Below are 47,520 nucleotides of genomic sequence, written 5' to 3'. Positions count from 1 at the left end.
AAATACATAAATATAGTTACACGGAGAAAATCAATTAGGATTGCTCTAGGTCTAGAAAATCATTTAGGATTGCTATATAAGTTCGGATATTGCCCACCGCTGTATTGTTTGTAAAGAATGGAATTATTAGGGATTTAAAACTTGTTTTTGTAATAATGGTTGAGTTTTTAGCTATTTGGTTTCTGCCAGCAGACTGTGATGCAAAATCATTAACTGCGACTTGCTAAGGGCTTCTAGCGCGTAGGTACAACCTTGCAAATCGCTAAACTCAAATTCAACAAATTCTGCATCATATTCATCAATTACTGTTCCCACTTGACCCCGATATAAGCCCTGTCCTGGTAAATCTTCTAGTAATGCAACGACATCAAGCAGTTTGATGGTGAAGTTCATTTTTAGATACCTCTTTCACGGAATATAGCTTTTCTAAAAAAGGTAAGGAGTTGAAATTTGAGATTTTAGATTTTACATTGAGGGATTGGTGAATTGAGGGGTTTAACTGGTTCCCAGGCTCCAGCTAAAGGAACCTATATCCAGAGGCTCTGCCTCGCTTCGGAAATTGGAGGCAGAGCCTGCAGATCTGCGTTACTAGGCTCTGCCTAGTAACGAGTAAAGCCTAGTGACGAGTCAACGAGTAAAACAGGTTCGCAGTCAGGAATTCAGTCCTTTTTGTTTTATCCTCGCGTTTGACTTTGCTGAATTTCTGCTAACAGCATCTCTTGAGTTTTCGCAGGTTCTTTGCAAGTCAAACACTCGCAAACTAACCCGATCGCACCTTCAGGCAAATCCACCTCAATCTGACAAACAGCAGTCGGATAATACTGCGAAATTAACCCAGGAATCAGGTCGGGCGAAGTGCGAATCAGGGTAGAATGCTGATACCAGTCGATCGCCGAAAGCAGACTCGGACAAGCTTGGGGAGCATCTCGGACAATACTGCTAAAAGCTTGCAAAGCTTGTTCGGCGCGATCGAGATATTCTAAATTCTGGCCCAGCAAGGCCAAGCGAACCAAAGAGGCGATCGCAATTCCATTCGCCGCCGGAGTTGCATTGTCTATATAACTGCGTTCCCGCACCAACAAATCTCCGCTCACATCCTTAGCAGCATTGTAATACCCTCCCAATTCCACGCTCCACAAAAACTCATCAAACTCTTCTTGCACCTGCACAGCTTTCTCCAACCAAAACTGAGAATTAGGCAATGGCTGTGCTGCTTCCCCATTGCCTAAATTCAAACTCGCTTGATGCAAATCCAACAAAGCTTTCACAAACAAAGCATAATCTTCCGACTGTGCAGCCACCGCCGATTGTCCGTCATAATTCAGCCGCTGAAACCGCCCATTTTGCCACTGATTGTCTAAAATAAAATTAGCAGCATTCACCGCCAATTCCAGATAGTCCAAATTGCCAAAAACAGCCGCCGCCCGCGCCAAACCCGAAATCATTAAACTATTCCAAGCAGCAATCATTTTCGTGTCAGTAACTGCCGGAATTCTACCAGGCCAACTGTCGTTTTTAGCTTCTTGATTGTTGCGGGCTGGGGGAAAGGTTTTCACAGTATCGGGATTGCCGCCGTAGCGAACAGCAAAAAGTTTAGCTAAAGCTGTTTCTACCGTGGCGCTGAGTTTTCCGGGCTGGTAGCGCTGCAATACATTTTTGCCTTCAAAATTGCCGCCACGAGTCACAGTAAACTGTTCTTGAATTTCTGCCAATTCCTCAGCAGTTAATAGTTGTTCCAGTTCGTCGTAACTCCAAACATAAAACGCTCCTTCCTCCGGTTCAACTTCCTCTGAAGTGTTAAAACTGTCAGCATCCTGTGCAGCATAAAAATAGCCTGTTGGCGCAATCATTTCTCGCTTCAACCATTCTACTGTCCGCGCGATCGCAGTTTCAAAAGCCGGTTCTTGTATTCCCGCGCTCCACAAATTCGCCAAATATTCAACAATTTGACCGTTGTCGTAGAGCATTTTTTCAAAGTGTGGCACAGTCCAAGTCGCATCAACGGTGTAGCGGTGAAATCCGCCTCCTACGTGGTCGTAAATGCCGCCCAATGCTAAGTCTAATCCGCGCTGAGTGCAGACTTGTTTGCTGTCGTATTTTGATTCAAAATTAAATCGCGTTCCCCGCAGTGCTAGCTCAGCATAAGGTATCATCGGAAAGCTGGGGCCGGGGTTGCTGCCGGCAATAATTCCGGTGGTAGTTTCTAAGCCTTTTTGAAAAATTTCGCGATTTAATTCGGTGGTTACCCCTGACAGCGCTGCCGACTGTTGGAGGTTGCCTAAAATCTCTGCTTTGAAGGCTTCTACTTTGCCTTTTTCTGTGTCGTAAAAGCGGCGAATTGCTTGCAAAACTTCTAAAAATCCCGGTCGTCCGTAGCGCGGTTCTACGGGGAAATAAGTGCCTCCGTAGAAGGGAATTCGCTCGTCGGGAGTGAGAAAAACGTTGAGCGGCCAACCACCTTGACCGGTCATCATTTGCAATGTTTGCATATATATGCTGTCGATGTCCGGGCGTTCTTCGCGATCGACTTTGATCGGTATAAACTGCGAATTCATGTATTGGGCGATCGCGCGATCGGAAAATGCTTCTCCTTCCATCACCGTACACCAGTGGCAGCTAGAGTAGCCAATTGACAGGAAAATCGGTTTATTTTCGCTCCGGGCCGCTTCCAAAGCTTCGTCGCACCAAGGCCACCAGTCAATCGGATTTTCGGCGTGTTTCCGCAGGTAAAGGCTTTGGGATTGGGCAAGACGGTTGACCATAATCAAATATACTTTAACTCGTACTGAGTAAGCTTGTCAGTTATTTAGCAGTTTAGCGCGATCGGTTTGAATTGAGTTGTTGCTGATAATTATGTTTTAATATTATTGCTGATTATCTCGCTCTAACATGAGTTTATCATCTCGCAGAACCTTCAATCAACAGCTAGGACAATTTTTGCTGAGTGCTGCTGTTCCTCCTGCTGTTCTCAAACTGTACCAAACTGCATCCTCGGAACAAGCTTTATTAGAAACTAATATTAACAATGCTCTGGCAAAAGCAGACCCAGAAATAGAATTATTAGTCCCGACATTTTTAGGTAACGACAAGCGCCGTTTCTACGGCAGAGGTGTTCCGAAAAACTTGAAATTAATCGATAAATTTCAGCTAGGAAGCGGACGGACTTTTCTGGGAAGGCGATCGCAAATTTGGAGCGGCGCGGGTTGGACTGGACAGCCAACAATTACCAGAGACCGGGGGAAAACTTATTTAATTATAGGTTCTTTTGACCACAATTTGCGAAAAATAGATATTGCTACCAATAAAGAAGTGTGGCGCTATAAGTTTGATGATATAATCAAAGGTTCATCAACAATTTATATCGATGAAAAAGCCAGCGCTGAAAACAGAATTGTGATTTTGCAAGGCAGCCGCAGCGGCGGTGGTGGCAAAAGTGTGGTGCCGAGTTTTAGGGCAATATCTTTTAGAACTGGCAAGGAAATTTGGAAGCTGGACATCAGGAAAACGCCCAGCTACAGCCAAGATAACGATAGCAGTGCTTTGGACATCGGCGGTGGCGTGTTGTTCAATGCGGGCGAAAATGCGATCGGCTATTTTCTCGATAGTTCCACAAGCAATGCCAAGCTAAAACAAGGAATTAAACAGCCAAAGATCTTGTCAGAAGTACAACTTTATGCAGCAGCAGATATCGGCAAGCACGGCGGCAACTTGGTAGCGGAGTCATCGCCATCAAGGCTCAAAGATCGAATATTTATAGCTGCAGGTTCCGGTCACATTTACGGTATTAGCATTGCCAGTAAAAAGATAGTCTGGGATTTTTATACAGGTTCAGATTTGGATGGAAGTGCTGTAATTTCTAAATCCGGTAAACTATTTTGTGCGATTGAAAAACAATACATTCAGGGCAAAGGCGGAGTCCTGAAACTGAATCCGAACAAGGAACCGAATGCCAGTGTCGAATGGTTTTTGCCTACTGGAAACCGCCGACTTTCTAGTTGGGAAGGTGGGATAATTGGTTCGGTGGCGTTGAACGACGAGTACAATCCTGGGGGGTTTCCAGCGCTGTTTGCCACAAATGCGATAGACGGCAATTTGTACATCGGTTCCCAAGATATGATTACAGGTAAAAAAATTGCTGTACCTTGGCGAAATCAGTCTTATGATACTCCGATAATAGTCTTTAAACAAGAGATTGGCTCTTCAATCTCAACTCCGATTTTTACAGATGGCAATAAACTAATTAGTGCTGGATACAACGGTGTTTATTTGTTTGAATTGAAGTGGGAACGAGCGAAGTCTGGAGATAAAAATGCTTTGAAAAATGCTAAAGGCGAGTTTTACCGTTTGAAAGTAAAAGAATCGGGGAGATTTAAACCTGGTTTATCCTTTGAGGCCACGCCTGTTGTTTGGGACGGACTTGTCAGGATTTGCGCGAGAGACGGGTGGATGTATACTTTAGGTTAGTCAATAGTTATTGGTTGTTGGTTATTGGTTATTGGTTGTTAGTTGTTAGTTATTAGTTGTTAGTTGTTAGTTGTTAGTGGTGGGTTATTTACTAATTAGCACTTCCCAATTAGCAATACTTTTCGGTTCAATTCGTCAACTCACAACTCGCCCCCGCATTTTCCGGGTGTTGAAATCCGCCATCTCTTCCTACCTGCGGTTTGACTGCGGTTATATGTATGATAGAAATAATGCCGGATATTATAGGAAACTCGCTATGGCAACTAATGAAACTCAAATAAGCCAAGTTTACGGTTCAGAGGATGCTCAAGGTATTCTGCAAATTGCGATCGCCCGCCGACAAGACGAAGGAGAATTATCTAGAGTGCAGTTGTTCGAGATAGCAGCAGAATTGGGCATCTCCGAACAGGATATTGTGGTGGCGGAACAGCAATGGTTAGCAACTAGAGGAGAAGTTCAAGAAAAACTGGTTTTTAACACTTACCGTCGTCGCAAATTGCGTAAAAATGTGACAAAATACGGCATTATCAATAGTTTTCTAGTTTTGTTTAATCTAGCAGGCTCCCACGAGCTTTCTTGGTCGCTTTTCATTTTACTAACCTGGGGCTTAGGATTGTCGCTGAATGCTTGGAATGTTTATCAAACTGAAGGGGAAGATTACGAACAAGCGTTTCAGCGGTGGCGTTTGAAGAAACAAGTCGGAGAGTCTATTGGTAGTGCAACGAATAAGTTTATGAAGTGGTTACAGTCGTGATTTGCTATGGTAAAAAATGCGATCGCCCTTTTTTACTTCACACTGGTGAAGTAATTCGGATTTTAACTCGTTACTGGAAAGAGTAATTGTTAAGGTTTTTTCTTGAACCTATCCCCAAGTGCGATCGCCCTTTATTGAGTTACATAATGAAGGACACTGCAATGACGTGTCCCTAAAAATATCTATCTTTTAGTCCCTCCCGTCAGTCGATCGCATTCTCTCCTCGCCAAAAACCTAACTTTCCGGCTGCGAATCTCCCGAAGCTGCATCTTCAACCACAGGATTAATTAAGGTCGATCGCCAACCTTGCCGAACTTCCGATCTCAAATACTTATTCTGCACAACCTGCCACTTTTGCCAAGCTTCGTAGCGCTTTTGGGTCAATAAACCAGCCAGTTGCGGCAACTCTTTTTGCAAATCGCGATCGACAAAATCTGTCAGAAACTCACCTAAAACTTCACAATCTTGAATATCGCCCAAACATTCCTGAACAGCTTTCAAATCATCCACATAAGCTTCATAAGTCTCGCCGTAAAAATTATCAAATAGATTCATCAAATAGCGAACCCGCTTGGCTTGCTTCCGCAAATCGTGCAGAATATTTCCCTCCGCTGTTAACTTCTCTTCCACAGCCGACTCATTCAAACCATCACAAACTTTAACTTGGCCATCCTCATATTTTGTGCCCAGCAGCCAAGCCGGATGCAGAAAAAATTCGCTGACTTGAGGTAAGAGTAAATCTGGCAAAACCTCAGCAATTGGCAAATGTTCGATCGCCCGAAACTGCGGTTTTTCCAACCAATTTTCGATCGACTTTTTCAGCGACTGGTAATTTTTTTGTTCCAAAACAGCCCTCACCTTTTTCAAAGCCCGGCGCCGCTGTTTTAGCAAACTCGACAAAGCCTCATCTAAAACTTCCTGTTCTTCAGTCGGCAAATTCGGGTAATAGCGTTTTTGGAGACTTTCGAGCATCACATCCAAATCCCTGAGCGTTCCCAGAATCCGCCCCACTTTACCAATTTTGCGTTCTGAAGCTTCTTTTGGCCAATCCAAAACCGGAGCAAAACCCGTTACAGCCGATCGCAAACGTCTCAATCCCACGCGCATTTGATGAAGTTCTTCTGCATCTTTGTCTTTGATAACTTCAGCCTCGTGCGCTATTGTTTTACGAAAATATTTCTCGATCGCACCAGAGGCTGCGTCTCCGAGAGTTTTAACTTTTGCTGATGTTTTTACGTTCATGATATATGTAGAGTCCACTTTCGCGATCGACTTTATTTGTGATTTCAATGCTTAGCTAATAAGGCATTATATCCTAGCACCGAATTTTTATTTATACGCCAGCAATAATAATTCTTAATGTAAGGTACTTGATAATTTATACAAAATCTAAAATCTTCCATCTAACATCTAAAATCTTCAATCTAAAATCGAATTTCCCTCCCTCGCGCTTGGGCAAATAAAAATCCGATTTGTGGCGCGCTTTCCCAAACAGGTTAAGATTGCTGCAAACCGATATTTATTCGCAAAAGAGAGAGAGAGGGTGCGATCGGGAGGACAAGTTTTAAATTAAATCAAGTCCAGCTTGTCCGATTTCAAAGAGGCAGTTTAGCCTTTCCAGTCTTTTTCAGATTGTTCGAGCACGTAGGTAGCGACATCCTCGATTTGTTCGGGCTTCAAGCGACCGGCAAAAGCAGGCATAGCATTTTTGCCCTTAGTTACCTGAGTGGTGATAGCTTCGATGGAATTCATGCCGTACTTCTCAAGAGCATCCTTTTTCAAGGTTTTCATTGCCATAACCACGTTGCCGCCACCGATGTGACAAGCAGAACAGTTGGCGCTAAAGAGTTTAGCTCCGTTAGCAGCATCGCCGGCCAAAGCAGGGCTGCCGAAGCCGACGGTAAAAATTGCGATCGCTAACAGGGCGATCGATAAGAGTCTTTTCAACACAGTTCTCCTCTAATGGACACCTTTGAAGGTGATTCTTTAGTTATTTTACCTGTTTATTCAGGCACAAACACGCAGTCGCGATCGGGATTTTTCTAGTAATTTACACTTTTTGACAAAAAGCCGTTCAACTCTCCAGATTATCCACGCCCCAGCCCGGAGCCTTCTGAGCAGCCCGGAGCACAAAAGCAGCCAAATTTTCAATCTCATCCTGCTGCATCCAGCTTTCCGGCACTTGGCGGCACCAAAAAGTTTCCTCACTACCGTCATAAGTCATGGGTTCTCTCAGATACGCCACCAAGCTATTGATGCTGGTGCGCGGAGGCGTTGCCCCCTCCAGAGCAGTCAAAGACAAAGATACAGTCGGATCCGGCAAAGTTGTTCCCCCAACATGACAGTTGAGGCAGCTTTGCTCAAACAACCGCTTACCGGAGGACAAATCCTCAGCCGAAAATAACCGAGTGTTTCCCTGTGCGTCCAATTCCAATGCCACAGGTTCGGTGACTTTCAAATAACGAGTCACGTAAGCATCAGAAGCAGCCAAGGCTGGTTGAGGTGCCAGCAGCAACAGCGGCAAAATAATTAAAATTCCCAACAAAAAGCAGACAAAAACACCAGGACGCTGCATGACGCACTACAACCTTTTGCGATATCAATGAGTAACAATTGACAACTCTGGGCCCTAGAAGGGCAGAGATTCTTGTATCATTCAGTCCACTTAATAAGTACAGCTTCCTGTACTTACCGCAAGATGGTTCTGTCCTCAAGCTTTCGACTCATTGCAGAGTCTTGTTCCCGTGTGCCCCACGGTACAATTCAAAACCCAAAATACTGGTTTCTCTGGTACTTGTTGCTCGAAGTTTTTACCCGCGCCAGCTTTTCTGCGCGATCGCCCATAACTTCAGTTTTCAAGGTGCGTTGCCTTCAGGCGACTGGGTTTTTAATGTGGTTGAATACCCTAGCCACATTACAATATTATCACGACCAAGAATAAAAAGCCGTCCTATAAGGACGGGGCTTTAGACCCAATTTTTTGGTAAATTTTAGATTTCGGATTTTAGAGCGAAAAACGACCGGCCAGCAATGCTTGCCAAATCCCAGCCCTGTCCCAATCCAAAATCCAAAATCTAAAATTTAACATCAATTAACGAGCGCCTTTACCGCCAGCCCACTGCTCGCCAATTATTTTGGGCTGCAACAGAATGTGACCGGCAATCGCGTACAAATCCTCTTCTGAGAGATTTCTCATCTCTGCAAAAATATCCGCACTCTTCATGCTCGGATGCAGCTCGGAAATCTCCTCAAAGCCGTCATAAGTGGTGGGATTTTTCATAAAGTCCACCAGCGACTCAATATTGTTGCGGGGTGGGTTGGCCAAAGCCAGAGTTTTGGGACTCAAATTGACGTTCTGGTCAGTTTTTGTCATTCCCCCAGCGTGACATTGAGCGCAGGCTGAGTTAAACAAGCGTTTGCCTTGCTGAACTTGTTTGAGGTTCAGCACCACCGGAGCGCCCTTGTCATTTAAAGTCACAGTGCGAAGTTCCGGACTCAGTTCGATAGCCATCGCGCTGCTGACAAATAACTGAAATGTCAAGAATACAGCGGTCAGAGCAATGAAATATCTTTTAAGCATGGTTCTCCTTAAAAAAATCCGACAAATTATTGAACGCTAAAAGAGCGTAGGCGGCAAACAGATTGATCTTGAAAATTCCTTCCTGCTGCGACAATTGGCAAAAATTTGTGCAGCCGTACCCCAACGTCGAGGTAGAGGAATTTTGCTATCTAATCTGGAATCCCTTTTGAGTCGCGCCTTTTTTCGAGAGCGGACATAATTGCCTTAACATCTTCCAAAGCCAAACGGGTTTGAGGATGCTTGTAGGCAATTTCCAACTCGTCGCACAAGCGGAGCACGTCTTCAACAGGGACGTCGAAGTCTTCTGCTATTTCTGCGATAGATAGGTCTGCAAAACCCATAATTTTTAGGTCGCTGACTGGTCAAAATTGAGTTGACGGCTATTGACAGAAAGCTGGACAATTTAACAAAGTGGTGTTAGCTCCCAATCTGTTAGTTTGTTCTGAGATTTTGTTCGATCGCCAGCTCACTAACCACTAACTACCACTAAGCATTTTTGCTCACTCAAACTTCATAGCCCATCAACTTCCAACTAATATCATCCCATTGCCGGGTGTTTATTATCAATAGGACTTGAGCGCGCGGGGCTCAAAACCCGGTATTTGGCTGAATTTCTCGCCACCAAACTTGATGTTTTGCCAAGAAACCAGGGTTTTTTGGCAATTCCTCTGAGATTTGGGTCTTGGGCGGGCTCACCAACAGACAATCAGTCGATTTGAGATTTGAGATTTGAGATTTGAGATTTACTCCACAGATGCAATCTGGGGCTTGAACTCTTTTCTAAAATTTCGATCTCTTGACGACAATAAGTCATTGGGCGCTACAGCTTAGCTTAGGGAGAAAGCTTGAGAGCGTGAGTAGGTGCGGGTAAAGCGTGGTGGCCCTCGCCGACATCGAGGGCTGGAAATTCCGATTTTGCCAAGAAAGGCTGGGGCTGGTGGAGAGCGATCAGTTGAGCGAGAGTTTTTTTTAATTGAGTCCGGGGTACGATTAAGTCTACAAAACCGTGGGCGAAGGAATATTCGGAAGTTTGATAATTTTCCGGCAGCTTTTCCCGCAGAGTTTGCTCGATTACCCGACCGCCCGTAAAGGCTACAGTAGCTTTTGGCTCTGCAATTATAATGTCTCCCAACATGGCAAAACTGGCTGTGACACCGCCTGTGGTCGGGTGGGTCAAAATTGGGATGTAAAGCAGTCTCGCTTCCCGGTGGCGCTCCAGAGCCCCGGAAATCTTGGCCATTTGCATCAGGCTGAGCATTCCTTCCTGCATTCTTGCGCCGCCAGAGGAGCAGACCACGATCGCAGGTAAACGTTCCCGCGTGGCGTGTTCGATGAGGCGGGTCAGTTTTTCTCCGACCACTGAGCCCATGCTGCCGCCGATGAACTGAAATTCCATGACTCCGAGGGCGACGGGCAAATTTTCGAGTTGACCAATGCCTGTTTGTACCGCGTCTAGGTGGCCTGTTTTTTCTTGAAATTCTCGCAGCCGATCGCTATATTTTTTGCGATCGCGAAATTTTAGGGGATCGGTGGCGTGGAGACCTTCGTCAAGGGGCATCCAGGTATTGGGGTCGATCAACTGTTCAATGCGATCGTCGCTGTAAACTCTGATATGATGCCCGCATTCCAAGCAAACCATTTGATTTGCTCGCAGGTCTTTGGTATAACTCAGCGCGTCGCAAGCCTCGCACTTATTCCAAAGCCCGTCGGCAATTTCCCGTTCCGGCCGTTCTTGAGAGTTCGGTACAGATTTTCTTCGATTTGCAAACCAATCAAATAGAGACATTAAAACTTGGTAATTGTTAACTGTTGACTGTTGACTGTTAATTGTTGACTGTTGACTGTTGACTGTTAGATTCGGGTTCCTCTTCAATGGGACTGATGAGGAGCGATGCAGTCCGCTGGTCTTCTGGAAGAACTTGCAAAGCTGTAGCACTTCCAGCTCCTAAATAAGATGCTACGCCCAAGTCAACGATGCGAGCTGGGATTTGATGAGCAGCTAGGATCTGCTGCATTAATTCCGCTTCCCAGCGAAAGCTAGTAGTTGTAAGTGTAATCCAAGACACGGAACAATTTTACCAATTATTGAGACAATGTTATGTTCGATCGCGCCGGAGTACCGACATATCAGAAAGTAAAATTCGGGAAAAATAACTGCAAGTAAGTAGATAAGATCACTTCGCCCCACAGAGCAGTAATTGCTGCACCGAGGGCCAGAAACGGGCCGAAAGGCATGGGTTGACGCCGATCGAGCAATCGGAGGGCGATCGCCCCGCCGCCGACAAAAGCTCCAGCGAAACAGGCGATAAATCCCGCTAACAGCAAGTATTTCCAGCCCAGCCAAGCCCCCATCAAAGCTGCCAATTTGGTATCTCCCATCCCCATAGCAGTCTGCCCGAAGCCGATCGAACCTGCAAGTCCGATCGCATCAAACAGCCACAACCCGACAACTGCTCCCAGAATACCGTCTAGTACCAGATAGTGTACCGAGTCGATCGGACTAAAAGTCGGCCACCAACCTTTGGCCACTTGAAAAACCAATCCGAGCACCAAGCCCGATCGAGTTAAAGAATTGGGCAAAGTCATTGTATCGCAGTCAATCAAAGACAAAGCCAATAGCCAGCTAAAAAAAGCCCACAACCCCAGAGTTTTTACTGTTATCCCAAACCGCCAAAAAATGAGCAAAAACAGCAAACCCGTAGCTGCTTCTACCAGCGGATAGCGGGCAGAAATCTGACTGCGACAGTGATTGCAGCGTCCCCGCAGCCACAGCCAACCGAACACGGGTATATTTTCGTAAGTTCTGAGTTGATTTAAACATTTGGGACAGCGAGAGGGAGGGTGTATCACCGACAAACCCGCAGGCAACCGATAGACTACCACATTCAAGAAGCTGCCGATCGCCGAGCCGACAACCAAGACGATCGCGGTGACAAGGACATTAAAAATAATTTCCATTAAGTTGTTATTTGTTAGTTGTTAGTTGTTAGTTGTTAGTTGTTAGTTGTTAGTTGTTAGTTGTTAGTTGTTAGTTGTTAGTTGTTAGTTGTTGTTGGTTGTTGTTGGTTGTTGTTGGTTGTTGGTTGTTTTTTATGGTATCTGGCATTAGTAGCAACTAACAATAACAAATAACTGATGACTGCTTACTACTTACTAATTACTGATGACCAATTTCCCAAGTATCCCAAATCCGTATTGTTTACCCCCTTGATGATTGAACCGCGAAGACGCGAAGAGCGCGAAGAGAAGAGTCAGAAGATAAAGGTATAGCCTTTCTGTGCTCTCATAGGAGGTACTATCCGGGATAGGCCAAACCGGCCAAACCGGGCATACCTCACTTTTGTGAGAACCGCTATAATAATAGCAAAATCCGAGTTGGCATGACTGATGACTAATGACCGATGACTAACAACTAACAACTAATAACCAACAACTAATAACCAACAACTAACAACCAACAACCAACAACCAACAACCAACAACCAACAACCAACAACTAATAACAACTAACTAATAACAACTAACTAATACATTTGAGATTCAATTTCGTCAAAAGTAACAAAACGTTCACCGGGCAACAAAACCGGCTGCGAAGCAAAAATTAGCTGACCTCGATTGCTACCTAGACTAACAACTACACCTGCAGGACGCTGCATCTGCTCGGAATGCACTTTCAGATACATACCATAGGCCGATCGAGCTACTCGGATCAAATCCGCAGCTAGCAAGCCGTGACTTTGGGAAATTTCTATCCTAGGTTGGGAGTTAGGCTGGTATCTGGTCACTGGAAATTTATGATAATGGTATTAGTCTAGCTGCCGCATTCTCGGGTTTTTCGGGGCGGATCTCCATAGCTGAGATTGATTGTGGGGCGATCGAGCAAACCGACGAAACCATCGAGAAATTGTTTCTATCTTTAGAGCCAGATATTAATCAAAATTCTAGCGTTCCTGAAACCTTTTTTGGTCATTATTGGGGTACGAGCCGACCGGAAGATAATCGCTTAATTCCCTCCATCGCCCCACTTTCTCCAAATTTATCGTTTTTTTCGCGGGCAATTTTCAAAGCTTCCTCGTAGGATTCGAGAGCTTTAGCAGATTGACCGAGACTTTCATAAATCTCGCCCATATTGTTGAGCAACCTTCCGATACTTGTCTTGTCACCGATTGCTTCCAACATCGGTATCGCTTGCTGAAAATAGATCAGCGCTTGAGTATCTTTACCCTGTTTGCGACAGGTAAGTGCCATGTTGTTGAGGAGGCGGCCCACGCCAGCCCTATCTCCGATTTCCCGGCGAATTGCTAAAGCTTGGTGGTAAAATTCCATCGCTCTGTCAAAATCGCCGATGTTGTAGTAAACGCCGCCCATATTGTTGAGGGTACGGCCTAAATCTCGTCGATCGCTCTGTTGGGTGCGAATGACTCGCGCTTGCTGGTAAAATTCGATCGCCTTAGCATATTCTGCCTGTTCTGCGTACACGGCCGCAATGTTATGGAGTGCTTCTCCGATTTCAACTTGGTCGTTGACAGTTTTGGCAAGTTCCAACGCTTCTTCGTGCTGTTTCAGCGCTTCGGGAAATTTGTTGGAAATCCGGTTGATGAAACCCATGAGATTGAGGGTTTGAGCAAGGCGGCGCGCATCGCCTATTTCTCGGTGAATGACTAAAGCTTGTCGCAGAACTTCCAAAGCTTTCGACTTTGAACCCATTTCGCCATAAACTTCTCCCAGGCGGTTGAGGATTCTGCCGATTTCGGGTTTGTCATTTTGTTGCTTGCGAATTGCCAAAACTTGTTCAAAAGTCTGGATTGCTTCGATAAACAAACCCTCGCGGTGCTGTTTTACTCCTGTTTCAAAGAGTGTGTCTGCTTGCGTTTTGGGTTCAGTTACCTGGGCGCGATCGCTTTCTTGAACCCGCCTTGCATTTATAATAGGGGCAAAGGCCGCAGCGTCTGAGATTGCCAGCAGGCTGAGTGCGGGAGATAAAACAATACTTATAGCTGCGACATAGCTGAAGTTGTAAGAGCGGCGGTACACCGATCGAGTCCTCCTAGAGCCAAGTTATAACTATTAAGATAGAGCTTTTTGGCGTGTTCGTCCTAATTTTTTTCTCAGTCGCGCCACTGGCTATACCAATTTCCCGAAATAATGCAACTCGCTTGCAAGCTGCAAACCCATACACAATCAGTCATTCCCCATTTTTTAATCAAAAACCCCAAATTTCAAATCCCATAGGTTAGCTGTTGTCTTGCCAGAGTGCCACAATCAGCGGCATATTGGTGAGATCCCGGATGACAGCCAAGTTTTCGATCGGCTTTGCAATTAATTATTGGTTATTGGTTATTGGTTATTGGTTCTTTGTTATTGGTTATTGGTTCTTTGTTATTGGTTCTTTGTTATTGGTTATTTGTTATTGGTTATTTGTTATTGGTTCTTTGTTAACAGTCAACAGTTAACAGTCAACAGTCAACAGTCAACAGTCATTTGGTCATTTGGTCATTTGGAAAAAGGCAGGATGCAGGAGGAAGAAGCAAAAATAGATACAAAGCAGGCCTTTGAGCGATCGCCCTCATAGGTTTAGTTAGATGAATTTATTTAAAATAAAAAAATGCTTTTTACAAAGCCCCAGATGCTCCCTCTTTTTTTGGCTACACTGAAGACGAGCTCAGCGAACAATGAGTGGAAACAACAAATCTAGGATTGAGTTAAAATCCTAGATACCGTAAATGTATGTTTTAGAAAGCTATGCCAGGAACGAGACTTGAACTCGTGACACGTGGATTTTCAGTCCACTGCTCTACCAACTGAGCTATCCCGGCTTGTTTTTTCGCGCTTTACTATCCTAGCAGACACATACACAATTTAGCAAGCACTTTTCTCAACTAATTTTTAGCTCGCCCGGAACCGCCCGCCTGTAAGCTAAAAGCTGCAACCTAAAATCCAAAAATCGCAATGGCACAGCAACATCGGGCTAGCGGGGGCAACAGTCTGCTTGTCTTGGGGACAATTTGGCTGTTGGGGGCAATTAGCGATCGCCTCTGGTTTGCCTTCGATCGCTCTGTACCCGCGTGGGATCAGGCAGAATACCTCACGAGCACGCTGAATTACTGGCAGGCGCTGCAGCATCCTCAGTGGTTTTCGGGGGATTGGTGGACAAACTTCTGGCTGCTTTCGACAAAAATTCCACCCTTAACGTACATCTTAACGGTACCGTTTTTTAATGTTTTCGATGCTGGGGGCGATCGGGCAACCCTCGTTCATTTACTATTTAGTGCAATTCTCCTCGCCTCAGTCTACAGTCTGGGCGTCAAATTATTCAACAGACAAGTCGGTTTGTGGGCCGCTGCAATTTGCGTTTTGTTACCGGGACTTTATCGGTTCCGCTTGCAATTTTTGCTCGACTATCCCCTCGCTGCTGCGATTACTTTGGCTTTCTATTGTTTGACAATGTGGAAGCAGGAAGCAGCAAGCAGCAAGCCGGAAGATTTTCCGCATTTACGCCTTTCTCCATCGTCTTTCTTTTGGACGATCGCCTTTGGTATTTCTCTAGGCTTATCAATATTAGTTAAACACACTACTGTATTATTTCTGTTTGCCCCGATTGTGTGGTTGGCTGCTGGTGCTGTGCGGCAAAAAGCTTGGGGAAGATTAGGTCAATTAGCTGGTGCTTTGTTGCTGTCGGTGGCAGTGTTTGGGCCCTGGGCAAAAACCAATTGGCTGTTAATTTTGACCGGGGGAAAACGGGCAACGCTGGATTCTGCGATCGCCGAAGGAGATCCAGCCCTCAATACGATCGACGCTTGGATTTACTACATTCAGCACTTACCCGAACAGCTTTCTTGGCCTTTGTTACTGATTCCCTTAGTTGGATTGATACTTTATTGGCTCCGCAGGCAAAATAGTTCGTCAATCTTTCACCTCAACTCCTGTCGGTGGCTGGCTGTTTTTTGGGTAGGAGCTTATTTAATTAATTCTTTAAATATCAACAAAGACGACAGATATGTGATACCTTATTTGCCAGTATTATCTATTTTTTTAGCCTACTGTTTAACACTGTGGCCTCCGCGTTGGGGGCGACAAATTGGCTGGGGAACAATTGGTTTAGCAACTTTGACGATGCTGCTGCATATGTGGCCGCTGGGCGGTGCTTTTGGACATAGCTTAGTTCAACTTGTTAGCCCCGGTAATTCTAGCTATCCTTACTTGGGGAAAGAGTGGCCGCACCGAGAGGTTATTGCAGAAATTATTGCTGCGGAACCTTATTTGCAATCTACTTTAGGTGTGTTGCCTTCCACGCCGGAAATTAATCAGCACAACTTGAATTATTACGGTGCTTTGGCGAATTTTCAGGTATACGGGCGGCAGGTGGGAACTAATTTAAAAGAAGTGCCGCAAGATGTGCGATCGCTTTCTTGGTTTGTCACAAAAACAGGCCCGCAAGGTTCGATTCGAGAAAAAATTAAAAAAGCTCAAAATGCTGCGGTAGATACAATTGAAAAAGGTGAAGATTTTCAGTTAGAAAAAGCTTGGTTTTTGCCTGACAATACTAATCTAAATCTTTACCGCAAGCGACGGCAGCCTGTTGAAATACAGCCGTTGAATGAAGCGCGATCGCAAGTACAATTAGAGCAAGTTACTGTTACGGGAAAAGCGATTCCCGGAGTCGCACTGCCGGTTACTTATATTTGGTCTGGGCCTTGGCAGCAGTTGCAGTCTGGTTTAGTGTTGGTAACGTGGAAACATCGGCTAGCTAGTGATATCCTAGAGTCGGGACAAGCTTTAAGGATTTTACACGATCGCGCGATCGCCCAGGGAACTTTGCATCCGGGAATTCTGGAAGCAGATAAATTTGCTGTAGGGTTTCGAGTTGTCGATCGCACGGCGATGCTAACTCCTGCTAATATTGCACCGGGAAGTTACAACCTGCAAGCTACTTATCTGAACCGAAAAACCGGCGAAACTTATCCGCTCAAGGTGCCATCGGTAACAATTCAAATCGATGCCGAACCGATAAATATGCCTTCCCAAACCATTCCGGGGAACAAAAACGATCAAAAGTTGAAAATAGTCCCGACTCTTCCCGGTAACGAGGATAAGCCGGAGTTAGATTTGGTGACTCAATTGCGGGCGATGGCAGTTAATTTACCGAAAGGATTAACCAGTTTAGAACCCATATTCGAGCAGATTGGACGCATTAATCAGTACGATCCAACTCAAGATTATACAGTGCAAGCGGAACAAGCACTAGAATATAGGTTGAAGCAAGAACCTAACAATCTAGAATTCGCTTATGCTTTGGCATTTTCTCGGGTATTGCAGCAAAATGTCAAAAGTGCGATCGCAGCCTTAGAAAAAGTTACCAAACTCGATTCTCAAAACCCTTATGCTTATGCTTATCTCGCCTTCGTCCAGCTTTACGGATGGCATCCCCAAGCCGCTCAAAAAGCCTTAAAACCCGCTCTTGCCCTCAACCCCAACCTGCCAGAAATTAGAGTTTTAAACGGTTTAGCCGCTCTAATGCAAGGCAATCTCATCCAAGCGTGGCAAGATTTGCAATTCCTCAAACAGTTGAAAATTTAACAATTATTAGGAATACCCAAAATGTGGTTTTACGCGCTATTTATAGCAGCAAAGTGCGGTGTACTTCGCCCTACTAACTTCCTTCTTCCTTCTTGCTAATGACATCAAATCCGGTAGCATTGGGATGATATATAGCAATCCTAAATGATTGTTGTAGGGACACGGCACTGCCGTCTCCCGGACACGGCACTGCCGTGTCCCTACAGATGGATTTTGGGGAAATCACATTTATGTTCGCCGCACGTGATAATGATTTAGGATTGCTATATAGCCTTTCAAGCGAAAGATGAGGTACTGTCGGGAATAGGGCATAGGGAATAGGGCATAGGGCATAGGGCATAGTGCATAGGGCATAGGGCATAGGGCATACCTCACTTTTTTGAGAAAGGCTATAGTGCGAGAGTCCCCGCTCGCGAAGTCGATAGCGAGCGGGGACTCTCGCACTATCAATGATTAAAAGATATAATTCCGACGCTATCGGAAACGATATGACCAATAACCAATAACTAACAACCAATAACTAATAACAAATAACCAATAACAATAACCAATAACCAATAACCAATAACCAATAACCAATAACTAATAACTTCCTCATGAATCAACTAAGAATAGTCTCTCTAATTCCCAGTGCCACCGAAATTGTAGCAGCTTTAGGATTAACCGATGCCATTGTCGGCCGTTCCCACGAATGCGACTATCCCGCAGAAATCCAGAATTTACCTGTTTGCACTCAGCCTAAATTCAATCCCGAAGGAACTAGCAGCGAAATTCACAACCGCGTCACAGAATTGTTGCAAAATGCGCTCAGCGTCTATAAAGTAGAAATAGATACTTTAGAAAAATTGCAGCCAACTCACATCATTACTCAAGCTCAATGTGAAGTTTGTGCTTGTTCTCTGACAGAGGTTGAACAAGCAGTCAGCACGCTGGTAAATAGCCAGCCGGAAATTATTTCTTTGCAGCCAAATTTGCTAGCAGAAATCTGGACTGATATTGGGCGAGTTGCTGCTGCTTTGGGTGTCGATGCTCAAAGTACGATCGCACTTTTGCAATCCCGCATCGATGCTATTATCTTAAAAACCGAAACATTAACCGTTAAACCCACAGTAGCCTGCATCGAATGGATTGAACCTTTGATGGCTGCGGGAAATTGGATTCCCGAATTAGTAGCAATGGCTGGAGGCGATTCGCTGTTTGGCATTGTCGGGGAACATTCCCCCTGGTTACAATGGGAATCCCTGGTTGAAGCTAATCCCGATGTGATTATTTTTATGCCTTGCGGCTTTGATTTAAATCGCACTTGCACCGAAGCAATGGCGATCGCTCAATACACAGAATGGCAAGATTTGCAAGCAGTCAAAACCGGGAAAGTTTACATAACTGACGGCAATGCTTACTTTAACCGGCCAGGGCCGAGATTAGTGGATTCTTTAGAAATTTTAGCAGAAATTATCCATCCCGAAATCTTCGATTTTAGCTATCGCGGTCAAGGTTGGCAGCCATTTTTGCCAGTACCTGCCGCTACTCATTAACACGCATAAACGGTTCGTAGTGCGGACTTTATTCCGCATTTTTATAGGGGACTAAATTCTGCACTACGAACCAATTTTAGATCGATATAAGATGGTATCGCGGGAGATTAATTGCCCGTTCCCTCAAATTCAGTTACATTAGGATACAAAAAATGCTAATCCTACATCCCATCGGGCGGCATCAAAACCTTGTCAATTACGTGAATAACGCCGTTGCTAGCTTTGATATCAGCTTTCACAACATTAGCGCCGCCGACAGTAACTTTGCCGGGAGCAACTACCACTTTCACAGGCATACCTTCAACAGTTTTAACCTCACCGGACTTCAGGCTAGTAGATAAAACCGCACCAGAAACAACGTGGTAAGTTAAAATCTTAGTAAGTTTGGCTTTGTTAGCTGGTTTCAGCAAATTTTCCAAAGTTCCTTTTGGCAAAGCAGCAAAAGCCGCGTCTGTCGGTGCAAAAACAGTGAAAGGGCCTTTTCCTTTGAGAGTTGTCACCAAACCTGCTGCTCCCAAAGCCTTTGTCAATGTCTTGAATTGAGCGTCACCAGATGCAATAGCGACAATATCCTTAGTGGCGGCCATTGGTGTCGGTGAAGCCATTGGTTTCATGTTTTCTGCAACTTGTTGAGTTGGAGTTGCATTCTTCACATTGGTGTTGGAGTTGATGTGAGCCCAAGCCGGGAAACCAATCAACGCGCTAGCGCCGATTACTCCTGCAAAACCTGTGAGTTGTTTCATCCAGCTAGGTACATTTTGATTTTTCATTACGCTTGTATTTCCTTATGACAATAAAACAGTGAACGTGAATTCTTATGTTAGCCAAATTTCCTCAAAAGATCAGGTTGGGAAAGGCTAAGGTAGAGATAAAATGAGCTGGAATTGTCGATCGCACCAAAACTTCCTTAATATAACGCAAACTTACGGAAAAAGCGTCAACCGCTAAATCGGTAACTCAAAACCTCAATCACCGAACCGGTTTGGGGCAAGTCAGCAGGTTTAATCGAAATCGTGTCATTATTCAATCGGCGCACCGGCGTACCATCCATCAGCGCCAAGAAGTCATCTAGTGGCACCAAATCGCACGCTGCTGCATCGGCGGCTTGGGTTTTGTAATGCGTGGGAATCACCATCTTTGGTTTGAGAATTTGCAAAGTTTGCTTGGCTTCCGCCGGAGTGTAAGATTTCGGCCCTCCGCCCACGGGAATCAGCACCAAATCCGGCCGCCCGATTAAGATTTGTTCTTCAATGCCGATCGCGCCAGCAACTCCACCCAAGTGTAAAATCTTAATACCGGCTTGCTGCCAGAGCCAAGCCACATTGATCCCAAATCGCCTTCCGCCCTCCCGGTCTTTTTCCGTGCGAATCCCTTGAATCCTCAGCCCGTTCGATCGATAAGCCCCAGGCTCGTACAAAAGGCCGGGATTGCCCGAAAATCCGTCCACCGCCCCTTCATCGAGCAATCTGCTGCTAATCAGAATCAAATCAGTGGGTACTTTGGGAGAACGATAGCCAGCCGTACAGCCCAGGGGGCGAAAAGGATTCACCAGCACCCTCGCACCGCCACCGGCGAACAAAAAGCAAGTGTGGCCCAACCACTGAACCGATAAAGAATCAGCAGTTTGAGCTTGATAGCTTTCCCATCCAGATGGTAAACCAGTTGCTATAGCGGCTAGCAAACCCGTCTGTGCGTAACGTATTAATTGTCGCCGTTTCATCTTGTGGTTGCGGTTGTCGGGTGTTGGTCGTCTGTTGTTATACCACAAAACACAGTGAGTCGATTTTCGATTTTCGATTTTAGGTTTTAGATTTATATTGTGTGCGATCGCCCTGACAGCACTACAATATGGATCGCACGCGCCAACCGCAGCGATTTCTTCCTGCTTCCTCCCATCCCTTACATCCGTTACAAAAGAAGCGGACGTACTTGCTTCTTACAGTCTTTCTAAGAAATTTCGCAATAACTGCTTTCCCGAAGCAGTCAAAATACTTTCCGGGTGAAACTGCACCCCTTCAATGTGGGGATATTCCCGATGGCGCACGCCCATAATCGTGCCATCTTCAACCCAAGCCGTAATTTCCAAAACCTCTGGGCAACTCTGCTTTTCAATTACCAAACTGTGATAGCGAGTTGCAACCATCGGCGATTCCACTCCCACAAAAACTCCTACTCCGGCGTGTTCTACCTGAGAAGTTTTGCCGTGCATCAACACTGGTGCAGAAACAATTTTGCCGCCGAATACTTGACCGATACTTTGATGTCCGAGACACACGCCCAAAATTGGCAGAGTCGGCCCCAATTCTTTGATTAATTCTAGAGAAATTCCCGCATCTTCCGGCCGCCCCGGGCCTGGAGAAATCACTACGGCTGCTGGCTGTAATTGTCGAATTTCTGCTAAGGAGATTTGGTCGTTGCGATAGACTTGAACTTCGCTGGCTACGGGCAAATCGGCACCTAGTTCTCCTAGATACTGTACCAAATTGTAGGTAAAACTGTCGTAGTTATCGATGACTATAATCACGGGTTAAGTTGGATTTTAGGTTTTAGATTTTAGATCTTAGATTGAGTCGCTGCCTGAATGCAATAGTTTGAAGATTTTAGATAGATGCCGAAGATAAAAATAGCTGCAATATGTACGAATAAAACTAAAAACCTCAAATTGGTCATCTAAAACCTAAGATTTGCCTTACCCAATAAGTTACGGACGGACGATCGCAATTTGCACCACTTCCCACAACGGAGGAAGCAGAAGTGCACCAGCGACTATCGCCGCCGCCATTGCCGATACCAGAACTGCTCCGGCAGCGCAGTCTTTGGCAATTTTGGCTAGTTCGTGGTAAGATTGCCCGACCGTTAAGTCTACCACCGATTCGATCGCCGTATTCAAAAGTTCCATTGCTAAAACTATACCAATGGTGACGCCGATCACAGATATTTCTACAGGTTTCAGTTGCAGATATAGCCCTAGTCCGATCGCCAAAGTGCCTATAAAAGTGTGAATCCGAAAATTTCGCTGAGTTTCAAAAGCATAACTCAACCCGCCCCAAGCGTATCTAAAACTCGTAGCTAAGCTTGATGCAATTTTCCAGGACAGTTCTCGCTTGTATTTCAAGGCTTTTTTCGGTTCGTTGTCTGTCGCACTCGAAGAGTCTTGAGGCACGATCGCAATGTGTGCAATGTTTGATGAAATAGAGGGTCGCTCTAGTGTCATAAATAACCAACTTTAAGTTACAGAGATGAATGAAAGCTAGACTTTTCAAATTTACTTAATCAAGTCTAGTTAACTTTCCTAAGTTTTTACTAAAGTTTTGGTGTAATTTCAGAAAGTTATGTTGGGCTTGATGTGATTGGTTAAGTAACCATCAACTTCAGCTATGCTGTTTGGATCTCAATATCGATCGCCCGTAGCAGTGTTTCTTGTCTGTCTAGCATTTGAGTCAGACTCTCCTCATCCGGGTGATCCCAGCCCAAAAGGTGTAGAAAACCGTGGGCTGCGAGCCAAGCTAATTCGGTTTTCAGCGGATGTCCTTGCTGCTGGGCTTGTCGCTGAGCCGTATCGATCGAGATTACGATATCACCCAAGTATAAGGGTTCAGAGGACTGCATTTCCTCTAGCTGAGGACAGTCTACCTCTAAAGCTGCGAAAGCTAGTACATCCGTCGGTCGATCGAGCTGGCGGTACTGGGCGTTGAGGGCTTGGATATCGGCATCGGCAGTTAAACGCAGGCTGACTTCGTAGCCTGGGGCGGATGGCACATCCGCCTCTTGGTTTTCCAGCCAAACGCTAAACCAATTTTCCCAAGTTTCCGTTGAAATTTCCCCGCTGGCTGCACTTTCAGGGAGGTTGGAACCGTCGGCGGACGATCGGGCTAGCCCATAACAGTCTTCGACGTTCACCTCAATTAGCATTTTCAGCATTTTTTGTCAAGCAATTTATTCAATTTTTGGGCAATTTCACATTGGGCAGGCTAATCGACTTTTTGCTTTTAGCTGGCAGATTACAGGAATCTGTAGAAGATTGCAACGGGTCGATCGCGCGATCGGACAAAAGGGCCCGCTATGGAACCCGCACAGGCGCGTGAGTGTGTGTATCGACGAGGTTTCCAGCGCCCGGTGTTCTAAGAGTTGAAATAGCGATCGAGAAAAGCCAAACCGACGAGTACGCCCAAAAGTCCGGCCGCCGTCAAAGCAAAATGAAACAAAGAAGTCGCGCGCTTGCGAACCATATTCCGCATCGCCAGCTTGACATAACTCGGTGGAGGTGCATTGTTTGTCGGCGCTGTCGGAGTTTCGGCGGCGAGCTCTTCGGAGGCGGGAGTTGTGGAGGGAGGTTGACTCATAACGGTTAGTTTAGAAGGTTAACAGAGGGGCTGCTGAAGACAGACTCGCCACGATGGTAACAAAAATGTAACGTTTTGTGTAGGATTTTTTAGGTCTCAGACGGCAGGAGGCTGGTTTCCCGCAACGCCAGAATCAGCCCAAACAGCATCGGCTTCCGACAGCGGGGGCATTAACTGGGCCGTATAATCGAGAGTAATGTCATAGGCGGCGCGATCGTACACTGTATTCAACAGCGCCTGCAAATCTACAATTGGTTCCACATCGCCGCCGCGCAAAGGCAAAGGAAAACAAGGAATCGCATCCTGTAGATTAAAAACGTATAAATCCGCCCTAGGTCTTTGATTGCTCCGACTCACCAAAATCCGATAATGAGCTGCAATATCATTGTCCAAAACCGGGAGAGGTTCCCAACCCCGCAACAAATCAATCTCCACAAAATTAGTGCGACTTCCGAATATCTTATCCCGCTTTTCCTCATACATTTCGCGCCCTTTTCCCGGACGTTTATTAGCAGGTGAAAGAACTTCAATCACCGTCACAACTTCCTTAGTTGCCATATCTATCACCTCCAAATACCCTTCTCTCACCTCCTCAGACATCGCCAATCTTATTTTCACAGGTTCAGTAGTTCGTGTGGCGACAGCTACATTCGATGTACTTGGATTTCGGGAAACGGGATTGCACAGGATAGATATATCAGCAGGCATCCCGACTAACAGAGATTGTTCTCCCTTGAGTTCATAAATGCGCTTTTCAATCGCCACTCGATATTTGGGCACCAGTTGCGGAACCAATGACTTCTGAATCATACCAATCAGCAAGTGATGTACTTCTGGCCAAAAATCAGGACTTTCTAAATAAGGATTCATCCCCGGAAATGGATTAGGCATTGATTTAACTTTTGTTGATTTAACTACTTAGGACTTGTGAAGGGGTAGCCTGAAACCGGGTTTTTGCTCAGAAGACACGTTACAGCCCGCAAAAACCGCAAAAAACCCGGTTTATGAAGATTTTGATGCGTCCAGCCACTGTTATCATCCCCTCAATTCCCTCTCCCGCAACAAAGCATCCGCCCAAGCAGCATCGGCTTCCGACAGTGCGGGAAGGGCTGCGGCGGTGTAATCTATTCTAAAATCATAGGCGGCGCGATCGTAAACCCCATTTAATAACGCTTGTAAATCTACAATTGGTTCCACATCGCCTCCGCGCAAAGGCAAAGGAAAAGCCGGAATTGCATCCGGTAGATTAAACAAATACAAATCAGCCGCGGGGCGACAATCTCCCCGACTCACCAAAATCCGATAACTTCCCTCAATATCATTCCCAAAAACAGGCAAAGGTTGGTAACTTCGCAGCAAGTCAATTTCCACTAAGTGCGATCGACTTCCGAACACCTTATACCGTTTTTCCTCATACATCTCCCGCCCTTTGCCGCGCTTGTTAGTCGGCGAAAGCACTTCTATTACTGTAACTACTTTCTTAGTTTCCTGTTCTATTACCTGCAAATAACTTTCTCTAACTTCCACCGTTGTAGGCACTCTCACTCTCACAGCCGTCACAGGCGGCGACATGACAGCAACATTTCCAGTGCTAGAAGTTGCTGGAATTGGCGATCGCTGCACGGCCACATCGGGAATACCGACCAATAAAGCATCTTCCCCGCTGATTTGATAAATTCTTTGTTCGATGTCCACTAAATACTTAGGCAGCAGTTGCGGAGTCAAAAAATCTGCGATCGCCACTATCAACCGATTGTGAACCGCCCGCCAAAAGTCAGGACTTTCTAAATAGGGATTCATCCCCGGAAATGGATTAGGCATAGTAATATATTGTTGAAATTTTCCACTACATTAACCTCTCAATCCAGTCTCCCGCAACAAACCATCAGCCCAAGCAGCATCGGCTTCCGACAGCGCAGGAACGGGTTCGGCGGTATAATCGATTTCAAAATCATATCCCGCGCGATCGTATACTTGATTAATCAGCGCCTGTAAATCCAAAACAGGCTCTACATCTTCTGGACGTAAAGGCAAGGGAAATGCAGGAATTGGATTGGGAAGGTTGAATAAGTATAAATCTGCGATCGGACGTTGATTGCTGCGACTGACTAAAACACGACAGTCGCTTTCATTGGAATCTCCCAAAACTGGCAAAGGTTCCCCACCTCGCAACAAGTCTATTTCGACTAAATGCGTACTGCTATCAAATATTTTCTTGCGCTTACTGCCATACTTTTCTCGACCTTCCCCTCGGCGTTTATTTGCAGGTGAAAGCACTTCAATAACGGTAACAACTTCCTTTGTTGCCATGTCGATTACTTCTAAATATCCTTCCCGAAATTCTTCCGACACTGGGATTCTAACTTTTAGAGGTTCCACAGTTCGGGAAGCGACAGCAACATGAGATGATACTGGATTTGTTCGATAGCGTTTCTGTTGGATAGAGACATCAGGAATCCCTACCAATAGAGAAGTTTCACCTGGAATTTCATAAATTCGCTTTTCAATAGCGACGCGGTATTTTGGGTGTAATTGCGGAGTTAGTGACTCTTTAATCGCACTAATCAGCAAGTGATGAACTTCTGGCCAAAAGTCAGGATGTTCTAAATAGGGATTCATCCCCGGAAAAGGATTAGGCATAATCGTACCTCCCGTTGATTACTATCATTTTAGCAAACAGATTAGAAAAACGCAGACAATATCAAACTATCATCTGCGTTAATCCGCCTTCATCTGCGGTTAAAAAAAACTAAAAATCGCCGTAACTGCTAATAGCCCTCTGCAACCTCCCAATAACTTCATCAACCGAAATCGCCCCCAACTCCCCAGAAGCACGAGTCCGAATATTCAAACTATTAGACTCAACCTCCTTCGCACCCACAACACTCATCACCGGAATTTTATCCTTCTCAGCATTGCGAATCAACTTGCCCAAACGCTCGCTATTCTCATCAGCTTCAGCGCGAATATTTAGCGCCTGCATCTTCGCCGCAACTTCCTTCGCAAACGGCAAAAACTCCGCGCTCACAGGCAACAACCGCACCTGAACCGGCGCTAACCACAGCGGAAAATCCCCCGCGTACTGTTCGATTAAAATCCCGATCAAGCGCTCCAAAGAACCGAAAGGAGCGCGGTGAATCATCACCGGACGCTTGCGAGTGCCGTCTTCAGCGACATATTCCAAATCAAAACGTTCTGGCAAATTGTAATCTACCTGAACAGTTCCTAATTGCCATTCTCTATCCAAGACATCTTGGAAAATGAAATCTAGTTTAGGGCCGTAAAAAGCCGCTTCCCCGATTCCTTCAAAATAATTCATTCCCAAAGTTTCCACCGCGCGGCGGATTGCACCTTGCGCCTTTTCCCAAGCTTCATCGGAACCGATGTATTTCTCTAAATTTTCTGGATCGCGGAAACTCAAACGCGCCTTAAAATTCTTCAGTTGCAAACTCTTGAACACTGACAGAATCAAATCCACCACGCTCAAAAATTCAGCATCCAACTGTTCCGGCGTGACAAATAAGTGGGAATCATCCACCGTAAAGCCGCGCACTCTGGTTAAACCGCCCAATTCTCCCGATTGTTCGTAGCGGTAAACTGTGCCGAATTCGGCTAACCGCATCGGCAGTTCGCGATAGGAACGCAGTTCGCTTTTATAAATTTGAATGTGAAAAGGGCAGTTCATCGGTTTCATCACAAAACCCTGTTCGTTGGCTGCCGCTTCTGCATCCTCCGCCATCAGCGGAAACATATCTTCTTTGTATTTCTGCCAATGTCCAGAAATTTTGAACAAATCGACTCTGGCGATGTGGGGTGTCACAACTTGCAAGTAGCCGCGCTTGATTTGTTCTTGTTTCAAGTAATCTTCTAGAATACTTCTCAAAATAGTGCCTTTGGGTGTCCACAAAGGCAAACCTGGCCCAACTGCATCGGCAAAAATAAATAAGCCTAATTCTTTGCCTAATTTACGGTGATCTCGTCTTAGGGCTTCTTCTTTGCGGTGCTTGTAGGCTTCTAGCTGTTCGGGTGTTTCCCAAGCTGTGCCGTAAATTCGCTGCAACTGAGCTTTGGTTTCGTCGCCGCGCCAGTATGCTCCGGCGAGACTTTCTAGCTCGATCGCCCTTCCGTTGATTTCACTGGTATTATCCAAATGGGGCCCAGCGCACAAATCCCACCATTCGTCACCCAAATGGTAAAGAGTAATCGGTTCGATCAAACCTGCCAAAATTTCTAATTTGTAAGGTTCATTAATCTCCTTAATTCTGCGTTGGGCTTCCTCGCGGCTGACTTCTTCGCGAGTTACAGGTAATTTGCGGTTGATGATTTTGATCATTTCTTTTTTAATTGCCTTGAGATCCTTTTCGGTAAAAGGTTCCGGGCTGTCAAAATCGTAATAGAAACCGTTTTCAATCCAAGGGCCGATTGTTACTTGAGCCTTGGGAAATAACTTCTGTACCGCCATCGCCATAACGTGAGATGTGGTGTGGCGAATTTTTTTTAGTTGCTCCGACTCGCTGGTGCGGGGCAACTGAATTTTAACGGACTCTTCTGGAGCGTTCATGGATTCTGAGCTAGACATCGGCTGAATTTAGCAATTAATGAGAGTTGCAGTTGCTTCTATCTTACTCAGAATGGGACTGCAACCGCTGACTTCCGGCTGGGGGACATTCCTGGAAATTACGGCAACTGCCCGTCAGGGTTGCAGCGTTTGTTCGGGGAGGCTGCCCGATTGAAACCGGGTTTTTTAATTTGGGTGCGGGCTGTAACGAAAGTATTGCGCGAAAAAACTTGGTTTTTAACAACTCGTGCGGCCAACTAATCTCGTTTCCGGTTGCATCGGAATAATAAAATCGAATCAACAGTCAACAGTCAACAGTCAACACTCAACAGCCAACAGTCAACACTCAACACTCAACAGTCAACAGCCAACACTCAACAGTCATGAGGAGTGCAACCAGAATTGATATAATTTGCCACAATTGGGGGATTTTGACTCAAAAATCGCCGCTCGTATGGTTAAGTTTATTCACGCCCACCTGCTAGTTTTTTTAAATCCTTGAATTATTGTTAATAATATGTTACAGATTGTAAAGCACGTTTAAGGTTAGAATAAGTAGATAACCCAATTTTTATTCATGCTTAATTCCAATTTGCCGGAATCAGAGTTGCTCAAATCCCTACTGGAACCGCTGTTAGAGGATTTTAAATACTGGTTCGAGCGATCGACCACTCTCTTAGAAACTGAGGAAATTCCCTTTCTGAGCGGCGAGGATCAATCCGACTTGCTGGCGCGAGTCAAACAGGCTCAGCAAGAAGTAGGCGCCGCTAGAGCTCTATTTCAAGCAACCGGAGGTCAAGTTGCAATTGAAACCGCAGCACTGATGCCGTGGCACAGACTGCTCGCCGAATGCTGGCAAGTATCGGCTCGCTTTCGTTCGTCGCAGTCAGCTCCCCGTGAAAAATAAGGAAGCGAGTTCAAGTTAAACTTGTTGTTAAATCCCAAACAAGAGGAAATGTCGCGGCCGATTTGAAAAGTTCCAACAGATTTCCAGTTAATAAGTTATTACTTGCTGAAACACGTTTGTAAACTGCTGTGCGGCTGTTTAGCCGGGAGGAAAATATCATGTTACACCTGCTTTATATTTTAGCTTTCACTGTTCTGGCCTTTCTGGCAGTCGGTAACTTAATCCGCAGTCTTGTCACGGTAGGTATGGAGTCCCAGCGCCCCCAACAATTCAGGGCAAATCATGGCTCCGCATCCTATCCTCGCTCTCAAGCTGTACCCCATCCAGAACTGTTAGACGAATACGGAAACGTTGTCAACGAGCCGCTGTTAGTGATGCGTTCGCTGACTGTCCAAGATGCCCGCGAACAATTAGATGCTCTCTACAAATCATCTCCCGGCGGCAGCGACGAAGGGGGCGAACGACGCTAATTTAATCGCAGTCGCAGCATTTATACTCAGAGTCGCTGGTACTGAAAAAAATAATTGGCCGTTAGTTTCTCGCTAACGGCCAATTTGTAGCGACTTTTGAGAGATACTGGAAAAATATCGATCTCAACTTACGGTCGATCCCTTTCCAGTTTTGTCAACGGCAAAAATGCACGTTTAAAGCTAGATGATCGTCCCTATTTCGCTACTGGCAGAACTTCTGCAAGCTTTGCCCCCACTGCGGGCACAAATTTATTTCAAATCTTCCATGACAGCGCTGTCTCACGCGATGGAAGACTTGGTTTTGACTGGCTCCGACGACGAACCGCTAGTGATTGCTAGTTTTCAGCGAGAACGCTTCTACCTGCAGGAAGCTCACCGCTATCGGCGAATTGCTGCTCTATCTTCTCAGGTATACGTGCTAGCAGTACCGGAAACTGAGTTTAAAAATTCCTCGGAACATTACGAAACTGTGGCGTTTGCACCGGAGGACACATTAAGTCAAGAGTGGCACTTAGTGGTGCTGGGGCAACACTACTCAACTTGTCTGATTTGTCAAGAAAAAATTGTGCCGATCGAGAATCAGGACGATCGCGGCCCGCTGTTGATGGATCAAGGTCGCAGATTTGAGGGAGTTTGGACGTTCGACAGGGAGGTAAGCTGCAAAGCTGCCGAATTGTTGCTCGATCGCATTGTCAAATATCGCCCGGAATTGGCCGAAAAGATCGATCGAGCGCGTACAACTTACAAGCTGGGAAAAAACACCAAAAAAAACAGGAAATCCGCGACTTCCCAAGCCACCAAACCAGAAAAAAGCGCGCCAAAAAACTCAAGAGTTCCCAATCCCAAATTGAGCGACGCTTTTACCAAACGCTTAGTAACCTATTTGCAATCAGGCCAGCACAAACTGCTGAAAGCATACAGCGCGATCGCCGCCCAGGAACGCAAAGAACGCCTCATAAACTTAATTACAACGGCAATGCGGCAGTCTCTCAACCCGCAAGAAATCGTCGAAGTCGCAGTGCAAGAACTGGGAACAGCTTTGTCAGCCAGCCGCTGTTTGATTTATCGCTGCAAAGCCGCAGATGTGTCGGTCAAAATCGATCGCGAGTTTTTGCGCCTGGGTGCTAGTTCTCTATTAAATCAGACTTGGCCGCTACAGGAAAATCCAATATGGAGCGACGCGGTAGCGCGGCAAGAGCGAGTTTACATCCAAGACACAGCAGAACACCCGCTGATTGTCAATACAAAATCTTTGGGCAAAATTGTCAAAAATTGGCAGATAGTCTCTTGGTTGATGGTGCCGGTGCTTTATCATGGGCGGGTTTTGGGCATGGTGGAAATGCACCAGTGCCGATCGACTTCGCCTTGGGAAGAAGACGAAATTGCTTTAGTAGAGGCGATCGCCACCCAGCTCGGAGCAGCCTTAATTCAAGCAGAAACCTACGCTAATTTAGAAGAACTCAACCAACAATTAGAAGCATTAGACCGCACTCGCAGCAATCTCATAGCCATCACCGGACACGAACTCCGCACTCCGCTATCGACGATTCAAGTATGTCTGGAAAGTTTGAACTCCGAGCCAGATATGCCCCAAGAATTGCGAACAATCATGTTAGAAACAGCCCTCGGAGATGCCGATCGAATGCGTAAACTTGTCCAAGATTTTTTAACTCTTTCTAACCTAGAAAGCGGACAAGTTAAATGGAATGTAGAATCGCTGACGCTGCAAGAATGTGTGGACTTGGCCCTCAGCAGCGTGCGATCGCGCGGCGGACTCGATCGACAGTTACCGGAAATTATCACCGAAGTATCCGCAGAATTGCCATTAGTGCTAGCAGACGGCGAATGGTTAGTGGAGGTGCTGTCCAAACTCCTAGACAACGCTTGCAAATTCACCACACCGCAGGGAAGCGTCACCATCAGAGCCAAATGCAACGGTTCTGCGATGGTGGAAGTGCTGGTCGCCGATACGGGGCGGGGAATCGAGGCGAATAGCTTGAAAGTAGTGTTCGATCGATTTTATCAAGAAGAAGGAGCATTGCGGCGCAGCGCCGGCGGTACCGGTTTGGGATTGGCAATTTGCAAGCAGATTGTCGCCGGCTGGGGCGGTAAAATTTGGGCAGATTCCCCAGGAAAAGACCGAGGAAGCGAATTTCACTTTACTATTCCAATTGTTTACAATCAATTGACAAATTAAACCATAATAAAAACGGTTTAATCCTTCAAAATGCGAGTTCTCTGATTGATGCGAACTCGCATTCCGAACAATCAAACCGTTTTTGTAATGCGTAATTCAACGAAAATGACTAATGATATCAATTCCGGTTGCACTCATACATGATGTTAACAGTTAACAGTTAACTGTTGACTGTTAACAGTTAACTGTTGACTGTTAACTGTTAACCGTGAATTTACTATTCCGATGAATAGAGGATTTGATATGACTAATGACCAATGACTAATGACCAATGACTAATGACCAATGACTACTGACTACTGACTACTGACTACTGACTAATGACCAATGACCAATGACTCCCCTACATCGGAATACCAATCGCAAACTCTGTCCCCGATTCTAGCGAAGACAAACATTCCAAAGTTCCCCCATGTTTTTCAGTCACTATCTGATAGCAAATAGACAGTCCCAATCCCGTACCTTTACCTTCTACTTTCGTTGTAAAAAACGGCGTAAACAATTTTTTTCTTACAGCTTCCGGCATTCCCAGCCCGTTGTCAGCAATCCGAATCACAATCTTGTCAATTATTTCCGGTTCTTTCTCGCAAACTACCGCCGTAGAAATTAGAATTGTATTCGGATTTTCTTCAATTTCAGCGTAAGTTTTTCCCGCGTTAGCTTCTTCAAAAGCATCGATCGCATTAGCAATCAAATTCATAAATACTTGATTGAGTTGTCCGGGATGGCATTCTAATTTTGGCAAATCACCGTAATGTTTAATAACTTTAATAGCCGGCCTGTTGTTTTTCGCCTTGAGCCGGTGAGACAAAATCATTAAAGTAGTTTCAATACCTTCGTGGATGTCAACTGCTCTTTTGTGCAGAGTGTCGGTGCGGGAATAGTTGCGTAGAGATTGCATAATGTCGCGGATGCGATCGATTCCCATCTTCATTGACTCCGCAGTTTTGGGCAAATCAGCTAATAAATACTCTAGCTCTATCGATTCAATTTCCTGTTCAATTTCTGTTCCCGGTTCGGGAAATTTTTCTTGATAAAGATTCACCAAATTAATTAAATCAGCAATATATTCTTGGACGTAGTGCAAGTTCCCAGAAATAAAGCCAATAGGATTGTTCACTTCGTGAGCAACTCCAGCAACCAGTTGTCCGAGTTGCGAGATTTTTTCAGTTTGAACTAATTGCGCCTGAGTTTTTTGCAGTTCCATCAATATGTTTTCTAAATTTTCAGCTTTCTCTCTCAGTTGAGTTTCTGATGTTTGCAAAGCTTGTTCCGCTTGCTTGCGGTGACTGATATCGCGACCAATTGACAAAGCATGGGGTTTCCCTTTGTATTCAAAAAACTTGGCTCTTATCTCAAGATCGAATTCTGTACCGTCTTTTCGCAGCACCACAGTTTGACAATAAAATTCTTGGCGCGAGATGATGGTTGCGATAAACTCATCGAACAGATGTACGTAATTTGGGTGCTGGACATCGAGGGGACTCAAGCTCAAAAATTCCTCCCCAGAATAACCGTACATTTCGCAGACTACCGGGTTGACTGCCACAAATTTTCCGGTTTCCAAATCTACTAAGGTAAGTCCGTCTGCTACGCTCTCAAAAATAGTGCGGTACTCTTCTTCTTTTTGGGCGAGTTCGACTTGGGATTGTTGTAAATTTTCTAGGGATTCAGCTAATTGGCGGGATTGATTTTGTTCGCTAGCGTACAAGCGCGCATTTGCAATGGCAATTGCTGCTTGTGCGGTCAACATTTCCAAAAGTTTTAACCCTTCTTGGGTGAAGGCTCCGGGCACGAAGTTATTTTCTAAATAAACTATACCGATCGACTTTCCTTGATAGACTATTGGTGCGCACAAAACCGACTTTGGTTGATAATGTTGAATGTAGGTATCAAAGTGGTAAAGTGTTTCTTTAGCTGCATCGATTAGCACCAGCGGTTCCTGAGTTCTAGCGACGTAATTAATGAGGGAAATAGGAACTTGGCAGTTGTTTTGGATTTGGTGCAATTCTTCAAATATTGCATAATCGGGCCGATCGCTATCCGACACTTCAACAAACAAGTACCCGTCTCGTTCTAAAAGAATGCAGCCGGTTTGGGCTCCCGCATTTTCTAAAATAATATGCAGCAGTTTTTTTAATAATTTTTCTAAGACAATTTCGCTAGAAATAGCCTGGGAGGCTTTAATTACTGTTTTTAAGTCAAAAATATTGACATCAGCGGCTGTATTTGCAGTTCTAGTTATCGTTGTCGGAGCATCGCTGATTTTGTTAAACCAATCGAGATAAAATTTTTCTAGTCGATCGACTTTGGCAGTTGCACCCCACTCTAGATAGCAAAAGCGAGCGTCATTGAGATATATTTTAGCGAGATTGTAACGATTTTCTGCTAGATAAAATCGGGAAGCTAATTCATTGGCGAGGGCAGCATTTTGGACGAAGCCATGTTTGAGCGCGGAGGCGATCGCCCGATCGTAATGTTGCGCTGCTGTGTAGCTGTCTCCTGACAACCTCGCGATTTCTGCCTGAATTAATGAATATTTGTGTAGGTAATTTGCAGGGGAATGCTCTGCAAAATCTCGAAATTGGTCTCGACTAATATTGAGCTGTTTTCGGTAGAGCTTGGACTCGATATCGTTGGCTGTTGTGCAAGCAGCAGCTAGGGCGATCGCGTGATGGAAGCAAAAAACGGGATTGACAAAATGTCCTGCGCCGCCTTTCAAAAATTCTGCACCTGCGAGGGCATATTCTAATGCCCGATCGACCTCGCCAAACCAATTAGCTAGGGTGAGCTTGTAAAGATAAATTACAAAAGCAGTGGTAAGATCGGCAGAGGAATTCGCGAATGCTAAAAGCTGCTGTTCGTCGATGAAGGTTTCCGGTTCTAGGGCGGTTGCTGCTGGGGTGGTGAGTTGGGCGATCGCATTTTTGGTCAGCAAGTGATAAGCTAACATATTGCGATCGACCTTTGAGAGCACGGGAATAAATTTATCAGCAATTTCCGTAGATTTAGCCAAAGATTCGTTGCCAAAAAAGCCGATCCAAAGATAATTAATCGAAGCGTATCCCGACCATTGATAAGCACCTGTTTCTAAACCGCTACTGAAAGCTTTTAGTATAAAAGGCTTGCACTCATCAAGATATTTCATGTAATGTAAAGTTAAAGCCCCCCACATATGGAAAATACCAGCACCTAACTCTTTATTATCCCAGCGTTCGTAGAGGTTGAGCGATAGTTTTCCGGCGCTGCTACCAGCCTTGATTTCGCGATATTTGTTGACCAAAGTAAAGGCGTACAAAGTGTAAGCAAAGGCGGAAAATTGAGAATTGCCGTACAGTATGCTCGTTTGCACAAACTTCATCGCGCAGAGATATTGAGCGTTGGGACTGGTAAAATAGGCGATCGGGAAAAGTTCTTTCAAAATCCGGTGAGCTGCCAGTTTGAGCGGATCGGTAAGTTCTGGTAAATATGCCAATCGATCGATCGAGCCGCCAATCATCCTCTTCGTCTCGACTAATTCACTGGCTAGAAAATCATCATCCGGGTACGGCTCAATATCAATCCCCAAAGAATTTAAGGATTCAATCGCTAACTGATAAGCAGCAGATAAATCATTCTTCATCCGCAGACAAATTATTTTTAATTCTGCGATCGAACACCGTTCTAACAAAGTCTGAGATAGGGGTAAAATCCTGTCAAAAATAGCTAAAGCTGCATCATTTTTGCCATTCAAATATTCCGCTTTACCCCGTTCTAAATGTAGCCTCAAACTCAAGGCATAATTATCTTGCCAACTTGACACAGGCAAACAGTCGCACCCAGCTTGAAAAAAAGTAAGTGCATCTTCAAAAGCCGAAGCAGCTTTGGCAGTTTTCCCTGCTTGTAAATTTAATGCTGCTAATTCATAAAGTTCTTCAACATCGACAATCAACCCGCGAGCCAAGTTCAAATGATTGACAATATAAAAAATCTGTTTTTGGCGTTGGGCTTCATTGCTTAAGGTTAACAACAAACGTCCCAGCTTCCAGTGCACAGATTGTTTTTGCGAGTCAGGAATCATCACGTAAGCGGCTTGTTGAACCCGATCGTGTAAAAATTTATAGCGCGCTTTGTCGGCTATTTCTCCCAAATTATTTAATTCCTGCTGCTCAAATACTTGCGGTAATCGGTAGCCACAACCTAGAGGCAAAATCAACCCTACTTCCAACGCTTCCCACAAATCTTGTGCTGTTTGAGTCAAAGATTGTTCGCTCAATACTGACAATATATCTAAACTAAATTCGTTATCTGTACAAGCTGCCAACTGTAAAATTCTCTGAGTCGGTTTTGACAAATTTTGAATCTTTTTGACCATTAAGTTGACTACGTTTTCCGAAATATTTTGCTCTTTAATTTTTTGAATATCCCATTCCCATTCGCCGCAGGTTGCGTTAAATACTAGCAGTTTTTCATGATATAATGAATTCAATAATTGCTTTACAAAAAATGGGTTGCCGTTAGTTTTTTCTAAAAGTAATTTGGCAAAATCTGCCGCTTGTTTGCACTCGCATTTTAAAGTTTCCGAAATTAATCGGTTTACATCATAAATTGCTAAGGGTTGCAGCCGAATATTGGTCGTCGGAATTCCTGTTTCCATAATTGCCTCATTTGCCAGCATAAACGGATGCGTCGGGCTTACTTCATTATCTCGATAAGCAAGAATTAGCAGAAAGTAAGGGTTTTTTGCAAAGCTATTTTTTTGGTATAAATTGATTGTTCCAGCATCCATCCACTGACAGTCATCGAAAAACATTACCAAGGGATGTTCCGCAGTGGCAATTGCTTGAAATAACTGCTGAATCACTCGGTAGAAGCGGTTTTTAGATTCAACTAAACCAAGTTCTGGTACGTCTGGTTGCTCGCCCAAAATCAGTTGTAATTCCGGGACGGCATCGATCGCAACTCTGGCATTTTTTTGCAAAGCGTTGAGTAAATCTTTTCGCCATTCTGCTAGCTGATTTGGGGGTTCCATCAAAATTTGCTTAACTAAGTTACGCATAGCTTGAGTGAGACAAGCATAGGGAATATTTCGCTTGAATTGGTCAAATTTACCAGAGGTGAAGTAGGCACGCTGCCGCGTTAAATTGGGGATAATTTCATGGACTAATGCAGATTTGCCGATGCCGGAGTAGCCGCTTACTAGGACAATTTCACTGCTGCCGTTGCTGACGCGACTGTACACTTGTAATAGTTGTGCTATTTGCGTTTCTCGTCCGTAGAGTTTCTTAGGGATTGACAACTGACTGAGAGTATCGACTTGTCCGGGAATAAAGTTAACAATTGTCCCTAACTTCTCGATTTGATTTTGGCAGCGTTCTAAATCTGCTAACAATCCTGTAGCTGTTTGATACCTGTCTTCAGCATTTTTTGCCATAAGTTTTGCCACAATTTGGGTCAAAACAGGGGGAATTTGTGGGTTGAATTGTTGTACGGGAAGGGGTTGTTTGGCAATGTGACAGTGTACGATTTCTAATGGGTCGCTGCTGGTAAATGGTAATTGTCCTGTCAGCAGTTCGTAAAAGGTGACACCGAGAGAGTAGAAATCGCTGCGGTAGTCTAGAGGGCGGTTCATCCGCCCTGTTTGTTCTGGCGACATATAGGCCAGAGTTCCTTCTAGGCGATCGAGATTTTTTAAGTTGGTTTGTTCTTTTCTTAACCGCGAAGCGATGCTAAAATCAGCAATTTTTATTTGCTTAGTGTGGGGATTTATGATAATGTTATCAGGTTTAATATCTTTGTGAATGACTTGATTTTCATGCAGAAATATCAAAGCTTTGGTGATGGGCACGACTGTGTTAAAAAAATCGACAAGGGATAATTGGTAATTGGTGGCACTCGCTGGTGGACTATTTGTTTGCCCTGCGGCACATTTTAGCCGATCGCCTAGGGTGTTTATCCATTGTTTGAGGGAGATTCCTCCAATATCTTCTAATACTAATACTAAGTGATTTTGATGCGTTTCGAGTCTATAAATTTTGATAATATACTGAGAATCGAGATGTTTGGCGATATTATATTCGTGTTTGAACCTGGCAATCTGTTCGAGGGTAGGATAGTCAATTTTTAAAATCTTGAGAATGACTAACTGTTTCTCTGCTGTCGATACTGCTCGGTAAATAACTGTGTTAGTTCCTTGGTGAATGAGTTCTTGTAAGTTGTAACCTGAAATTTCCGAAGCTGGCAGCATAGTCGATCCTTCCCAGTTTATAATTAAGTTATTATTCTAGAATTTGACATTTCGATTCAAGATGAAAAGCGGGCGATCGCCTGGCCGCAAACAAGCCGGTTTGAAAGATATATCGATCGATCGCCCAATTTAAAAATTACTTACGTATTTACAGGTGTTTTTTATGTTCCCGGACGCAAAACAAACCGATTTCTACGAACAATAGTCGATAATTCCGAGAGATGCTTGACGCAGAAACCGGGTTTTTGGCCCCGCGTGCGTCTGGGATTGTTTAAATAGACTTCTCCAAGAATGGTTGTAAATCAGGCTCTTCGAGGCTGTTCTTTAAATGCTGTTCTGGAGATTTCTAATAAATCGAGCGATCGGGAAATTGCCGCTTTTGATTTTTCATTTTTGTTGTGTAAGTGTTGCAGGCTTTACATTAAATCTTACAACATCGCGCCGATCGCTGTAAATTAAGTTTATTAAAAATTAATAATAAAAGCCATAGGGTAAATAAATAGATTGTGATTGCGAGGAAAAGGAAAGCAATCGCAGAAAGATTGTATTTTTACAGTAGTCGAGCCGGACTGCTTTACCTGCATAAAAAATCAGATTGATAGATGGTTGCAATCTGGAGAATTTACTGAGATGTAAACTGTCGTTTTTTAGTGACGGCTGCGGAAATTACTTATATCAAAACTCTTTTTGTAGCAATACTTCGGACAGTTTTAGGCAGGATCGAGTATCTGAAACCCATGCTGGCTATAGTGCGGACTATTTTTTCAAAGTTTAAGTTTAGCCTTAAGTTTGAAAAAAAGATTAAAAATGCGAAGGCTTGCACTGTAAAGCTTACAGATGCTTTAAAAAACTGTCCGAAGTATTGTTTGTAGGGTGTGGCGGCAAAGATTGAGCAGATTTGCTTAAAAACTGCGTTTCTCAGTTTTAGGTGCGTAGGTGTCGATCGACTAACTCGATCGCCCGATGCACCTTAACATAAAAAAGTTTTCAGCGCCGAACCAGCCTCCTCCTCTAGCCTTCTCACCCTCAACCCTCACCCTATGAAATACACCTTTCAGGTGATGCGGCAGGCGCGGTGTTTATGTTTAGGATCGAAAGTATAGAAGCAGATTCAGGACGCGCTGGCTTTGTTAAACCCGGTGTTTAGGCAAAATTTCGGGTGTGGCGCTAGCGATGCTGGCGAGAATAAAGTTGGAAGGCGCACCAATCTTGATATCGCGTTTGTTCGATTAACCGCAATAAAATGCGATCGCGCGTGGGGACTTGCGGGCGTACTACAAACCATTTTTGTTGTGGTAATCGACCAGACATGATGTGATATCAATTCCGGTTGCACTCCTACATGATGTTAACGGTTAACGGTTAGCGGTTAACGGTTAACAGTGAATTTACTCTGCCGATGAAAAGAGGATTTGATATGAGACACTAAAAGTCGATCGAATCTGTTGAGACACTGCCATCGCCAGTGTTGATTCGCCAAAACTTGAGGATGCAAATGTTTCGCCCGGAAAAACTTTTTTACACAAAAAATACTCAAAGCTAGAGGTTACAAAATCGATTATGTCACTTAAAACTCGCATGAATTCTACCGAAGCTATCGCCAACCACCCGCAACTGCAATTAGGTTCTCAAGGTAAAGCCGTGTTGGAACTAGAACAACTGCTAACCAAGCTGCGCGTTTACCGGCAGCCTGCAAAAGGAATTTTTGACAAAGCAGTGGAATTTGCTGTGAAACTATTTCAGTTTCGGGTTTTCTTGCCGCCGGACGGTATTGTCGGGCCGCTTACTTGGCAGGCCCTTGATACTCAATCTCCGGTTAATATGCCGGTACTCAGATTCGGCAGTTCTGGGGAAGCAGTCGCTACTGTTCAGGAAGTTTTGAGGCTTTCCCAGCACTACAGTGGTGAAATTGACGGCCAATTTTATACTTTGACAGAGAACGCTGTTCGCGCATTTCAAAAAAGCTTTGGGATTGAGGCCGACGGGGTTGTCAACCGAGAAACTTGGACTGCTTTGAGTCAAATTCCGCGCGGTTATGACCCTCAATGGTTCTTGACTTAGGCTTGGTGCAGTAAATGGTGCGATCGCCCGTAGAGAGGAAATTGGGGGAATATGCGATGCTGCGGGTGCGCTACAAACACCCGAAGCATTGCGTTTTTATTGAGCTATTATTTGGGGAATTTGTATTTGATAATTCTGTTTTCTAAGTTGGGAAAAAATTACAAATTATCAATTATTAAATACTAATTAGCAATTATCAGAAAAGATCGATCGCCCAAAAACTGTTAACTTTCCTTACAATTTTGAGAACAGCGCGCAGTCTGAATGATAGGATGCCGTAAAATCCTTTGGATATATCTATGGCAGAAGAACTGACTGGACAACCCCCAATCTTCGGCGGCAGCACCGGCGGCTTGCTGACCAAGGCGCTAGTTGAAGAGAAGTATGCTATCACTTGGACTAGCCCCAAGGAGCAGGTGTTTGAAATGCCTACAGGTGGCGCTGCGATTATGCGTCAAGGCGACAACTTGCTGTATCTGCCCCGGAAGGAGCAGTGCATCGCTTTGGGCGGCCAGCAACTGCGGGCGAAATTCAAAATCTCGAACTACAAAATCTACCGCGTATTTCCCGACGGTTCTAATGAGTACCTGCATCCCAAGGATGGCGTGTTCCCCGAGAAGGTGAACGAAGGTCGTCCCTACGTCGGTAAGATTGACCGCAATATCGGCAGCAACCCTAATCCGATTAAGGTGAAGTTCACCGGTAAGAAAACCTACGAAGTTTAGGTTTTGAGCCAATCGCTGAGCTTGAAAAGGTAATAAGGCCCCAAAAGCTCAGTTAAGACCGATCGCCCGCAGGCCCCCCAAACAAAAAGGAGAAGAGTATTCTCTTTCCTCCCCATTTTTTTTGGTAATTGAGGGCGATAGAGACTGGAGAGTCTCAGTTTTGCTTTGTAGTGCTGTCCTCGATCGCTTGGTTCTACAAGCAAGCGGGGACAGCATTATAATAAAAAAAAGGCTTTTTCCCAATGCAGGAGATGCTCCCATCGAGACTCCGATCGAAGCAATATTTTTTAATAACTTTAGGGTTGATCTGACAGCAACGGGCCGCGCCCAACTGCTGCTAACTTCAAATATAATTAAAACTTAATCATTAATTAAAAATGAATGTCGCAATCAGGCGAGCAACACCAAGTGATATAGATGTTTGCGCTGGCATTAATTATGAAGCTTTTAAAGATATTTCCGATCGCCATTTCTTCCCTCACACAGATTTTATGACGGTAGAGTTGGCTGCCGAAATCACTCAGTTTTGGATTGAAAATCCCTCGTATTTCGGCATCGTAGCCGAGAGTTCCGGTGCGGTTGTCGGCTGCGGTTTTATGGACGAACGCAACCCGATTCGCGGTATTGGGCCCGTCAGTGTCGCAAGCGCTTTTCAACGCCGCGGCGCGGGACGAGAAATCATGAAAGCCTTGCTGGAACCGGGAAAAGACGCAGAGGGCATCCGTTTGGTGCAAGAATCTTTCAACATGGCTGCGCTGTCGCTGTACGCTTCTCTGGGTTTTGAGGTGAAAGAACCTTTCGTGCTAATAGAGGGGAAGTTTCGCAGCCAACCGCAATATGGGTTTGAGGTGCGGCCGCTGACTGCTGAGGATGTGGGCGAATGTCAGGCTTTGTGCGAAAAAGTATGCGGGTGCGATCGAACTTCCGAGATAGAATACGCCCTGAATCACTTTTCCCCCTTCGTTGCTTGCCAGCAAGGTCGGATTGTCGCTTATACTTGTGCGGTATCAGCTTTGGGCCACAGCGTCGCCCACACCGAGGCAGATATGCAGGCTTTGCTCTTGGGGGCTGCTGCGTACAGTTCCGAAGATGTGCTGGCTTTCCACTTGCCACTGAGATATGCAAGTTTGTTTCGCTGGTGCTTGAAAGAAGGACTACACGCCGTCAAACCGATGGCGGTGATGGCAGTTGGCGAGTACCAGCCGCCGCAGGGATGTTGGTTTCCGTCTTTTGTTTATTGATTGTAAGTAAATCCACTTAATTAAACATACAATATGTATAGATCAAAAGGTTAGTGTGTATTTCTTCTTTCTTCTTCTTCTTCTTCCTTCTTCCATCTTCCTGATGACGTTGTACGGAAAGCAGTTGCCAGTTGTCAGTAGTTATTTGTCAGTTGTCAGTTGCCAGTTGTTACCAATAACAAATAACAAATAACAAATAACAAATAACAAATAACTACTGACTAATGACTAATGACTAATGACTAATGACTTCTTCCATTTTCCTTCTTCCTTTTACTTTATGATGTTTCCCGACTTCTCACAATTTTCAGAACTGGCTAAACAAGGCAATTTTGTGCCCGTGTATCAAGAATGGGTTGCTGATTTGGATACGCCAGTGTCTGCGTGGTATCGGGTTTGTGCCGGTCAACCCTACAGTTTTCTGCTGGAGTCGGTGGAAGGTGGGGAGAAAATCGGGCGTTATAGTTTCTTAGGGTGCGATCCGCTGTGGATTTTGGAGGCTAGGGGATCTCGCACAACTCAAGTTTACCGCGACGGTTCCCAAAAAGTATTTGCCGGCGATCCGTTTGCAGCATTAAACGAGTGTTTGCAGCCCTACAAACCAGTAAAATTGCCACAATTACCACCGGGAATTGGCGGGTTATTCGGTTTTTGGGGTTACGAGTTAATTAAGTGGATAGAACCGCGAGTTCCCGTGCATCCGGCGGCAGAAAACGATTTGCCGGATGGGTTGTGGATGCAGGTTGATAATTTACTGATTTTTGACCAGGTGAAGCGGAAAATTTGGGCCGTAGCCTATGCCGATTTGCGGGAGGTTGGCGTTGATTTGGCTGATGCTTACGGCAAAGCGTGCGATCGCGTTTCTCACTTAGTAAATAAGCTGCAATCCCCGCTTTCCCAGCAATCTACTCTCATAGAATGGACTCCGCCGAGGGACGATCAAGATGTCGGTTCTACAAATGAAAATACAGAATTAGCTTACACCAGCAATATCACCCGCAACAAGTATTGTGAAAATGTCTTAAAAGCCAAGGATTATATCAAAGCCGGAGATATTTTTCAGGTGGTAATTTCCCAGCGGCTGGAAGCAGAATATAGCGGCGATCCTTTTGCACTTTACCGCTCTTTGCGATTGATTAATCCTTCTCCGTACATGGCTTATTTTAATTTCAGAGATTGGCAGATTATCGGTTCTAGTCCTGAGATTATGGTGAAGGCAGAAAACACTGCCGACGGCAAAAAGATTGCAACTTTGCGGCCGATTGCCGGCACGCGCCGCCGGGGCAAAACTCCCGAACAAGATGATGCTTTGGCTGCCCAATTGCTGCAAGATCCGAAGGAAATTGCGGAACACGTCATGTTAGTTGATTTGGGTAGAAATGATTTAGGCAGAGTGTGCCGAAATGGTACTGTCAAAGTTGATGAATTAATGGGAATTGAGCGTTATTCTCATGTGATGCACATTGTGAGCAATGTAGTGGGAGAATTGGCCGAGGATAAGACAGCTTGGGATTTGTTGAAAGCTGGTTTTCCTGCGGGTACGGTTAGCGGTGCTCCGAAGATTCGCGCGATGGAAATTGTGCACGAGTTAGAAGGTTGCCGTCGCGGCCCCTATTCTGGGGTTTACGGGTATTATGATTTTGAAGGACAGTTGAATAGTGCGATCGCAATTCGGACTATGGTTGTTCGTTCTTTAGATGGAAATAAGCATTCAGTTTCTGTGCAAGCCGGTGCTGGTTTGGTGGCAGATTCTAACCCGGATCTGGAGTATGAAGAAACTCTGAATAAAGCCAGGGGAATGTTGCAGGCAATTCGCTGTTTGAAATAGCAAGTTATAAGGACTAAAGCATTGGTGTCAACAATCGCCTAAAACTCTTTTTAACTCTCGTTTAGACGCGAGGCCTGATCCCCCTCGCATCCCCCTTAAGAAGGGGGACTTTGAGCACACTCCGGTTCCCCCCTTAAGAAGGGGGGCTAGGGGGGATCGAGACTCGGCTATCAACGAGAGATACAAATGCTTTTAGTCTTAAGCTGACACCAATAGATATAAAGTCCTGACTACAAATACTATCAAAAGAGGGAACTATGAATTTTTATATAGTTGATGTGTTTGCCGAGTCAAAATATGCTGGCAATCAGCTAGCTGTATTTTGCGGCGCTGGAGTTGCCGAGCTCTCAGAGGCCGAAATGCTGCTGATAGCGAGGGAAATCAATTATTCCGAAACCACGTTTATTCGATCGCCCGATCGGCGAAATAACGGCTACGACGTGCGGATATTCACGCCCAAGAAGGAATTGCCCTTTGCCGGCCATCCGACGTTGGGCACTGCGTTTGTGTTGCAGCAAGAGATAATTGGCGAAAAGGTCGATCGAGTAATTCTCAATCTAGCCGTCGGTCAAATTCCTGTCACCTTTAATTATCATAATCAATCGGCAGATATTTTATGGATGCGACAAAACCCGCCAACATTCGGTCAAGTTTTATCAGCCGAAACTCTCGCCAGCATCCTGAATTTAGAAATCGATGACATTGATGCAAAATTCCCGCTTCAAGAAGTTTCCACCGGAGTGCCGTTTATCATAGTACCGTTAAAAAACCTCGCAGCGCTCAAAAAAGCTCTAGTCAACCCAGACAAATATTTTGAACTGATTAATCACACAGAAGCCAAAGAAATTTTAATTTTCTGCCCGGAAACCTACAGCGACATTAATGATTTAAGCGTCCGAGTTTTCGCCCCTTCCCTAGGAATTCCCGAAGACCCGGCGACGGGCAGTGCCAATGGCTGTTTGGCTGGATATTTGGTAGAATATGGTTATTGCGGGGAAGCCAAGATTGATGTGAGAGTAGAACAAGGTTATGAGATTGGCAGACCTTCGCTGCTGCTATTGAAAGCTCAAAAAAATCAGGAAGAAATAGAGGTTTTGGTTGGTGGTAAGGTGGTGATGGTGGCGAAAGGAGAATTTATTTAGATTTATTAATGCGAAATTCTTAACTCCAGGTGAACGCAGATATAGCCTAGTCTCAGAAATATGACATACTCTCCGGCATAGGGCATTCCTCACCACGCGATCGAACCGCTATCTACCAATTTTAAAAGTTATACAACAGTATTTGTAGGGTGCGTCGCCATAGATCGTCCCCCAAAAAAATCGAAAATCTCCAAGCGACGCACCTCCTCAACAATATTTGAGCAAACAACTCTCTGTTTCACTCTGCCCAAAAGTTATATTTGAGCAAGATTTTTTTAAATTGGTATTATTCAACAGCAGAGACTTTTATTTACCCGGGGTGAACTTGTCAGCACTCAAATAGTTGGGCTTAATTTTAGTATGCCCGTCAATGAATTGCTAGCCTAAAAAAATGAGTTCAATTTAATTATTTTTCATCAAAATTGCTGAATATGAGGTAGCTCACATTCAGTGCGGCGTGTTATTGTTATAGTGAAAAAGTCATCCATACCAAATCCTTTCCCATGCTGCAAACATTTTCGCGGATTTTAAATGTATCCCCCGAGGATTCTGAAGCCATGCTTTCGCTTCCCTTAACTACCTTGCTGGAATCACCGGAGTTAAATCAAGTTTTGGGGAGTCTCGATACTGCTTTGCTAAAAGAAACTTTACCCACTGCTGGAGCTGTTTTAGCCAAAAAGCTGCCGCCTTTTTACGACTGGTTGCAAACAGAACTAGGAATTCAAAATGTCCCGGACAGTCCCGATCATACTACTAAATGGGTAGTGGATTTTTTGAAGAATCAAGAAAGTTTAACTCGTTTAGTTGAATTGCACAAATCGATTCCCAGCAAAGCATTAGAAAGATCGATCCCTCGCTTAGTTAGCGCTTTTGATGAGGTTGAACCCATCGCCGTTAAGGAAGAGTGGGAAAAAGCGATCGCAGCCCTTTGTCTGGTACTCGCCGTCGCAGCGCGGGAAAATCAGCCCTCTGCTACCTGAAGCAATTTGGTCTGAGTTTAAACAAAGCGACTTTTTCGGAAAATTTGCAATTGAGCCCGATCGATCTGAACGACTACCGGCTTTTTCTTGTTGAGGACGATCGCATTATGCCGATTTAACAACAGCCACTGGGCAAATATTGCCATCAGGACTCGTCTTTTGCGAAACTTACGTTCAAAATGAGCCCTTCGGACGATCGCCTCTTCTAGCTTGTAACAACAGTTTTCCCCTTTCTGGGAAATCACAAAAATTGTTCCCGGTATGTAATCGCCTTCATTTGCCCAGAAAGCATACCTTTCGCCTAAAGTAAAGTAGTGAAAAACATTGTTAGCGGTGGAAGTTTGAGCTAACTTTTCCGAAACGCCCACAGAATTAAAACTTACAGTACATCGCAGATAATTCGGGTATTTTGCTGCAATTTGCTGAGCAACTTTGCCGCCCAAACTTTCTCCGATGACATCCGGCGGATTTCCGCTGTGAAATTGCTGTTTTATCCAATCAATAGCACCCGCAGTTTTCGCCGCTTTTAACTGGCGTTCTAGTTTGGCCATAAATACATCGGGCGTATCTTCCAAAACGCGCTCGAAAGGATACCAAGAACCGTAGCCGCGAATCACGAGCACGGGCGGATTGTTCCCAGAAACGGGAAGGCGACTTTCAGCATAAAAACCAGTACCAGAGTCTTCAAAGACTTTTTCTATGATATAATTTCCATCCACAACTTGCCCTAGCTCGTGCCGAACGTAAATTGACGGATTGCTGGGTTTGAAAGTATCGTGTAGTTGGGGTTTGGCAAACTTTTCGTAGATAGCATCTAGCAAGTGCCTTCCTGTAGGGCGATCGACAAAATCCAATTGTATTGATCCGTACTAAACTAAAAACAATCTAAAAAAGGTTAATAGTCAGGACTAAAGTCCTGACTATTAACCTTGTGGAATTCTTACAAAACTCGCAAGGTACTCGCAATACTATCGACAGCTTCCATCGCGCGAATTTCAGCAAGCGCTTGTTGAAAATTACCTTCCTTCACATCGTGAGTCACCACCACAATTTCTGCTAAATTGCCGTGAATTCCAGTTTGCACAATGGACTCCAAACTAACTTTGTGGTTGCCAAAACAAGTCCCTAGTTTACCAATTACCCCCGGAGAGTCGCGCGTCAGAAAACGGGCGTAAAACCGAGTCACAAGTTCCTGCATTTCAGCAATTTTGCAGTAGTGTTGATGAGTGCAACTCAGCAAAGGATGGGGAATCGGAACAGTTTCGGTTTTCAGGATTGCCGCCACATTCAAAATATCCGATACCACCGCGCTAGCTGTGGGTCCCGCGCCCGCACCGCGCCCGTACAGCATCAATTGCCCGATCGCATCTCCCTCGATTAAAATTGCATTATAAACACCGTTGACACTCGCCAGCGGATGAGTCTTCGCCACCAAAGTAGGATGCACTCGAATCGAGAGGAGTTCCGCTTCTTCATCCCCATTTTGCTTGGAACTTTGGGATTTTTCCTCAGCAATAGCCAACAACTTAATCACAAATCCTAGCTTATCGGCATAGTCAATATCCGCCGCACTAACTTGTCTGATACCTTCGCAGTGAACATCGGCTAATTTGATGCGTCCGCCAAAAGCTAGCGAGGCTAAAATAGCAATTTTATCAGCCGCATCTAATCCATCTACATCCGCTGTAGGGTCAGCTTCAGCATAACCTAATTGCTGAGCGTCCGCGAGCACTTCGGCAAAGTCTGCACCTTCACTCTGCATCCGCGTCAGGATGTAATTAGTTGTGCCGTTAACGATGCCTGTGACAGTTTTGATGCGGTTTGCACCTAAAGATTGTTTGAGGGTTTGAATGACTGGAATTCCGCCGCCTACAGCAGCTTCTAACATTACATAAACGCCTTTTTCGTTAGCCGCGTCGAAGATTTCACTAC

At 45.0% G+C, this 47,520-nt stretch carries 40 protein-coding genes and 1 tRNA gene (1 of these 41 cut by a window edge); 14 read left to right on the top strand and 27 right to left on the bottom strand.

The genetic code is table 11. The annotated features are described in order from the left end of the window. Window positions 1-171: 171 nt before the first annotated feature. Entirely contained in the window at window positions 172-393 is a 222-nt protein-coding gene (locus QT998_RS19760) for a DUF4926 domain-containing protein (protein ID WP_333093463.1), read from the bottom strand. Between the two features lie 281 nt (window positions 394-674). Continuing rightward, the gene (locus QT998_RS19755; protein ID WP_333117178.1) at window positions 675-2,762 is read right to left on the bottom strand and encodes a thioredoxin domain-containing protein; all 2,088 of its coding nucleotides are present in this window, start codon (window positions 2,760-2,762) and stop codon (window positions 675-677) included. Between the two features lie 127 nt (window positions 2,763-2,889). On the opposite strand from QT998_RS19755, the gene QT998_RS19750 reads away from it, so the two are divergent. Next, window positions 2,890-4,464 (top strand): outer membrane protein assembly factor BamB family protein, encoded by a 1,575-nt coding sequence (locus tag QT998_RS19750; protein WP_333093461.1) that lies wholly within the window; start codon window positions 2,890-2,892, stop codon window positions 4,462-4,464. Between the two features lie 256 nt (window positions 4,465-4,720). Continuing rightward, entirely contained in the window at window positions 4,721-5,218 is a 498-nt protein-coding gene (locus tag QT998_RS19745) for a 2TM domain-containing protein (protein ID WP_333117176.1), read from the top strand. 234 nt (window positions 5,219-5,452) lie between these two features. Here the strand turns inward: QT998_RS19745 and QT998_RS19740 are convergent, their stop codons facing one another. From QT998_RS19740 to QT998_RS19695, 10 genes are all read right to left on the bottom strand, one after another. Next, window positions 5,453-6,460, bottom strand: a complete 1,008-nt coding sequence (locus QT998_RS19740) for a CHAD domain-containing protein (RefSeq protein ID WP_333117175.1) — start codon at window positions 6,458-6,460, stop codon at window positions 5,453-5,455. 366 nt (window positions 6,461-6,826) lie between these two features. Continuing rightward, a complete protein-coding gene (gene petJ / locus QT998_RS19735; protein WP_333117173.1) occupies window positions 6,827-7,165 on the bottom strand; it encodes a cytochrome c6 PetJ in 339 nt (112 codons plus the stop codon). A 127-nt stretch (window positions 7,166-7,292) separates the two neighbouring features. After that, window positions 7,293-7,793, bottom strand: a complete 501-nt coding sequence (psbV2, locus tag QT998_RS19730; protein ID WP_333093457.1) for a photosystem II cytochrome PsbV2 — start codon at window positions 7,791-7,793, stop codon at window positions 7,293-7,295. 516 nt (window positions 7,794-8,309) lie between these two features. Beyond that, entirely contained in the window at window positions 8,310-8,798 is a 489-nt protein-coding gene (gene psbV, locus QT998_RS19725; RefSeq protein ID WP_333093456.1) for a photosystem II cytochrome c-550, read from the bottom strand. Between the two features lie 149 nt (window positions 8,799-8,947). Next, entirely contained in the window at window positions 8,948-9,139 is a 192-nt protein-coding gene (locus QT998_RS19720; RefSeq protein ID WP_194011670.1) for a translation initiation factor IF-2, read from the bottom strand. A 491-nt stretch (window positions 9,140-9,630) separates the two neighbouring features. Further along, window positions 9,631-10,584: an acetyl-CoA carboxylase, carboxyltransferase subunit beta gene (gene accD, locus QT998_RS19715; RefSeq protein ID WP_333093455.1), complete on the bottom strand. Its 954-nt coding sequence runs from the start codon at window positions 10,582-10,584 to the stop codon at window positions 9,631-9,633. A 37-nt stretch (window positions 10,585-10,621) separates the two neighbouring features. Continuing rightward, a complete protein-coding gene (locus tag QT998_RS19710; protein ID WP_194011668.1) occupies window positions 10,622-10,864 on the bottom strand; it encodes a hypothetical protein in 243 nt (80 codons plus the stop codon). Between the two features lie 61 nt (window positions 10,865-10,925). Then, window positions 10,926-11,756 (bottom strand): prepilin peptidase, encoded by an 831-nt coding sequence (locus tag QT998_RS19705; RefSeq protein ID WP_333117171.1) that lies wholly within the window; start codon window positions 11,754-11,756, stop codon window positions 10,926-10,928. A 566-nt stretch (window positions 11,757-12,322) separates the two neighbouring features. Beyond that, complete coding sequence (locus tag QT998_RS19700; RefSeq protein ID WP_333117167.1) at window positions 12,323-12,583, bottom strand: hypothetical protein; 261 nt, start codon at window positions 12,581-12,583, stop codon at window positions 12,323-12,325. 184 nt (window positions 12,584-12,767) lie between these two features. Continuing rightward, window positions 12,768-13,832 carry a tetratricopeptide repeat protein gene (locus tag QT998_RS19695; protein ID WP_333093618.1) on the bottom strand — a complete coding sequence of 355 codons (1,065 nt, stop codon included), beginning with the start codon at window positions 13,830-13,832 and terminating at the stop codon, window positions 12,768-12,770. Window positions 13,833-14,124: 292 nt separating this feature from the next. Here QT998_RS19695 and QT998_RS27560 point away from each other — a divergent pair, with 292 nt between their 5' ends. Beyond that, the gene (locus QT998_RS27560) at window positions 14,125-14,370 is read left to right on the top strand and encodes a hypothetical protein (protein WP_442921987.1); all 246 of its coding nucleotides are present in this window, start codon (window positions 14,125-14,127) and stop codon (window positions 14,368-14,370) included. A 171-nt stretch (window positions 14,371-14,541) separates the two neighbouring features. Here QT998_RS27560 and QT998_RS19690 read toward each other — a convergent pair. Next, a tRNA-Phe gene (locus tag QT998_RS19690) sits at window positions 14,542-14,614 on the bottom strand. 133 nt (window positions 14,615-14,747) lie between these two features. Here QT998_RS19690 and QT998_RS19685 point away from each other — a divergent pair. Both QT998_RS19685 and QT998_RS19680 read left to right on the top strand, forming a co-directional pair. Continuing rightward, on the top strand, window positions 14,748-17,375 hold the full coding sequence (locus QT998_RS19685; RefSeq protein ID WP_333117165.1) for a phospholipid carrier-dependent glycosyltransferase: 2,628 nt from the start codon (window positions 14,748-14,750) through the stop codon (window positions 17,373-17,375). A gap of 596 nt (window positions 17,376-17,971) precedes the next feature. Then, the gene (locus tag QT998_RS19680) at window positions 17,972-18,910 is read left to right on the top strand and encodes a cobalamin-binding protein (RefSeq protein WP_333117164.1); all 939 of its coding nucleotides are present in this window, start codon (window positions 17,972-17,974) and stop codon (window positions 18,908-18,910) included. A gap of 161 nt (window positions 18,911-19,071) precedes the next feature. Here QT998_RS19680 and QT998_RS19675 read toward each other — a convergent pair whose 3' ends face one another. The 10 genes from QT998_RS19675 to thrS all read right to left on the bottom strand — a co-directional run bounded on the left by QT998_RS19675 (window position 19,072) and on the right by thrS (window position 27,832). Next, complete coding sequence (locus QT998_RS19675; protein ID WP_333092372.1) at window positions 19,072-19,680, bottom strand: fasciclin domain-containing protein; 609 nt, start codon at window positions 19,678-19,680, stop codon at window positions 19,072-19,074. Between the two features lie 167 nt (window positions 19,681-19,847). Beyond that, window positions 19,848-20,630: an MBL fold metallo-hydrolase gene (locus tag QT998_RS19670; protein WP_333092371.1), complete on the bottom strand. Its 783-nt coding sequence runs from the start codon at window positions 20,628-20,630 to the stop codon at window positions 19,848-19,850. A gap of 216 nt (window positions 20,631-20,846) precedes the next feature. Further along, on the bottom strand, window positions 20,847-21,434 hold the full coding sequence (locus QT998_RS19665; protein WP_333117162.1) for an anthranilate synthase component II: 588 nt from the start codon (window positions 21,432-21,434) through the stop codon (window positions 20,847-20,849). Between the two features lie 177 nt (window positions 21,435-21,611). Further along, window positions 21,612-22,124 (bottom strand): diacylglycerol kinase family protein, encoded by a 513-nt coding sequence (locus tag QT998_RS19660; RefSeq protein ID WP_333092370.1) that lies wholly within the window; start codon window positions 22,122-22,124, stop codon window positions 21,612-21,614. 161 nt (window positions 22,125-22,285) lie between these two features. Next, window positions 22,286-22,822 carry an rRNA maturation RNase YbeY gene (gene ybeY, locus QT998_RS19655; protein ID WP_333092380.1) on the bottom strand — a complete coding sequence of 179 codons (537 nt, stop codon included), beginning with the start codon at window positions 22,820-22,822 and terminating at the stop codon, window positions 22,286-22,288. 209 nt (window positions 22,823-23,031) lie between these two features. Next, entirely contained in the window at window positions 23,032-23,253 is a 222-nt protein-coding gene (locus QT998_RS19650) for a DUF3285 domain-containing protein (protein WP_194012213.1), read from the bottom strand. 96 nt (window positions 23,254-23,349) lie between these two features. Then, on the bottom strand, window positions 23,350-24,144 hold the full coding sequence (locus tag QT998_RS19645) for a DUF4058 family protein (RefSeq protein WP_333117160.1): 795 nt from the start codon (window positions 24,142-24,144) through the stop codon (window positions 23,350-23,352). Window positions 24,145-24,288: 144 nt separating this feature from the next. After that, a complete protein-coding gene (locus QT998_RS19640) occupies window positions 24,289-25,074 on the bottom strand; it encodes a DUF4058 family protein (protein ID WP_333117159.1) in 786 nt (261 codons plus the stop codon). Between the two features lie 30 nt (window positions 25,075-25,104). Further along, complete coding sequence (locus tag QT998_RS19635; protein WP_333092367.1) at window positions 25,105-25,893, bottom strand: DUF4058 family protein; 789 nt, start codon at window positions 25,891-25,893, stop codon at window positions 25,105-25,107. A gap of 109 nt (window positions 25,894-26,002) precedes the next feature. Continuing rightward, window positions 26,003-27,832 (bottom strand): threonine--tRNA ligase, encoded by a 1,830-nt coding sequence (gene thrS, locus QT998_RS19630; RefSeq protein ID WP_333117158.1) that lies wholly within the window; start codon window positions 27,830-27,832, stop codon window positions 26,003-26,005. A gap of 556 nt (window positions 27,833-28,388) precedes the next feature. Between thrS and QT998_RS19625 the strand changes: the two genes are divergently transcribed. The 3 genes from QT998_RS19625 (at window position 28,389) to QT998_RS19615 (ending at window position 31,385) form a co-directional block, all read left to right on the top strand. Next, entirely contained in the window at window positions 28,389-28,718 is a 330-nt protein-coding gene (locus QT998_RS19625; RefSeq protein ID WP_194065611.1) for a DUF2605 domain-containing protein, read from the top strand. A gap of 158 nt (window positions 28,719-28,876) precedes the next feature. Continuing rightward, complete coding sequence (locus tag QT998_RS19620) at window positions 28,877-29,188, top strand: DUF2973 domain-containing protein (RefSeq protein ID WP_194012206.1); 312 nt, start codon at window positions 28,877-28,879, stop codon at window positions 29,186-29,188. Window positions 29,189-29,372: 184 nt separating this feature from the next. Further along, complete coding sequence (locus QT998_RS19615) at window positions 29,373-31,385, top strand: DICT sensory domain-containing protein (RefSeq protein ID WP_333117156.1); 2,013 nt, start codon at window positions 29,373-29,375, stop codon at window positions 31,383-31,385. A gap of 343 nt (window positions 31,386-31,728) precedes the next feature. Here the strand turns inward: QT998_RS19615 and QT998_RS19610 are convergent, their stop codons facing one another. Together QT998_RS19610 and QT998_RS19605 are read right to left on the bottom strand one after the other, a co-directional pair. Continuing rightward, window positions 31,729-37,611, bottom strand: coding sequence for a protein kinase domain-containing protein (locus QT998_RS19610; protein ID WP_333117155.1), 5,883 nt, complete (start codon window positions 37,609-37,611; stop codon window positions 31,729-31,731). A gap of 1,167 nt (window positions 37,612-38,778) precedes the next feature. Next, window positions 38,779-38,922 (bottom strand): hypothetical protein, encoded by a 144-nt coding sequence (locus QT998_RS19605; protein WP_333092362.1) that lies wholly within the window; start codon window positions 38,920-38,922, stop codon window positions 38,779-38,781. Window positions 38,923-39,171: 249 nt separating this feature from the next. On the opposite strand from QT998_RS19605, the gene QT998_RS19600 reads away from it, so the two are divergent. The 6 genes from QT998_RS19600 to QT998_RS19575 all read left to right on the top strand — a co-directional run bounded on the left by QT998_RS19600 (window position 39,172) and on the right by QT998_RS19575 (window position 45,588). Continuing rightward, a complete protein-coding gene (locus QT998_RS19600; protein ID WP_333092361.1) occupies window positions 39,172-39,672 on the top strand; it encodes a peptidoglycan-binding domain-containing protein in 501 nt (166 codons plus the stop codon). Between the two features lie 299 nt (window positions 39,673-39,971). Continuing rightward, on the top strand, window positions 39,972-40,397 hold the full coding sequence (locus tag QT998_RS19595) for a photosystem I reaction center subunit II PsaD (protein ID WP_194012030.1): 426 nt from the start codon (window positions 39,972-39,974) through the stop codon (window positions 40,395-40,397). A 377-nt stretch (window positions 40,398-40,774) separates the two neighbouring features. Then, entirely contained in the window at window positions 40,775-41,638 is an 864-nt protein-coding gene (locus QT998_RS19590) for a GNAT family N-acetyltransferase (RefSeq protein WP_333117154.1), read from the top strand. 280 nt (window positions 41,639-41,918) lie between these two features. Further along, window positions 41,919-43,466 (top strand): anthranilate synthase component I, encoded by a 1,548-nt coding sequence (gene trpE, locus QT998_RS19585; RefSeq protein ID WP_194065710.1) that lies wholly within the window; start codon window positions 41,919-41,921, stop codon window positions 43,464-43,466. Window positions 43,467-43,723: 257 nt separating this feature from the next. Next, window positions 43,724-44,608: a PhzF family phenazine biosynthesis protein gene (locus QT998_RS19580; RefSeq protein ID WP_333092358.1), complete on the top strand. Its 885-nt coding sequence runs from the start codon at window positions 43,724-43,726 to the stop codon at window positions 44,606-44,608. Window positions 44,609-45,111: 503 nt separating this feature from the next. Next, window positions 45,112-45,588: a hypothetical protein gene (locus tag QT998_RS19575; protein ID WP_194065605.1), complete on the top strand. Its 477-nt coding sequence runs from the start codon at window positions 45,112-45,114 to the stop codon at window positions 45,586-45,588. 17 nt (window positions 45,589-45,605) lie between these two features. Here the strand turns inward: QT998_RS19575 and QT998_RS19570 are convergent, their stop codons facing one another. Continuing rightward, a complete protein-coding gene (locus tag QT998_RS19570; RefSeq protein WP_333117152.1) occupies window positions 45,606-46,442 on the bottom strand; it encodes a hypothetical protein in 837 nt (278 codons plus the stop codon). Between the two features lie 86 nt (window positions 46,443-46,528). Continuing rightward, window positions 46,529-47,520: the 3' portion of a homoserine dehydrogenase gene (locus QT998_RS19565; protein ID WP_194065604.1), read on the bottom strand. Its footprint extends 325 nt past the window's final position; 992 of the gene's 1,317 nt are visible here — the last part of the coding sequence; its start codon lies off the right edge, out of view; its stop codon occupies window positions 46,529-46,531.

Origin of the sequence: Microcoleus sp. S1D4 (assembly GCF_036700765.1) — a bacterium.
Lineage (GTDB): Bacteria > Cyanobacteriota > Cyanobacteriia > Cyanobacteriales > Microcoleaceae > Microcoleus.
The sequence above is the reverse complement of the archived record's forward strand: the minus strand, read 5'-3'. Positions and strand labels throughout refer to the sequence as shown.

Excerpts from the sequence above, each read along its gene's own strand:
- QT998_RS19760 (WP_333093463.1), bottom strand. The coding sequence starts at position 393 with ATGAACTTCACCATCAAACTGCTTGATGTCGTTGCATTACTAGAAGAT.
- QT998_RS19755 (WP_333117178.1), bottom strand. The coding sequence starts at position 2,762 with ATGGTCAACCGTCTTGCCCAATCCCAAAGCCTTTACCTGCGGAAACAC.
- QT998_RS19750 (WP_333093461.1), top strand. The coding sequence starts at position 2,890 with ATGAGTTTATCATCTCGCAGAACCTTCAATCAACAGCTAGGACAATTT.
- QT998_RS19745 (WP_333117176.1), top strand. The coding sequence starts at position 4,721 with ATGGCAACTAATGAAACTCAAATAAGCCAAGTTTACGGTTCAGAGGAT.
- QT998_RS19740 (WP_333117175.1), bottom strand. The coding sequence starts at position 6,460 with ATGAACGTAAAAACATCAGCAAAAGTTAAAACTCTCGGAGACGCAGCC.
- psbV2 (WP_333093457.1), bottom strand. The coding sequence starts at position 7,793 with ATGCAGCGTCCTGGTGTTTTTGTCTGCTTTTTGTTGGGAATTTTAATT.
- psbV (WP_333093456.1), bottom strand. The coding sequence starts at position 8,798 with ATGCTTAAAAGATATTTCATTGCTCTGACCGCTGTATTCTTGACATTT.
- QT998_RS19720 (WP_194011670.1), bottom strand. The coding sequence starts at position 9,139 with ATGGGTTTTGCAGACCTATCTATCGCAGAAATAGCAGAAGACTTCGAC.
- accD (WP_333093455.1), bottom strand. The coding sequence starts at position 10,584 with ATGTCTCTATTTGATTGGTTTGCAAATCGAAGAAAATCTGTACCGAAC.
- QT998_RS19705 (WP_333117171.1), bottom strand. The coding sequence starts at position 11,756 with ATGGAAATTATTTTTAATGTCCTTGTCACCGCGATCGTCTTGGTTGTC.
- QT998_RS19685 (WP_333117165.1), top strand. The coding sequence starts at position 14,748 with ATGGCACAGCAACATCGGGCTAGCGGGGGCAACAGTCTGCTTGTCTTG.
- QT998_RS19680 (WP_333117164.1), top strand. The coding sequence starts at position 17,972 with ATGAATCAACTAAGAATAGTCTCTCTAATTCCCAGTGCCACCGAAATT.
- QT998_RS19675 (WP_333092372.1), bottom strand. The coding sequence starts at position 19,680 with ATGAAAAATCAAAATGTACCTAGCTGGATGAAACAACTCACAGGTTTT.
- QT998_RS19670 (WP_333092371.1), bottom strand. The coding sequence starts at position 20,630 with ATGAAACGGCGACAATTAATACGTTACGCACAGACGGGTTTGCTAGCC.
- QT998_RS19660 (WP_333092370.1), bottom strand. The coding sequence starts at position 22,124 with ATGACACTAGAGCGACCCTCTATTTCATCAAACATTGCACACATTGCG.
- ybeY (WP_333092380.1), bottom strand. The coding sequence starts at position 22,822 with ATGCTAATTGAGGTGAACGTCGAAGACTGTTATGGGCTAGCCCGATCG.
- QT998_RS19650 (WP_194012213.1), bottom strand. The coding sequence starts at position 23,253 with ATGAGTCAACCTCCCTCCACAACTCCCGCCTCCGAAGAGCTCGCCGCC.
- QT998_RS19645 (WP_333117160.1), bottom strand. The coding sequence starts at position 24,144 with ATGCCTAATCCATTTCCGGGGATGAATCCTTATTTAGAAAGTCCTGAT.
- QT998_RS19640 (WP_333117159.1), bottom strand. The coding sequence starts at position 25,074 with ATGCCTAATCCATTTCCGGGGATGAATCCCTATTTAGAAAGTCCTGAC.
- QT998_RS19635 (WP_333092367.1), bottom strand. The coding sequence starts at position 25,893 with ATGCCTAATCCTTTTCCGGGGATGAATCCCTATTTAGAACATCCTGAC.
- thrS (WP_333117158.1), bottom strand. The coding sequence starts at position 27,832 with ATGTCTAGCTCAGAATCCATGAACGCTCCAGAAGAGTCCGTTAAAATT.
- QT998_RS19625 (WP_194065611.1), top strand. The coding sequence starts at position 28,389 with ATGCTTAATTCCAATTTGCCGGAATCAGAGTTGCTCAAATCCCTACTG.
- QT998_RS19620 (WP_194012206.1), top strand. The coding sequence starts at position 28,877 with ATGTTACACCTGCTTTATATTTTAGCTTTCACTGTTCTGGCCTTTCTG.
- QT998_RS19615 (WP_333117156.1), top strand. The coding sequence starts at position 29,373 with ATGATCGTCCCTATTTCGCTACTGGCAGAACTTCTGCAAGCTTTGCCC.
- QT998_RS19610 (WP_333117155.1), bottom strand. The coding sequence starts at position 37,611 with ATGCTGCCAGCTTCGGAAATTTCAGGTTACAACTTACAAGAACTCATT.
- QT998_RS19605 (WP_333092362.1), bottom strand. The coding sequence starts at position 38,922 with ATGTCTGGTCGATTACCACAACAAAAATGGTTTGTAGTACGCCCGCAA.
- QT998_RS19600 (WP_333092361.1), top strand. The coding sequence starts at position 39,172 with ATGTCACTTAAAACTCGCATGAATTCTACCGAAGCTATCGCCAACCAC.
- QT998_RS19595 (WP_194012030.1), top strand. The coding sequence starts at position 39,972 with ATGGCAGAAGAACTGACTGGACAACCCCCAATCTTCGGCGGCAGCACC.
- QT998_RS19590 (WP_333117154.1), top strand. The coding sequence starts at position 40,775 with ATGAATGTCGCAATCAGGCGAGCAACACCAAGTGATATAGATGTTTGC.
- trpE (WP_194065710.1), top strand. The coding sequence starts at position 41,919 with ATGATGTTTCCCGACTTCTCACAATTTTCAGAACTGGCTAAACAAGGC.
- QT998_RS19580 (WP_333092358.1), top strand. The coding sequence starts at position 43,724 with ATGAATTTTTATATAGTTGATGTGTTTGCCGAGTCAAAATATGCTGGC.
- QT998_RS19575 (WP_194065605.1), top strand. The coding sequence starts at position 45,112 with ATGCTGCAAACATTTTCGCGGATTTTAAATGTATCCCCCGAGGATTCT.